We start from the raw sequence: 45,215 nt of genomic DNA, 5'->3' as shown, positions 1-45,215 counted from the left end.
GGATACGTCGACGCCATCGAGCGGATCGCCATCGACCGGGTGAAGGAGCTGTTCGGCGCCGAGCACGCCAACGTGCAGCCCCACTCCGGCGCCCAGGCCAACGCTGCCGTCATGGCGGCCCTGCTGCAGCCCGGCGACACCATCCTCGGCCTCGACCTGGCGCACGGCGGCCACCTCACCCACGGCATGCGGCTCAACTTCTCCGGCCGCCTCTACAAGGTGGCGGCCTACCAGGTGGGCGAGGGCGACCACCGCGTCGACATGGCCCGGGTCCGCAAGCTCGCCCACGAGCACCGGCCGAAGCTGGTCGTGGCCGGCTGGTCGGCCTACCCCCGCCACCTGGACTTCGCGGAGTTCCGTCGGATCGCGGACGAGGTGGACGCCTACCTGATGGTCGACATGGCGCACTTCGCCGGCCTGGTCGCCGCCGGCCTGCACCCCTCCCCCGTACCGCACGCCCACGTGGTGACCACGACCACCCACAAGACGCTGGGCGGTCCCCGCGGCGGGGTGATCCTGTCCACCGCGGAACTCGCCAAGAAGATCGACTCCGCGGTCTTCCCGGGCCAGCAGGGCGGCCCGCTCGAACACGTCGTCGCGGCGAAGGCCGTGGCGTTCCGGATGGCCGGCCGGCCGGAGTTCGCGGACCGGCAGCGCCGCACCCTGGAGGGCGCGGCGATCCTGGCCGGACGGCTGCTGGCCGAGGACACCAGGGCGGCCGGGGTCAGTGTGCTGACCGGCGGCACCGACGTGCACCTGGTCCTGGTGGACCTGCGCCACTCCGAACTCGACGGCAGACAGGCCGAGGACCGGCTGCACCGGGTCGGCATCACCGTCAACCGCAACGCCGTCCCCTTCGACCCGCGTCCCCCGATGGTCAGCTCCGGTGTCCGCATCGGCACTCCGGCCCTGGCCGCCCGCGGCTTCGGCGCGGAGGAGTTCACCGAGGTCGCCGACATCGTCGCCACGGCCCTCCTGCCCGGCTTCGACGACCGGACCGCCGCCGAACTGCGCGACCGCGTCCAGGTCCTGACCGATCGCTTCCCGCTCTACCCCGCCGCCCCGCGGCCCGTGGCCGAGGAGGCCGTCCAGTGACGCACCCGCGCGACAACGCCCCCGGCAGGACCGGCACCACCGCCCCCGCCACCCCCGGCGACGCCCTCCCCGACCACCCCGAGTTCCTGTGGCGCAACCCCGACCCCAAGCGGTCGTACGACGTGGTCGTCGTCGGCGGCGGCGGGCACGGGCTGGCGACCGCCTACTACCTGGCCAGGAACCACGGCATCACCAACGTCGCCGTGCTGGAGAAGGGCTGGCTCGCGGGCGGCAACATGGCCCGCAACACCACGATCATCCGCTCCAACTACCTCTGGGACGAGAGCTCCGGCATCTACGAGCACTCCCTCAAGCTCTGGGAGACCCTCGAGGAGGACCTCGACTACCCGATCCTCTTCAGCCAGCGCGGCGTGCTCAACCTGGCGCACACCCTCCAGGACATCCGTGACAGCAAGCGGCGCGTGTACGCCAACCAGCTCAACGGCATCGACGCCGAGTGGCTGGAGCCGGACGAGGTCGCCAAGGTCTGCCCCATCGTCAACATCTCGCCGGACGTGCGGTATCCGGTGCTCGGCGCCACCTACCAGCCGCGCGCGGGCATCGCCAAGCACGACTACGTGGCCTGGGGCTTCGCCCGCAAGGCCGACGCGTACGGCATCGACCTGATCCAGGACTGCGAGGTCACCGGACTCGACATCGTCGACGGCCGGGTGCGCGGGGTGCGGACCACGCGCGGTCCCATCGCGGCCGGGAAGGTCGCGCTCGCGGCGGCCGGGCACTCGTCCGTGCTGGCGTCCATGGCGGGGCTGCGGCTGCCGCTGCAGAGCCACCCCCTCCAGGCGCTGGTCTCGGAACTCCTCGAACCCGTCCACCCGACCGTGGTGATGTCCAACGCCGTGCACGTGTACGTCTCGCAGGCGCACAAGGGCGAGCTGGTCATGGGCGCCGGCATCGACAGCTACAACGGGTACGGGCAGCGCGGCGCCTTCCACATCCTGGAGCGCCAGATGGCCGCCGCCCTGGAGCTGTTCCCCGTCTTCGCCCGCGCCCACATGCTGCGCACCTGGGCCGGCATCGTCGACACCACGCCGGACGCCTCCCCCATCGTCGGGCTGACGCCGGTCGCGGACCTCTATCTCAACTGCGGCTGGGGCACCGGCGGTTTCAAGGCCACCCCGGGCGTCGGCTGGTGCTTCGCGCACACCGTCGCCACCGGCGAACCGCACCCCTACAACGCGCCCTTCACCCTCGACCGCTTCACCACCGGCGCCCTGGTCGACGAGCACGGCGCGGCCGCCGTCGCCCACTAGCCGAGGAGTACCGACATGCAGCTCATCACCTGCCCCTGGTGCGGTGACCGCGAGGAGATCGAGTTCCACTACGGCGGTCAGGCGCACGTCGCCTACCCCGAGGACCCCTACGCGATCGACGACGAGCAGTGGGCCCAGTACGTCTTCTTCCGTGACAACCCCAAGGGACCGTTCGCCGAGCGCTGGGTGCACTCGGCCGGCTGCCGGCGCTGGTTCAACGCCCTGCGCGACACCGTCACCCACGAGTTCCTCGCCGTCTACGAGGCCGGCGCCGAACGCCCTGCCCCCACGAGCACCGCGAAGGGCCAGGAGGCCGCCCGATGAACACCCCCTTCCGCGCTCCGGGCCACGGCCGGGTCGACCGCGGCACCACCCTCGCCTTCACCTTCGACGGCACCGCCTACACCGGCCACCCCGGCGACACCCTCGCCTCGGCCCTGCTGGCCAACGGCGTGCACCACGTGGCCGACAGCATCAAGTACGGGCGCCCGCGCGGGTTCCTGGCCGCCGGCGCCGAGGAACCCAACGCCCTCGTCCAGATCGAGTTCCCCTTCCCCGAGCCCATGCTCACGGCCACCACCGTGGAGCTGTACGACAAGCTGGTCGCCCGGGGCCTGTCCGGCCAGGGCAGGCTGGGCGCCGAGCCGGACACCGCCCGCTACGACACCGTGCACGCCCACTGCGACGTCCTGGTCGTCGGCGCGGGCCCGGCGGGACTGGCCGCCACGCTGGCCGCCGCCCGGGCCGGGGCCCGGGTCGTCCTCGTCGACGAACTCCCGGAGGCCGGCGGCTCGTTGCTCGGCAGCCGGGAACTGATCGACGGCGCACCAGCCACGGAATGGGTCAGCGCCGTCCTGGCGGAGCTCGACGAGAACGCGGACGTCCGCGTACTGCCTCGCACCACCGCCTTCGGCCACTACGACGACGGACTCGTCCTCGCCCTGGAGAAGCGCACCGACCACCTCGGCGCCGCGGCGCCCGCCCACGTCTCCCGGCAACGGATCTGGCGGATCCGCTCCCGGCAGGTCGTGTACGCCACCGGTGCCTACGAGCGTCCGATCGCCTTCGACAACAACGACCGCCCGGGGATCATGCTGGCCGGCTCGGCACGCACCTACCTGAACCGCTTCGGCGTGCTGCCCGGTTCGCGGGCGGTCGTCTTCACCACGAACGACAGCGCCTACCCGGCCGCGCTCGAACTGGCCGACGCGGGCGTACTGATCGCCGCGGTGGTCGACGCACGCGAGGAGGTGCCCGAGCACTGGCGTACCGCCTGCGCCGAACGCGGCATCGACGTCCGCGCCGGCCACGTCGTCACCGGCACCAGTGGCATCGAGCGCGTCACCCGCGTCCACGTCGCCTCCTTCGGGGGCGGACGCCTCGGCGAGCGGCACGGCGTCGACTGCGATCTGCTGCTGGTCTCCGGCGGCTGGAACCCCGCGGTGGCCCTGTTCAGCCAGGCCCGCGGCACGCTGCGCCACGACGCCGGGATCGGCGCCTTCGTCCCCGCCGACGCACCCGCCGACGTCCGTACGGCGGGGGCGGCCGGCGGCACCTTCACCCTCACCGGCTGTCTCGCGGACGGCCTGGACGCGGCCCGGCAGGCCCTGTCGGCGATCGGCGGGGCCGCTCCGGAGATCTCCCCGCCGGCCACCGGCCCGCTGCCGGACGGAGCGCCGACCCGGGTGCTGTGGCGGGTGCCGAGCCCGCAGGACGACCAGGACGGCACCCTTCAGTTCGTCGACCTCCAGCGGGACGCGACCGTCCGTGACGTGCTGCGGGCGACCGGGGCGGGCCTGCGGTCGGTGGAGCACGTCAAGCGGTACACCACCATCGGCACCGCCCACGACCAGGGCCGTACCTCGGGGGTGCTGACCTCGGGCATCGTCGCCGAGGCGCTGGGCGTGGAGGTCGCCGACCTCGGCACCACCCGCTTCCGGCCGCCCGCCGTACCGGTCTCCTTCGCCGCCCTCGCGGGCCGTAACCGCGGCGAGCTCTTCGACCCGGTGCGGGTGACCGCGATCCACCCCTGGCACGTCGAGCACGGTGCCCTGTTCGAGAACGTCGGCCAGTGGAAGCGCCCCTGGTACTACCCGCGGGCCGGGGAGACCATGGAGGAGGCCGTACTGCGCGAGTGCCGGGCCGCCCGTACCGGCGTCGCGATGATGGACGGCTCCACGCTCGGCAAGATCAACGTCCAGGGGCCGGACGCCGGCGTGCTGCTGGACCGGCTCTACACGAACCTGATGAGCACCCTCAAGGTGGGCCGGGTCCGCTACGGCGTGATGTGCGGCGTGGACGGCATGGCCATCGACGACGGCACCGTGATCCGGGTGGCCGAGCAGGAGTTCCTGCTGACCACGACCACCGGCAACGCGGCCAAGGTCCTCGAGTGGATGGAGGAGTGGCTGCAGACGGAATGGCCCGGCCTGCGCGTCCACCTCACCTCCGTCACCGAGCACTGGGTGACGATCCCGCTGGTCGGCCCCCGCTCCCGGGAGGTGCTGGCCCTGGTGGCGCCCGGCCTGGACGTGGGCAACGACGCCTTCCCCTTCATGTCCTGGCAGGACACCACCGTCGCCGGGGTGACGGCGCGGGTGTGCCGGATCAGCTTCTCCGGTGAACTCGCCTACGAGGTCAACGTGCCCGCCTGGTACGGCATCACCGTGTGGAAGGCGCTCCTCGCGGCCGGGGACGCGTTCGGCATCACCCCGTACGGCACCGAGACGATGCACGTGCTGCGTGCCGAGAAGGCCTATCCGATCATCGGGCAGGACACCGACGGCACCGTCACCCCGCAGGACCTGGGGATGTCCTGGGTCGTGTCGAAGAAGAAGCCGGACTTCGTGGGCAAGCGGTCCTTCAGCCGCGCGGAGAACCAGCGCGAGGACCGCAAGCAGCTGGTGGGCCTGCTGCCGGCCGACGAGCACCTGCTGCTCCCCGAAGGCGCCCAGATCATCGCCACCAGCGACGTCCCGGCGCCCCCCGTGCCCATGCTGGGCCACGTCACGTCCAGCTACCGCAGCGACGCCCTGCGGCGGACGTTCGCCCTGGCCCTGGTGCGCTCGGGCACCCGGCGCATCGGCGAGACCCTCTACGTCCCGCTGGACGGCCGGACCGTACCGGTCACCGTGACCGACCCCGTGCTCTTCGACAAGGAGGGAGCTCGCCGTGACGGTTGAGACACCCGCTCGTTTCAGCCCGCTGTCCGAGTGGCAGGACCGCCTGACGCGGCTGCCGGACGGGTTCCGGGTGCGGGAACTGCCCTTCCTGACCCAGCTCACCCTCCGGGTGGAGCCCGGCAGCGCGGCGGCGAAGGCCGTCGAGTCCTGCCTGGGCGTCCCGCTGCCCGGTCCGCTGCGCGCCGAACTGTCGGGCGAGGTCGACGTGGTGTGGATGGGCCCGGACGAATGGCTGCTGGTGGCTCCGGACGGCCGCCCGGACGACCTCGTCGCACGGTTGCGCTCGGCCGCCGGTGCGGGGTTCGCCACCGTCACCGACGTGTCGGCGCAGCGCACCACGCTGGCCCTGTCCGGGCCCCTCGTCCGCACGATCCTGGCCCAGGGCTGCGCCATCGACCTGGACCCACGGGTCACCCCGGCCGGCTCCTGCCCGACCACCCTGCTGGCCCAGGCCCCGGTCACCCTCGTGGTGCGTGACGACGCGGCCCGCGACATCCGGCTGCTGGTCCGCTCCTCGTTCGCCACCTACCTGGCCGCATGGCTGATCGACGCCTGCACGGAATACCGGGGAAGCGCCTCATGAAGACCGAGTTCGTCCTCACCCTCAGCTGCCCCGAACGTCCGGGCATCCTGCATGCCGTGACGTCGTTCCTGCTCGGGCACGGCTGCGACATCACCGAGCACCAGCAGTTCGACGACGCCGACCACGGCACCGTGTTCCTGCGCACCAGTTTCGCTGCCCCCGACCCGGAGGTGACCCTCGACCTGCTGCGGGCGGACTTCGCGCCCGTGGCCGCCGAGTTCGGGATGGAGTGGCAGCTCAGGGACTCCGCCGTCAAGCCGCGCGTGCTCGTGATGGTGTCCAGGTTCGACCACTGCCTGGCCGACCTGCTCTACCGGTGGCGCAGCAAGGCCCTGGACGCCGAGATCGTCCTGGTGGTCTCCAACCACCCCGATCTGGAGCCGCTGGCGGCGGCCGACGGGGTGCCGTTCGAGCACGTCCCCGTCACGGCGGGCACCAAGCCGCAGGCGGAGGCCCGGCTGCTCGCCCTGGTCGAGGAACACCGCGTCGACCTGGTCGTCCTCGCCCGCTACATGCAGGTGCTCTCCGACGACCTGTGCAAGCAGCTGGAAGGCCGGGCCATCAACATCCACCACTCGTTCCTGCCGAGTTTCGCCGGGGCCAAGCCGTACCACCAGGCCCACCGGCGCGGGGTGAAGCTGGTCGGGGCGACCGCCCACTACGTCACGGCGGACCTGGACGAGGGGCCCATCATCGAGCAGGAGATCATCCGGGTCGACCACCGCTCCGGCGCGGACCGCCTGGTCACCGTGGGCCGCGACGCCGAACGCCTGGCACTGGCCCGCGCCGTCAACTGGCACTGCCAGGGCCGCGTCCTGATCCACGGCAACCGCACGGTGGTCTTCAGCTGACGGAAGGGTCACAGCCGGGACGTCCGCCGGCCTACAGCCCCACGATCTTGTTCCAGCGCTTGGCGAACTCCACCCGTTCCGTCGACGTGATGTCCCGGGCGACGGCGAGGCGGCTGCGCATCTCGGCGTTCGGGAAGATCAGGGGGTTCTCGGCGAGCGCCGCGGTGTCCTTGTCCCTGGAGTCGGCGAGGACCTGCTGGGCCGCCGGGACGGGGCAGACGTAGTTGACCCAGGCGGCCAGCTCGGCGGCGACCGCCGGCTCGTAGTAGTAGTCGACGAGGCGTTCCGCGTTGGCCTTGTGGGCGGCGCGGTCCGGGATCATCAGGGAGTCGGACCACAGCTCCGCGCCCTCCTCGGGGACGACGAAGCGGATGCCGGGGTTGTCGGCCTGGAGCTGGATGACGTCGCCCGAGTACGCCTGGCAGGCCAGGACGTCTCCGCTGACCAGGTCCTTCGTGTAGTCGTTGCCGGTGAAGCGGCGGATCTGGCCGCGGTCGACCTGCTGTTGCACCTCGTCGCAGACGGTGTAGAAGTCGTCGGCCGTCCACTTGGTGATGTCCACGCCGTTGCCCTGCATCAGCAGCGCGAACGCCTCGTCGAGGCCGGAGAGCAACGTCACCCGGCCCCTGAGGTCGCTCGCCCACAGGTCCTTGACGTGCCGGATCTCGCGGCCCAGCCTCCTGCGGTCGTAGGCGATGCCGGTGATGCCCGACTGCCACGGCACCGTGTAGCGGCGGCCCGGGTCGAAGGCGGGCGAGCGGAGCAGCGGGTCCAGGTACCTCGCGACGTTCGGCTGGTGGGCGCGGTCCATCTTCTGGACCCAGCCCAGGCGCACGAACCGGGCGCACATCCAGTCGCTCATGACGATGAGGTCCCGGCCGGTGGACTGGTGGTTCATCAGCGCGGGGCTGATCTTGCCGAAGAACTCGTCGTTGTCGTTGATCTCCTCGATGTAGTCGACGGAGATCCCGGTGTGCTTCTCGAAGGCGTCGAGCGTGGGCCGTTTGTCGGGGTTGTGTTCGTCCACGTCGATGTACAGCGGCCAGTTCGCGAAGACCAGCCTGTGGTCCTTGGCGGACAGGTCGCTCACGGCACGGTCGTCGGCCTTGACGTAGGCGGCGGGCACCCCGCAACCCGCCAGCGCGCCCAGCGCGGCGGTGCCGCCGAGAGCGCGCAGCAGGGAGCGGCGGGAGAGCGCGGGCGTCTGAGAAGGGGTCCGGGGCACACCTGAAGGATGGCGCGCCCGCCCGTGGGCGGGCAATCGACGCTGCGTCGAGCGGCCTGACGCGGACGCGACACCTTGCCGATGCCGGCGCCCCCGCGCCCGGCCTTCGGCCCTACGACCTACGCGTCCAGCGACGTCATCACGTGCTTGATCCGCGTGTAGTCCTCGAAGCCGTAGCCCGACAGGTCCTTGCCGTAACCGGACTTCTTGAACCCGCCGTGCGGCATCTCCGCGACCAGCGGGATGTGCGTGTTGATCCACACGCAGCCGAAGTCGAGCCGCTTGGACATCCGCATCGCCCGCCCGTGGTCCTTGGTCCACACGGACGACGCCAGCGCGTACTCGACGTCGTTGGCCCACTGCACGGCCTGGTCCTCGTCCGTGAAGGACTGGACGGTGATGACCGGCCCGAAGACCTCGTTCTGGATGATCTCGTCGTCCTGCTTGAGCCCGGACACGACGGTCGGCGCGTAGAAGTACCCCTTGTCGCCCACCCGCTGTCCGCCGGCCTCGACCTTGGCGTGGGCGGGGAGCCGCTCGATGAAGCCGGAGACCTGCTTCAGCTGGTTCGGGTTGTTCAGCGGCCCGTACAGCACGTCCTCGTCGTCCGGCTGCCCGGTCTTCGTCTCGGCCGCGGCCTTCGCGAGCGCGGCCACGAACTCGTCGTGGATGGACTCGTGGACGAGGACGCGGGTGGCGGCCGTGCAGTCCTGGCCCGCGTTGAAGAAGCCGGCGACGGAGATGCCCTCGACGGCCTTCGCGATGTCCGTGTCCTCGAAGACGACGACCGGTGCCTTGCCGCCCAGCTCCAGGTGGACCCGCTTGACGTCCTTGGACGCGGACTCGGCGACCTGCATGCCGGCGCGCACGGAGCCGGTGATGGAGGCCATCGCCGGGGTCGGGTGCTCGACCATCAGACGGCCGGTCTCGCGGTCGCCGGTGATGACGTTGAAGACGCCCTTGGGCAGGATCCCGCCGAGGATCTCGGCGATCAGGACGGTCGACGCGGGGGTGGTGTCCGACGGCTTGAGCACGACGGTGTTGCCCGCCGCGATCGCCGGGGCGAACTTCCACACGGCCATCATCATCGGGTAGTTCCACGGCGCGACCTGCGCGCAGACGCCGACCGGCTCACGGCGGACGATCGAGGTGTGGCCGTCCATGTACTCGCCGGCGGAGCGGCCCTCCAGCATCCGGGCCGCGCCCGCGAAGAAGCGGATCTGGTCGACCATCGGCGGGATCTCCTCGTCCCGCGTCAGACCGACCGGCTTGCCGGTGTTCTCCACCTCGGCCGCGATGAGTTCCTCGGCCCGCTCCTCGAACGCGTCGGCGATCTTCAGCAGGGCCTTCTGCCGCTCGGCCGGGGTGGTGTCCCGCCAGGCCGGGAAGGCCGCGGCCGCGGCCGCCATCGCCGCGTCGACGTCGGCCGCCCCGGACAGCGGCGCGGTCGCGTACGCCTCGCCGGTCGCGGGGTTGACCACCTCGGTGGTCCGTCCGTCGGCGGCGTCCCGGAACTCACCGTCGATGTAGTTGCGCAGGCGACGCAGCTCGGTGCTCACTGCCGGCCCTCCAAGTTCGGTGTCCAATCACTGAGACACCCACAGTAATCCGAGATCCCACGTTTTCAACACCCCCGGCCGCGTCGACTCTGCGAAATCCGCAACACAGGCTCCCTGAAACAACGAATTTCATCGATACGGCCTTGCGGAACCGTCGAGACGTCGTGCACAGTGAGGTCGTGGCCAGTCGAAGCGCAGACCAGAGGGACTCGTCCCGCGAGTCCAGGAACGGCAACAGTCCCCAGCTGGACGCCGTCTCCCTCGCCATCATCCAGCAGCTCCAGGAGGACGGCCGCCGGCCGTACGCCGCGATCGGCAAGGCCGTCGGCCTGTCGGAGGCGGCCGTGCGCCAGCGCGTCCAGAAGCTGCTGGACCAGGGCGTCATGCAGATCGTCGCCGTCACGGACCCGCTCACCGTGGGCTTCCGCCGGCAGGCGATGGTCGGCATCAACGTCGAAGGTGATGTCGAGTCGATCGCGGACGCGCTGACGGCCATGTCGGAAGTCGAGTACGTGGTGATGACCGCGGGCTCGTTCGACATCCTCGCGGAGATCGTCTGCGAGGACGACGACCACCTGCTGGACGTCATCAACAAACGCATCCGGGCGCTGCCAGGGGTGCGCTCCACCGAGAGCTTCGTCTACCTGAAGCTGAAGAAGCAGACCTACATGTGGGGAACCCGATAACCGTGACCCAGAAGGACCTCAGCCGCACCGCGTACGACCACCTGTGGATGCACTTCACCCGCATGTCCTCGTACGAGAACGCCCCCGTCCCGACCATCGTCCGGGGCGAGGGCACCTACATCTACGACGACAAGGGCAAGCGCTACCTGGACGGTCTCGCGGGCCTGTTCGTGGTCCAGGCCGGTCACGGCCGCACGGAACTCGCCGAGACCGCCTTCAAGCAGGCTCAGGAGCTGGCCTTCTTCCCGGTGTGGTCGTACGCCCACCCGAAGGCCGTCGAGCTGGCCGAGCGCCTGGCCGACTACGCGCCCGGCGACCTGAACAAGGTCTTCTTCACCACCGGCGGCGGCGAGGCCGTGGAGACCGCCTGGAAGCTGGCCAAGCAGTACTTCAAGCTCAAGGGCAAGCCGACCAAGTACAAGGTCATCTCCCGCGCGGTCGCCTACCACGGCACCCCGCAGGGCGCCCTGTCCATCACCGGCCTGCCGGCGCTGAAGGCTCCCTTCGAGCCCCTCGTCCCCGGTGCCCACAAGGTCCCGAACACCAACATCTACCGCGCCCCGCTCTTCGGCGACGACCCGGAGGCCTTCGGCCGCTGGGCCGCCGACCAGATCGAGCAGCAGATCCTCTTCGAGGGCCCGGACACCGTCGCCGCGGTCTTCCTGGAGCCGGTGCAGAACGCGGGCGGCTGCTTCCCGCCCCCGCCCGGCTACTTCCAGCGGGTCCGCGAGATCTGCGACCGGCACGACGTCCTGCTCGTCTCCGACGAGGTCATCTGCGCCTTCGGCCGCCTCGGCACGATGTTCGCCTGCGACAAGTTCGGCTACGTCCCGGACATGATCACCTGCGCCAAGGGCATGACCTCGGGTTACTCCCCGATCGGCGCCTGCATCATCTCCGACAAGCTCGCCGAGCCGTTCTACAAGGGCGACAACACCTTCCTGCACGGCTACACCTTCGGCGGCCACCCGGTCTCCGCGGCCGTCGGCCTCGCCAACCTCGACCTGTTCGAGCGCGAGGGCCTCAACCAGCACGTCCTCGACAACGAGGGCGCGTTCCTGTCGACCCTGCAGAAGCTGCACGACCTGCCGATCGTCGGCGACGTCCGCGGCAACGGCTTCTTCTACGGCATCGAGCTGGTCAAGGACAAGGCGACCAAGGAGTCCTTCAACGAGGAGGAGACCGAGCGCGTCCTGTACGGCTTCCTCTCCAAGGCGCTGTTCGACAACGGCCTGTACTGCCGCGCCGACGACCGCGGCGACCCGGTCGTCCAGCTCGCCCCGCCGCTGATCTCCAACCAGGAGACCTTCGACGAGATCGAGCAGATCCTGCGCGCCACGCTGACGGAGGCCTGGACGAAGCTCTGAGTCCGCGCCCCTGATCGGCTGACCGCCGCCGGCCCCGGTGCCGTCCGTTCGAGTGAGAACGGACGCCCGGGGCCGTGTGCTGCCCGGGCTCCGCCCGCGGTCCTGCCTAGCGTGCACGTGACCGATCGGCCCAGCCTTCGTTCCCCCCGACGTGGGAAGGCACGGCAAAACGGATCAGAACCGAGGTGTACGCCCATGGAGGCCCCGCCGGACAACGACGTGCTGTGGGCACGCGCCCTGCACTTCCGCCACCAGGACGGCTCGCCCGGTGTCACCGGGGTCTCGCTCGCGGTGCGCGAGGGCGAGATCCTCGCCGTCAGCGGTCCGCGCGGCAGCGGCAAGACGACGTTGCTGAGGTGCCTCGCCGGTCTGACGCCGGTACAGAGCGGTGAGGTCTGGTTCAACAGCACGGCCGTGCACCGGATGGGCCCGGTCACCCGCGAACGGCTGCGCCGCGACCGCTTCGGCTGGATCGACCCCGTCCCGGCGCTGGTCCCCGAGCTGAACGTGTGGGAGAACACCGCCCTGCCCCTGATGCTGCGGGGCACCAGCCGCCGCCGGGCCAAGGTGGCCGCGCTGGAGTGGCTGGACCGCCTCGACGTCGGCGACCGGGCCCGCAGGCGCCCGGCGCAGCTCCAGCAGGCCGAACGGCAGCGGGTCGCCATCGCCCGCGCCCTCGCCCCCTCCCCCACCATCCTCTTCGCGGACGAGCCGACGGCCCCACTGCACCGCGCCGACCGCGCCCAAGTGCTGCGCACCCTCACCACCGCGGCCCGCTCGCACGGCATCACGGTCGTCCTCGCCACCCACGACGCGGAGACGGCCGCCCTCGCCGACCGCAGGGTCTCGCTCCTGGACGGCCGCCGGGTGAACACGGTCCACCTGCCCGCCCCCGAAGCGGAAGGCCGGGCCGAGTGCTCGCTCTCCGCCTGACCCGCGTCGCCCACCCGGCCGTCCAGCTGCGCCGCCTCCTGGTGGCCGCGGCGGCGGCGGGCACGGGCTTTCTCCTCCTGTCCGCCCTCGGCTACGCGATGGCCCACCCGGCCCACTCGACGGCGGCACTCCTGCGGCTCTCCTGGTGTGCGGTCCCGCTCGCCGCCACGGTGTACCTCGCGGTGGCGGTGGCCCGCACCGACCCCGGCACCAGACCCCGCCCCGGCCTGTCCGCCCTCGGCCTCGGGCCGGCCCGTCTGATGGCCGTCGCCGCCCTCAACACGGTCCTCGCCTGCACCCTGGGCTCGCTGCTGGCCCTGGCCGTCTTCCTGCACCTGCGCGGCGACCTCACGGGCATGCCCTTCGACGGCGCGGCCAAGGACTTCCTGGCAGCGGACCAGCCCCTGCCCCTGCCGGCGGCCCTGACCCTGCTGACCGTGCCCCCGGTCCTCGCGTCCACAGCGGTGGCCCTGGTCCTGCGCCCCCGCGACCTGCCCGGCACACCGGCCCGCAACCCGGTGTACGCACTCTTCGGCGCCCGCAACACCACGGGTGCCCGCCACGCCACGGGGGCCCACAGCACCACCGGTGCCGACGCCACCACGGGTTCCCGCCCCACCGCGAACACCCGTCTCCCCGGACACCCCGCGCCCGAGACCGCGCCGTCCCAGCACTCCGCGGACGGCGACCAGCCGTCCCGTCATCCCGTGGGCGGTCGTGCCGCTGGGGCGATGGGGGTCCCCCCGCGCGAGCGAAGCCGAGCGTGGGGGAGGGCGGGCGCGGACGGCGCCCTGCCGGCGCCGGTGAGCGAGATCCCGCCCACCCTCGCCGCGGCCGACCCCGCCCCCACCGGCCTCCCCTGGGCCGTCGCCGTCCTGGCCGCCGGGCTCGCCACGGAGTCCTACACAGGCGTCACCGGGGCCTCCCCCCGCACCGCCCTTCCCGGCGGTCTCGCCACCGGTCCCGTCGGCCTCCTGGTCGGCTGGTCGCTCACCGCCCTCGGCCTGGTCCTCGCCGCCCCGGCCCTCGCCCACCTGTGCGGCCGCCTCCTGCAGGCCGTCCGCCCCGGCGCCCTGCGGCTGCTGGCCGGCCGTGGCCTGATGGCGGAGGCCACCCGTATCGGCCGCCCCCTCGGCGTCGTCTGCGCGGTGACGTCGGCCGCCTTCGCGGCGACCGTCCTGCACGGCGGCGACAAGCACCCCGGCGGCCCGCTCACCACCCTCGGCGGCCTCGTGGTCGCCGGCTGCGCGGTGGCCACGCTCCTCACCACCGCCGTGGAGGCCCGCCAGTCCCGCGCCGCCACCACCGAAGCACTGCTGCGCCTCGGTGCCCCGGCGACGCTGCTGCGCGGCGCGGCGGCCCTGCGCACCGGCGCCCTGCTCGCCTTCTTCGGCCCCTTCACCCTGCTGATCGCCGACCTCGCCGCCCGCCCCCTGGTCCGCTGAGCGGTCGCGGTCAATGCACCGCACAGAAGTCCGACCCGACCGATGACTTTCGCCGCGTCCCCCGGTCAAACCCTCGAACAGAACGACACCGGAGGAAGAGGCACCCATGTACCAGCAGATGATCTTCGTGAACCTGGCCACCGACGACGTGGCGGCGTCTCGGAAGTTCTTCACGGAGCTCGGCTACACGATCAACCCGCAGTTCAGCACCGACGACTGCGCCTGCGTCGTGATCAGCGACACGATCATCGCGATGCTGCTCAGCAAGCAGCGCTACGCCGACTTCACCAAGAAGGAGATCGCCGACTCGACGAAGACCAGCGAGGTGCTGATCTGTCTGAGCGCCGAGAGCCGCGAGAAGGTCGACGAGCTGGTGGAGAAGGCGGTCGCGGCCGGCGGCACGGCGAACGACGACGTCCAGGACCAGGGCTTCATGTACGGCCGTTCCTTCGAGGACCTCGACGGCCACAGCTGGGAGGTCGTGTGGATGGACCCGGCGGCGGTGCAGGGCTGACCTCCTGCGCGCCGTCCCTGCGAACAGCTGTGCCAGCATGGGCGGGTGCAACCGACACCCGCCCAGCCAAGGCCCGCGCAGCCGAACCGTGCCGCCCGTGACCTCGAGATCGAGTCGCTCGCCGAGTTCGACGAGATCGTCGCCGCGCACGGAACCCTCGCCCGGTACCGCGTCCAAGCCGTCGACCTGACGGGCCGTACGGAGGTCCTGCTGGCCACCGACACCACGGGGGCCGTCTTCCTCGGCTGCCCGATGTCGGCCGAGGCCGCGGCCCGGGTCGGCGCGTCCGGCGCCCTGGTGTTCCCGCCGGTCCCGGACCTCCCCTTCGACCCGTACCGGGCCTTCGTCTACACCCCCGGCGAACTGTTCGACTCACTCGCCGAAGGCTACGAAGCAACCCCGGACGCACGTTCGTACGCCTGGTTCCAGGAGACGAGGGCGGACGGCGACATATTCGCCTCGATGCTCCGTTCGATCCACGACGACGCGGTCTCCGACGCGCTCGACGAACTCCTCATCGGCGCCCGGGTGGTGGGCGTGATGGGCGGGCACGCGATGGCGCGCGGCACGGCGGAGTACGCCGGCGCCGCCCGGCTCGGCCGGGACCTGGCGCGCGCCGGCCTCACCGTGGCGACCGGCGGCGGGCCGGGCGCGATGGAGGCGGCGAACCTGGGCGCCTACGCGGCCCCCTTCGAGGACGGGATGCTCGACGAGGCCCTGGAACTCCTCGCCAAGGCGCCGTCGTTCCGGCCCTCGGTCACCGACTGGGCGCGCGCCGCCTTCGAGGTCCGCGAGCGCTGGCCGGACGGCGGCTCCTCGGTGGGCATCCCCACCTGGTTCTACGGTCACGAGCCGCCGAACGCCTTCGCCGCGCACATCGCCAAGTACTTCGCCAACGCCACCCGCGAGGACGGCCTGTTGGCCCGCTCCGGCGCCGGTGTGGTGTTCCTGCCGGGCGCGGCCGGGACCGTACAGGAGATCTTCGACAACGCGACGCCCAACTACTACGAGTCGCGGGGCGAGCCGACCCCGATGGTGCTCGTGGACGAGGCGCACTGGAGCGAGCGGCTGCCTGCCTGGCAGTTGCTGACCTCGCTGGCGCGGGAGCGGTCGATGGCGTCCCGTATCGGCCTCGTTGACCGGATCGAGCAGGCCGCAGAGGCGCTGAAACGTCTCGGCAGTTAACGACTGTGCAAAGTCAACACCCGTGGACCGCATATGCATTGACACTGCTTATGGAACGCTTATAGACCTGTGAGCCTCTCGGGGATTCTGATGCCTCATCTCGCCGTTGCGTCAACTCCCCCGTTCACCCCCCGCAGTTGCACTCAGTAAAGGACAAACGTGTCCATATCCCGCCGCAGTGCACGTCGTTCCGTGCGCATCCTGGGTGTCGCCTCCGCGTCGGCCGCACTGGCCCTGGGCGTCTCCAGCACCGCCTTCGCCTGCAACATCAAGGACTTCTCCGCCGAAGCCACCTGCGACGGTGCCAAGGGCGCCATCGTCGTCACGGACACTGACGCCTCCGGCAAGGCCGCCACCATCACCGTGTTCCTCGAGAACAACGGCGCCGACGCCAAGCAGGTCGGCGAGGCGCAGACCGTCACGGGCTCCAAGGACGGCGCTAAGATCACCTTCTCCGAGGACTGGGCCCCCAACGCGACGTACCGCGTCCGCGTCAAGGTCGACAGCGGCAAGACCCAGATCGACACGGACATCACGCCGAACCTGACGACCCCCTCGACGGCGTGCGCGTCCGAGGAGAGCGCCAGCCCCTCGCCGTCGCAGTCGGAGTCGGCCACCCCGTCCCCGTCGGCGTCCGCGTCCACCCCGGCCGAGTCGGCCTCCCCGACCCCGTCGGCCAGCGAGAGCAGCAGCACCGCTCCGGCCGGTTCGTCGGACAACGCCCCGTCCCCGGCGGTCGGTGAGTCGAACCTCGCCGAGACCGGTGCCAACTCCAACACCGGCCTGATCGCCGGTATCGCCGGCGCGCTGGTCGCGGTCGGCGGCGGAGCCGTCTGGTTCGGCATGCGCCGTCGCGGCGCGCACAGCGGAAACTGACCGCGCCCGACACCCGTACCGCACCGAGGCCCGCCCCCGTTCCCCCGGGGACGGGCCTCGGTCGTGTGCCGAAGGTCCCGGTCGTGCCCGAGGGGACTCAGTCCAGTACGACGGTCTCCGTCGCGTCGAACTCGACGCCCACCGCGTCCCCGGTCTCCGGCGCCGCCCTGAGCGCGCAGGCCGCCTCCAGGCGGGGGCCGCCGTCCTCGGGCTGGAGGTGGACGGTGACGTGGGTGCCCTGGAAGGTCCGGGCGGTCACCGTGCAGGGCAGCCCCGCGGCGGCTGCGACGAGCCGTACGCCCGCGGGCCGCACCAGCAGCGACCGTGCCCCCTGCCCCGAGCCCTCCGGCACCGGCAGCTTGCCCCACGGGGTCACCGCGGCCGCGCCCTCGACGGTCGCCGGGACCACGTTGCCGAAGCCGAGGAAGCGGGCCACGAACTCGTCGGCCGGCCGCTGCCACACCTCAAGAGGGGTACCGGACTGGGCGATCCGCCCGTCCCGCATCACCACCACCCGGTCGGCCAGCGCGAAGGCCTCGCCCTGGTCGTGCGTGACGGCCAGCACCGTCGTCCCCAGCCGCCCGAACAGCTCCCGGAGTTCGACCACCAGCCGCTCCCGCAGCGAGCGGTCGAGCTGCCCCAGGGGTTCGTCGAGCATCAGCAGCCGCGGCCGGGGCGCCAGTGCCCGGGCGAGCGCCACCCGCTGCTGCTCACCACCGGACAGCCCGGCCACCGCCCGCCGCGCGGCCCCCGGCAGCCCGACCAGCTCCAGCAGCTCACCCACCCGCGCGGCCCGCTGTTCCTTCCCCGCTCCGCGCATCCGGAGCCCGAAGGCCACGTTCCCGCCCACGTCCCGCTGCGGGAACAGCTGGTGGTCCTGGAACATCAGCCCGACACCCCGCCGGTGCGCCGGCACCCGTGCCTGGTCCTGGCCGTCGAGCAGCACTCGCCCCGCACCGAGCGGTTGCAGCCCCGCCACCGCGCGCAGCAGCGTCGACTTGCCGCTCCCGCTGGGTCCGAGCACACACACCACCTCGTGCTCGGCGACCGCCAGATCCACCGTGTCGAGCACGGCGCGCGCACCGAACCGCACGGTCGCCGCGTCCAGTTCGAGAAGCGGCATCAGAACTCCCCCGTCCGGTCTGTCCGCAACCGTTCGAGCACCAGCAGCGCCACCGCGCACACCACCATCAGAATCGTCGAAAGCGCCATCGCCTCGCCGTAGTTGAGATCCCCGGGGCGGGACAGCAGCCGGGCCACCGCGACCGGCAGCGTCGGGTTGTCGGGCCGGGCGATGAACACGGTCGCCCCGAACTCGCCCAGCGACACCGCGAAGGCGAAGCCGGCCGCGATCAGCAGCGCCCGCCGCACCATCGGCAGGTCGACCTCCCGCCACACCCGCCACGGCGAGGCGCCGAGCACCGCAGCCGCCTCCCGCAGCCGCTCGTCCACGGCCCGCAGCACCGGCAGCATGGTCCGCACCACGAACGGGACGCCGACCAGCGCCTGCGCGAGCGGGACCAGGATCCAGGACTGCCGCAGGTCCAGCGGCGGCTTGTCCAGCGCGATCAGGAACCCGAAGCCGACGGTCACCGCGGACACCCCGAGCGGCAGCATCAGCAGCGCGTCGAAGCCGCGTACCAGGCGTCCCGCGTCCCGCCGGGCCAGCGCGGCGGCGGCCAGTGCGCCGATCAGCACCGCGATGGCGGTGGCGGCGGCCGCGTACTCCAGCGAGTTCACCACCGACTCGATCGGCGCGACCAGGAAGGTGCCGCCGTCGGCGTCGCCCAGCGCCCGGTAGTAGCCGAGACCGCCGTCGAACGACCGCCGTACCAGTACGGCCAGCGGCAGGAGGAGGAGCACGGCGATGGTCGCGAGGACCCCGGCGAGCAGCGCCCACTGGCCGGCCCCGCGCGGCCGCCGTGCCGTCACCGACGGGTCCACAAGACGCAGCGCGCCTTCCCGGCGCCGTACCGTCCACGCGTGCACGGCGAGGATCGCGCCGACCGCGACGAACTGGACGATCGTGAGGACGGCGGCCGTGGAGAGGTCGAAGATCTCGGAGGTCTGCCGGTAGATCTCCACTTCGAGGGTGGCGAAGGTGGGTCCGCCGAGGATCTGCACCACGCCGAACGAGGTGAAGGTGAACAGGAAGACCATCAGCGCGGCGGCGGCCACGGCGGGCGCGAGCGCGGGCAGGGTGACCTTGCGCCAGGCGGCCGCCGGCGAGACGCCGAGCATCCGTGCGGCCTCCTCCTGGCGGGGGTCGAGTTGCGACCACAGGCCGCCCACGGTCCGTACCACCACCGCGTAGTTGAAGAAGACGTGCGCCAGCAGGATGGCCCAGACGGTGGTGTCGAGCCGTACACCCCACACCTCATCCAGCAGGCCGCCCCGTCCGACGAGCGCGAGGAAGGCGGTCCCCACCACGACCGTCGGCAGGACGAAGGGGACCGTCACGACGGCCCGCAGCACCTGCTTGCCCGGGAAGTCGAGGCGGGCGAAGACATAGGCCGCGGGCAGCGCCACCAGCAGGGTGAGGGCGGTCGAGGCGAGCGCCTGCCAGGTGGTGAACCACAGGACGTGCCGGATGTCGGACTGCCCGACGACCTCGGCGATCCGCCCCGGCTTCCATACCCCGTCGGCCTTCAGGCCCCGGGTGACGATCGCCGCGACCGGCCAGGCGAAGAAGACGGCGAAGAACGCGACGGGCACGAGCAGCAGCCCGAGCCGCGCCGCGCCCGCCCGCCTGCCGGCGGTCACTTCAGTACGAGTGACGTCCACGTCTTGACCCACTGGTCACGGTTGGCGGCGATCTTGTCGGGCGCCATGGTCTCGGGATCCTGGGCCGCAGGACCGTACTCGGTGAACTCGGCAGGCACCGCGGCCCCCTTGACCACCGGGTACACGAACATGTTGAGCGGCATGTCCTCCTGGAACTCCTTGGAGACCAGGAAGTCGATGAGCGCCTTGCCGCCCTTGGTGTTCCCGGCGTTGCTCAGCAGTCCGGCGAACTCTATCTGCCGGAAGCAGGTGCCGGTCGCGACACCGGTGGGGGCGGTGCTGGGCTTCGGGTCGGCGTAGATGACCTCGGCGGGCGGCGACGAGGCGTACGACACGACGAGCGGCCGGTCCCCCTTGGCCTTCTTCCCGCCGGCCGAACCGGAGAACTCCTCGTTGTAGGCCTGCTCCCAGCCGTCGACCACCTTCACGCCGTTGGCCTTGAGCTTCTTCCAGTAGTCCGGCCACCCGCCGTCCCCGTACCGGGCGGCGGAGCCGAGCAGGAACCCGAGGCCCGGCGAGGAGGTGGCGGCGTTCTCCGTGACGAGGAGGTTCTTGTACTGCGGCTTGACGAGATCGGCGTACGACGCGGGCGGGGCCAGCTTGTGCTCGCTGAAGTACGCCTTGTCGTAGTTCACGCAGATGTCGCCGTAGTCGATGGGCGTCACCCGGTGCTTGGCGGCGTCGAGCTGGTACGCCGTTGCGACCTGGCCCAGGCCCTTGGCCTCGTACGGCTGGAACAATCCGTTGTCGAGAGCCCTGGACAGCAGGGTGTTGTCGACGCCGAAGAAGACGTCGCCCTGGGGGTTGTCCTTGGTCAGGATCGCCTTGTTGACGGCCTGTCCGGCGTCGCCGTCCTTGAGGACCTTGACCTGGTAGCCGGACTGCTTCTCGAAGTCCTTGAGCACGTTCTTGGAGACGGCCCACGAGTCGTGACTGACCAGGGTGACGGTCTTGGCGTCGGCGCCGGTGTCCGACGACGAGCACGCGGACAGCGTGACGAGACCGAGCCCGACGGCCGCGGCCACGAGGGTTCTGGTGTGCACTGGTGTTTTCCTCCTGGGGTGGACCAGGAAGAGACGCGGCCCTGCCCGTGAGCACGGGGCTCGCGGGCAGGGCGCAACAGCTTGAGTGATGACCGAACTTCCTACCCAGAATGACCTGGGCGAGGTTCAGAGGGTCTGCGGCCCGATTGCCGCACTCTCAGCGCTGTGGCGCTCCCCTGTCGGAATATGAAGATGTGGGTACGGCTGTGGATCCGCCCTCAGGCTACCGCTCCGTGGCCGCGAGCTGACCACAGGCCCCGTCGATCTCCTGGCCACGGGTGTCCCGGACGGTGACGGGAACACCGTGCGCGGCGATCGCCTCGACGAACGCCTTCTCGTCCTCGGGCCGCGAGGCGGTCCACTTGGAGCCCGGGGTGGGGTTCAGCGGGATGAGGTTGACGTGCACCGGCTTGCCCTTGAGCAGCCGGCCGAGCCGGTCACCGCGCCACGCCTGGTCGTTGATGTCCCGGATGAGCGCGTACTCGATGGACAGCCGGCGGCCGCTCTTCTCGACGTAGTCGAACCCGGCGTCGAGGACCTCGCGCACCTTCCACCGGGTGTTGACCGGGACCAGGGTGTCGCGCAGTTCGTCGTCGGGGGCGTGCAGGGAGATCGCGAGCCGGCACTTGAAGCCCTCGTCGGCGAACCGGTGGATGGCCGGGACGAGTCCGACGGTGGAGACGGTGATCCCGCGCTGCGAGAGGCCGAGCCCGTCGGGAGCGGGATCGGTCAGCGCCCGGATGGCGCCGACCACCCGCTTGTAGTTGGCGAGCGGTTCGCCCATCCCCATGAAGACGATGTTGGAGAGTCGCGCCGGTCCCCCCGGGACCTCCCCGTCCCTGAGCGCCCGCATACCGTCGACGATCTGGTGGACGATCTCGGCGGTGGACAGGTTCCGGTCGAGACCCGCCTGCCCGGTCGCGCAGAACGGGCAGTTCATCCCGCATCCCGCCTGCGAGCTGATACACATGGTCACCCGGTCCGGGTAGCGCATCAGCACCGACTCGACGAGCGTGCCGTCGAACAGCCGCCACAGCGTCTTGCGGGTGGTGCCCTCGTCCGTGGACAGATGCCGTACGACGGTCATCAGCTCCGGGAACAGGGCCTCCCGCAGCTTGTCCCGGGAGCCGGCCGGGATGTCCGTCCACTGCTCGGGGTCGTGCGCGTACCGCGCGAAGTAGTGCTGCGAGAGCTGCTTGGCACGGAACGGCTTCTCCCCGGCCTCGGCCACCGCGTCCTTGCGCTCGGCGGGCGAGAGGTCGGCGAGATGCCGCGGCGGCTTCTTGGCTCCGCGCGGGGCGACGAAAGTGAGTTCTCCGGGCTTGGGCATGGTGGTACCAGTGTCGCAGATCCACTTGGGTGGCCTGCGGCCGTCCGGACGCCCCGGGGCCAATATCACATATGTCGCATATATGGCAATATAGGGCATGTGGCATCCGTTCCGCCGACAGGAGTGAGGAGTGAATCATGATCGCCAAGCTGCTCGGCAAGCTGTTCTTCACCCGCCACTACGGTGCGTATGGGGAACACGAGTGGGACGCGTACGCCGGCGACGACTCGGCCTGACCGCAACGCCGGCGGGGACCCCGGGTGGCTCCCGCCGGCAAACGTTCTCATGGGCTCGCTGAAGGAGCCGCCGCGGCTGCCCGGAGGCAGCTTCGCGGCCTGGAGTCGTGACCGGCTGGCGACGGCCCGCCGCGGCGCGGCGGAATGCGGGGACGTCTGGCAGCTGGAGCCGGGGGTCTACGTGGCCGCCACGGCCGGTGCGTGCGAAGACGTCCTGCACCGCGCGCGGGACTTCCGCAAGGCGTCGTCGCCCCTCTTCCCGCCGTTGCGGCCGTCGGGCGGAGCACCGACGGCCGAGGAACGGGCCCGGGCCCACACCGCCCGGATGCGCGGACTGCGGCCGCAGGCGGTCGTGGCCCGGACCGGTGAGATCGCGGCCGGGACCGCCCGGTTCGCCGAACAGTTGCCCACGGGCCGGGACGTCGAGATCCTGCCCCTCGTCCGGCACGCCCTGGCAGAGGTGGGCGTGCGCTACCTCTTCTCCGAAGACGCTCCGGCCCTGCTGCCCTTCGCCGCGCGGCTCTTCCTGGCCCGGGAGCTGCTCGCCCGCCCCTCGCGTTGGGTATGGCCGCCCTGGATCCCCACACCGGCACGGCGGTTCCGCACCCGGCAGCAGGTCGCCTTCACCGACGCGTTGCGGCCCGTCGTCCGCCGACGCCTTGCACCGGGCCCGCTGGGAGACGACCTGCTGGGGCAGATGCTCCGGCCCTCGCCCCACCACGGCCTGCTGCCGGAGCAGGCCGTCCTCGACACTCTCCCGGGCATCACGGTCGCCACCTTCGAGGCACCGTCCCGGGCAGCCGGCTGGATCCTGCTCCACCTGGCGCGGTACCCCGAGGCGGCGGACCGCGTCGCGGCCGAGGCCGCCCTGCTGCCCGCGGACCCGGCCGCGACCACCGGCGAGCATCTCGAAAGCCTGCGCTACACCCGGGCCCTGGTGCACGAGGTGCTCCGGCTGCACCCCCCGAGCTGGCTGCTGACCCGGCAGGCCCAGCGCCGGACCGAGCTCGCCGGGTGCACCGTCGACGCCGGGTCGACCGTTCTCGTCTGCCCCTACACCGCTCACCGCGACGCGCGGGAACACCCTGATCCGGACCGGTTCCGGCCGGAGCGCTGGCTCGACGACGCCGGCTCGTCGGCGAAACCCGGCGCCTTCCTCTCCTTCGGTACCGGGCCGCACGGCTGCGAGGGGGCCGCCCTGGCCATGGAGATGCTGACGCTCCTGACCGCGCAGACCGCCCGCCGTCACCGCCTGAGCGAGCCGCCCGGCCCGGAGGCCGCCTACCGGGTCACCACGTTCGTGGGACTCGCGACGGACGGCCTGCGCCTGCGTGCCGCCTCGCGTCCGAGCGCCGTTCCGCACGCGCCCGGGTGACCGGCCGTCGGCCCGCTGCCGTCCAGTCGTCGGGCTCACCAGGTCACCGGCAGGGTGCGGGGCCCGCGGATCAGGCCCTGGCGCTGGAACTCGACCTGTTCCGGGGGTACGGCCAGCCGGATGCCGGGGAAGCGGGTGAGGACCGAGGCGATCATCACCTCGGCCTCCATACGGGCCATGATCGCGGCCATGCAGTGGTGGGGCCCGTGCCCGAAGGCCAGGTGGGGGCCGTCCGCGCGGTCGAAGTCCAGGCGGTCGGGGTCGGTGAAGACCGCGGGGTCGCGGTTGGCGGAGACGTACGCGTTGTAGACGGCTTCGCCGGCCCGGATCAGCCGGCCGCCGACCTCGACGTCCTCGACGGCGACCCGTGGGATGCCGACGCCGTTGCGGTGCGGGACGTAGCGGAACAGTTCGTCGACGGCCTTCGGCAAGAGCTCCGGCTCCCGGCGCAGCCGGTCCAGGTGGCCGGGGTGGGTGAGCAGCGCGTACATCATCGAGCCGCTGTTGTTGCGGACCGCGTGGCCGCCGCTGACCTGGATGGCGGTGGCCAGGGAGATCGCCTCGTCGGTGGTGATCTCGCCGGCCTCGGTGGCCTGCGCCAGTACCCCGGCGAGGTCCTCACGGGGTTCGTCGCCGCGGCTTCGGAGCAGCTCGGCGATCCGGGCCCGGGTGGCCCGCGCGGCCTCCCTGGCACGTTGTTCGGAGTCGGCGCCGGCCGACAGCAGGGCCTCGCCGGTCGCCGCCCAACGGTGCCAGTCCTTCTCGTCGACACCGAGGAAGTCACGGACCACGGCGATCGGGAAGGGACCGTGCAGATGCTCCATGAGGTCGGCGGGCGGCCCCGCGGCTTCCATCGTGTCGAGCAGTTCACCGGCCCGGCGCTCCGCCGTCGGCCGCAGCCGCTGCATGGCGTGCCCGGTGAAGGCCCGGGCGACGACCCGGCGCAGCCGGTTGTGCCGGGGCGGGTCGATGTACTGCAGGCCGGCCGTCTGCGAGGCCACCGGTTCCGGACGCATGCTGGTCACGTCGCGGCCGACGACCTGTTCCCGGGAGAACCGCGGGTCGGAGGTGACGAAGCGGACGTCCTCGTACCGGGTGACCAGCCAGGCGTGTCCGGCACCGTGCGGGAGCCTGATCCGGGTGACCGGTTCGTCGCGCAGCAGCTCGTCCAGGAACGGGTCGGGGTCGAGCGCGGGCAGGTCGTCGACGGACCAGAACCGCACCGGTGGCGCAGGCGGGACGGGGGACGGGGTGGCGGCCGGGACCGGGTCGAGGGGCATGGGCACACTCCCTGCACGTCGGAGGAGACGGCGTCCTCACAGGGAGTCTGCCTCCGACCGGCACGGCGGGGCGATTTCTGGTACGGCATCCGGGGCGGACCTGCCGGTGGGCCCCCGCCCTGCGAAGGCCGGGGGCCCACCCACGGCGGGGGTACGACGGCGTGTGGCGGTTACCGGTGTCGGGCCCGTGCTCGTGCCGTGCCTGTGCCTCAGCCGCTGCCGACGAACAGCACCATCAGCAGCCACACCACCGGAGCCGTCGGCAGCAGCGAGTCCAGGCGGTCCATGATGCCGCCGTGCCCCGGCAGCAGGGTGCCCATGTCCTTGATGCCCAGGTCCCGCTTGATCATGGACTCGCCGAGGTCGCCGAGCGTGGCGCTGGCCGCGACCGCGAGGCCCAGCAGCAGGCCCTGCCACCAGGTGCCGCCGTCGATCAGGAACTGCATGCACAGCGCGCCCGCGACCATGGCGAACAGCACCGCCCCGACCAGGCCCTCGCGGGTCTTGCCCGGGCTGATGCGCGGGGCGAGCTTGTGGCTGCCGAACCGCCAGCCGACCGCGTACGCGCCGGTGTCGCTGACCACCGTGAGCAGGAGGAAGGTCAGCACCCGCTGCGCGCCGTCCTCGGCGGTGAGCATCATCGCGACGAACGTGGCCAGGAACGGGACGTAGAACGCCGCGAAGAGACCCGCCGTGACGTCCTTGAGATAGCCGTCCGGCGGTTCCGTCATCCGCCAGACCAGGACGGCGAGCCCGGTGAGCGCGAGGGCCACCCAGGCGCCCTCGGCACCGCGCGCGTAGCCGGCGACCACCATCGCGGCGCCGCCGAGCGCCAACGGGACCAGGGGTGCCTTGATGCCCTTGCGCTCCTGGAGCCGGCTGGTCAGCTCCCACAGGCCCACCACGACCGCGACCGCCACCACGCCGACGAAGACGGCCTTGACGACGAAGAGGGACGCCACGATCACGACGCCCAGTCCGACGCCGACGCCTATGGCCGCACCCAGGTCGCGTCCCGCGCTCTTCTTCTGCGGCGCGGACGCCGGCTGCGGGACGTCGGGCATGGGCTCCGGATTCTGCGACGCGGCCGCGTGAGGCAGGGGCTGCGCCGACGAGGTGTCGTTGCGGAACAAGGGGCCGCTCAGCCGAGCGGCCCCCCGGTCGTCGTCCTGGTCACCGCCGTACGGGGGTACGTCGTCGGGCACGATGGGCATGGGGCGAGTCTGCTGCGCGTCATGCGCATCGTACGCGGGACCCGCCGGGGCGGCTCCCTGGGCGTACCCCGGGTCGTAGCCGTGGGCGTCGCCCCGCCCGTACCGGCCGGAGCCGTCGGCGGGACCGGGGCCGTAGCCCTGGCCGCCGCCGTGGGCGTACCCTCCACCCGAGCCGTGGGCGTGCCCCTGGCCCGAGCCGTCGACGGGGCCGTAGCCCTGGGCGGAACCGTCGGCAGGACCGCGCCCATAGCCCTGGCCGGCGCCGTCGGCGGGACCGGAGCCGTAGCCCTGGCCTGCGCCGTGGGCGTGCCCTCCGCCGGAGCCGTGGGCCTGGCCCTGGCCGGAGCCGTCGGCCGGGCCGGGGCCGTAGCCCTGGCCGGTGCCCTGATCGGTCGGCCGCCAGTACCCGGCCGGTGCCCCGGCCTGCCCGGCCTGCGGCCCGGCGGGTGGCGGGGCTCCCCAGGATGAGTCGTTCATCAGACTTCGAGAAGTTCCGCTTCCTTGTGCTTGAGGAGCTCGTCCACCTGTGCGACGTACTTCGCGGTGGTGTCGTCGAGCTCCTTCTCGGCGCGGCGGCCCTCGTCCTCGCCGACCTCGCCGTCCTTGATGAGCTTGTCGATGGCGTCCTTGGCCTTGCGGCGCACGGAACGGATCGACACCCGGGAGTCCTCCGCCTTGCCCTTGGCGACCTTGATGTAGTCGCGGCGGCGCTCCTCGGTGAGCTCGGGGAACACCACTCGGATGATGTTGCCGTCGTTGCTCGGGTTGACGCCCAGGTCCGAGTCGCGGATCGCCTGCTCGATGTTGCGCAGGGCCGTCTTGTCGAACGGGGTCACGACCGCCATGCGCGGTTCGGGCACGGAGAACGAGGCCAGCTGGTTGATCGGCGTCGGCGCGCCGTAGTAGTCGGCCACGATCTTGTTGAACATCGCCGGGTGCGCACGGCCGGTGCGGATCGCGGCGAAGTCCTCCTTGGCGACCACGACGGCCTTCTCCATCTTCTCCTCGGCCTCGAGGAGGGTCTCTTCGATCACCACTTGCTCCTGCGTGTCTTGAGTAAGGCCCGGCTGCGGTTCCGTTGCGGGCGGCGGCCGGCTGCGTCGCGTCTTCTTAGCTGCACGGTTCCCGACCGGCCGGACAATGTCCATCCCCCGGTCAGGGTCCTCAGGCGTTGCCGGTCAGGCCCGGCTGCCCTGGTCATCCACCAACGTGCCGATCTTCTCACCCTTGACGGCCCGCGCGATATTGCCCTCGGCGAGCAGCTCGAAGACCAGGATCGGCAGCTTGTTGTCGCGGCAGAGCGTGATCGCGGTGGCGTCGGCCACCTTGAGCTCGCGGGTGATGACCTCGCCGTATCCGAGGGAGTCGAACTTGACGGCGTCGGGGTTGGTCTTGGGGTCGGAGTCGTAGACCCCGTCCACGCCGTTCTTGCCCATGAGCAGCGCCTCGGCGTCGATCTCCAGGGCGCGCTGGGCGGCGGTGGTGTCGGTGGAGAAGTACGGCATTCCCATACCGGCGCCGAAGATGACCACACGGCCCTTCTCCAGGTGGCGCACGGCACGCAGCGGGATGTACGGCTCGGCGACCTGACCCATCGTGATCGCGGTCTGCACGCGCGAGTCGATGCCCTCCTTCTCCAGGAAGTCCTGGAGGGCCAGGCAGTTCATCACGGTGCCGAGCATGCCCATGTAGTCGGAGCGGGCCCGGTCCATGCCGCGCTGCTGGAGCTCGGCGCCGCGGAAGAAGTTGCCGCCGCCGATGACGACCGCGATCTCGGCGCCGTCCCGTACGACGGCCGCGATCTCACGGGCGATCTTGTGCACCACGTCGGGGTCGACCCCCAGGCCCCCGCCACCGGAGAAGGCCTCACCGGACAGCTTCAGCAGAAACCGGCCGTGTACTTTGCCGTCGTCGCTCTTCTGGGCCTTGGTGGTCATGGAGATCCCGCCTCTTTCACATGGTGCACATACGAAGAAGGCCATTGCCGGTGGGGTCGCTTTTCGCTGCCCATGCGCGGCAATGGCCTCCTCGTCAGATCTGCTGCCGTCCGTCACGACCCTGGCTGTGGCCGGGTACCCGGACGACTGCTCTCGACCGACCCTATCGGGATTTCCCCATGGGTCGCGCGTCGATCGGGGTACGGACTCAGATGCCGACCTTGATGCGGGTGAAGCGCTTCAGGGTGACACCGGCCTCGTCCAGAATCTTCTGGACGGACTTCTTGTTGTCGAGCGCGTACGGCTGGCCGAGCAGCGTGGCGTCCTTGAAGAAGCCGTTCAGGCGACCCTCGACGATCTTGGCGATCGCGGCCTCGGGCTTGCCCTCGGCGCGGGTGGTCTCCTCGGCGATCCGGCGCTCGGACTCGACGACCTCGGCCGGGACGTCCTCCTGGGAGAGGTACTTCGGCGCGAAGGCGGCGATGTGCTGGGCGACACCCTTGGCGATGTCGGTGTTCGGCTTGTCCAGCTCGACGAGGACACCGATCTGCGGGGGCAGGTCGGGCATCGTGCGGTGCATGTAGGCGAGGACGAAGCCGTCGGAGAACTGCGCGAAGCGGTCCAGGACGATCTTCTCGCCGAGGTTGGCGTTGGCCTCGTCCACGAACGCCTGGACGGTCTTGCCGGGCTCGATCTCGGAGGCGAGCAGGGCCTCCAGGTCGGCCGGGGAGGTCTTGGCGACGTGCTGGGCGATGGTGTCGGCGACGGCCTGGAACTTCTCGCCCTTGGCGACGAAGTCCGTCTCGCACTTCAGCTCGACGAGGACGCCGGAGGAGTTGTCGTCGGCGATGATCGAGACCACGGCGCCGTTCTCGGCGGAGCGGCCCTCGCGCTTGGCGACGCCCTTCTGGCCCTTGATGCGGAGCGCCTCGACGGCCTTGTCGACGCTGCCCTCGGCCTCGTCCAGCGCCTTCTTGCAGTCCATCATGCCGGCGCCGGTGAGCTCACGGAGCTTCTTGACGTCAGCGGCGGTGTAGTTCGCCATGAGTCGTTAAGTCTTTCTCGAAGTCGGGAGATCTGCCCGATCCACGATCTACACGTAGATGTAGAGCGCGAACCTGTGGGTGAACGGCGGGGGCGTTCGGGATGTCGCCGCCCCCGCCGTCGACGCTGACGGGTCAGGCCTGCTCGGCGTCCGCGGCCGGAGCCTCGGTGGCCTCGGCGGCAGGAGCCTCAGCGGCCTCCGCGACGGGAGCCTCGGTGGCCTCGGTGGCCTCGGCGGCAGGAGCCTCAGCGGCCTCCGCGGCAGGAGCCTCGGCGGGCTTCTCCGCCTCGTCGGCCTTCTTCTCGCCCTCGAGCAGGTCGCGCTCCCACTCGGCCAGCGGCTCGCCCGCGGCCTTCTCGCCCTTGTCACCGGTGGCGACACGGGAGCGGGAGATGAGACCCTCGGCGACCGCGTCGGCGATCACGCGGGTGAGCAGGGTGACGGAGCGGATCGCGTCGTCGTTGCCCGGGATCTTGTAGTCGACCTCGTCGGGGTCGCAGTTGGTGTCGAGGATCGCGACGACCGGGATGTTGAGCTTGCGGGCCTCGCCGACCGCGATGTGCTCCTTCTTGGTGTCCACGATCCAGACGGCGCTGGGCACCTTCTGCATCTCGCGGATACCACCGAGGGTCTTCTCCAGCTTGGCCTTCTCGCGCGAGAGCACGAGAAGCTCCTTCTTGGTCAGACCGGACGCGGCGACGTCCTCGAAGTCGATCTGCTCGAGCTCCTTGAGGCGCTGCAGACGCTTGTAGACGGTCGAGAAGTTGGTGAGCATGCCGCCCAGCCAGCGCTGGTTGACGTAGGGCATGCCGACGCGGGTGGCCTGCTCGGCGATGGCCTCCTGCGCCTGCTTCTTCGTGCCGACGAACATGACCGTGCCGCCGTGGGCGACGGTCTCCTTGACGAACTCGTAGGCGCGGTCGATGTACGACAGCGACTGGAGCAGGTCGATGATGTAGATGCCGTTGCGCTCGGTGAAGATGAAGCGCTTCATCTTCGGGTTCCAGCGACGGGTCTGGTGACCGAAGTGGACGCCGCTCTCCAGCAGCTCCCGCATCGTGACGACGGCCATGGCCGTATCTCCTTGAATTTCTCGGTTGTGCCGCGGATGCCGGACGGCTCCCGCGCCTGACGCCCGTGCGCGCTGTGCCACGAAGGACCGAGTAGCGCTGACACCTGCCGGTGATGGCCGGATGTCGGGGCGTGCGAAGTCGACCCGGTGGCCCGGATCGCCAGAAGAAGTGTACGGGACCGGCGGGGCACCGGGTGACGCCGCTGTCCACAACCTGGGAGCAGTCCACAGGTACCGGCCAAGATCGGGGCGCTGCGGGACGGTGTCGGCATGCGACGAACGATGCGGTGGTGGTGGGCGGCGACGGTGTTGCCGCTGGTCCTGGCGGTGACGGTGACAGGGTCCCGGGCGGACGGCGGGGCGCCGACGCCGGTTTCGGTTCCGGCCGTCGCCCGGCTGTGGCCGGTGGGGGTACGACCGCCGGTCCTGCGCGGCTGGGAGCCCCCGGCGTCGGTGTACGGGCCGGGGCACCGGGGGGTCGATCTGGGCACCGCGGCGGGGGAACCGGTGCGGGCCGTGGCGACGGGCCGGGTCTCCTATGCGGGGCGGGTCGCGGGGAGGGGCGTGGTGTCGGTGGAGCTGGCGGGGACGGAGCTGCGCACGACCTATGAGCCGGTGGCGGCGACGGTGCGAAAGGGGGAGGAGGTGGCGGCGGGGCAGGTGGTGGGGGTGGTCGAGGAGGCGGGGGCGCATTGCTGGGCGGCGGCGGTGTGCGTGCACTGGGGGCTGCTCAGGGGGGAGGTGTACCTGGACCCGCTGCTGCTGTTGCCGCCGTGGTTGTCGAACCGTGGGCCGTCGAGACTGCTGCCGGTGCTGGGGCTCCCGCTGCCGCAGGGATAGTCGGGGCCGGTTGCGCGAGTGCGGACCGGCGGGAGCCGGCCGCGCAGTACCTCGCGCCCCTTACGGGCGCTGATCAGCCCCGCACTCCCCGCAGCGCCATTGCCACAGTCGCGTCGGTGATCACCGCGGGATCCTCCGCCGCGCCCAGCTCGATACGACGGACCGCCGCGTCCACGATCCCCTGCACCAGCATCGCGGCCAGGCGGGGCTGCTCGTGCCCCAGCTCGGCCAGGGCCGCGACGACCATCGCGACCAGGCCTCCGTGCGCGGCGCGGATCTTCTCGCGGGCTCCGGCGTCCAGCTCGCTCGCCGAGATCGCGACCACCGCCCGGTGCCGCCGGTCCCCGACCAGGGCCAGCTGCTGCCGCACATACGCCTCGACCCTGCCCTCGGCGGAAGCCGCCCGCTCCATCGCGGCCTCGACCTCCGCCGCCCACACCGGGAAGTCGGCTTCGCACAGCTCCTCGACGACGGCGGCGCGGGAGCGGAAGTACTCGTACACCGACGACCGCGCCAGCCCCGTCCGCTCGGCCAGCGCCGGGAACGTCAGCGCCTCCGTCCCGCCCTCGGACAGGAGGGACCGCGCGGCGTCCAGCAGGGCGGCTCGCTGCATCGACCGGTGCTCGGCCACGGAGGCCGCTCGAATCCTTGGCACGCCGTCCACTGTACGGACGCGCCGGGCCGGACGGGAGGCAGCACGACGGGGACGCCGGTCGCCCGGGCCCGAGCGACGGCCGGAACCCCTCGGTCAGCGGCCGAAACTCGCCAGCTTCGCGCGCAGCTGCAGCACCGACTTGGTGTGGATCTGGCTGACCCGGCTCTCGGTGACCCCGAGCACGTTCCCGATCTCGGCGAGCGTGAGCCCCTCGTAGTAGTAGAGGGTGACCACGGTCTTCTCGCGCTCGGGCAGCGTGTTGATCGCCCGGGCCAGGAACCGCCGCAGCTCCCGGTCCTCGGCCACCTCCACGGGGTTGTCCGCGGCGGTGTCCTCCAGCGTGTCCATGACGCTCAGGCCGTCGCCGCCCTCGCCCCCGACGTGCAGCAGCTCCTCCAGGGCCACCACGTTGGCCAGCGACAGCTGGCTGAAGACGGCATGGAGCTCGTCGACCTCGATGCCCAGCTCCGCGGCCACCTCGCCCTCCGTAGGCGTTCTGCGCAGCCGTGCCTCCAGCGTGGCGTAGGCCCGCTCGACGTTGCGGGCCTTCTGCCGGACCGAGCGGGGGATCCAGTCCAGCGCCCGCAGCTCGTCGATCATGGCACCGCGGATCCGGGTGATCGCGTAGGTCTCGAACTTGATCTCCCGGTCGACGTCGAACTTCTCGATCGCGTCGATCAGCCCGAACACCCCGGAAGAGACGAAGTCGGCCTGCTCCACATTGGGCGGCAGACCGACGCTCACCCGCCCGGCCACGTACTTGACCAGCGGCGAGTAGTGCAGGATCAGCTGCTCCCGCAGCCGCTCGTCCCCTGTCGCCTTGTACGACCGCCACAGCTCGTCGAGCGTCGAGGGAGCGGGCGGCCGCACGCTGCCACCGTCGCGGGCGGCTGGGGGGATCGCCGCCCGGTCGGACCCGGAGGTGTGCTGGGGCATTCGTCGCCTTGTGCCGTTCTGCTGTGAAGTGCCAGGAATTGCCGTGATGCGCCGAGGGTGGAGTGGGTCGGGACGAAGGGAGCTGACGGGCGGGGTGGGCGGGGTGTCTGTCTGTGCCGTAGGGCGTGGTCCGCGTGGGGCCTTTCGTGAGCGTAGCGTGACTGAGGAGTCGCGGTGCGCGAACAGCGAGGCTCCACCCCCGCGCGAACCCCCTGCACGGCGCGTCGGACCGCACATGGGACGTCGCTCTGCGTGATCGCCCGGTGACGTCAACTCCGGGAATTCCCAAGGGCGTCGGGCGTTCCCCCGGACGGCCGAACACGCTCGGTCAGCGCCGAGTCCGACCGTCCCTGACCGAGATCAGCGCCTGGCGTGTCAACTTCCAGCCGTCGCCGTGTCGTTCGACGTAACCAAGTGCTCGGAGTTCGTACAGTCTGGCGACGGCCTCGTCCTCGGACGTCTGGGCGCCGCGTGCCACCTCTTCGGGTGATGCCGGCCGGTTGCCGGGCAACGCGGCCAGGACCTGGCGGGAGGCGGGCTCCAGCAGGTCGCGCGGGAGGACGGGACCGCGTCCGGCCGGGGCCAGCTGGCCGATCTCACCCACGAGTTCGACGACTTCCGCGGCGTTCGCGACCAGCACGGACTCGCCTCTCAGCAGTTCGTGCACCCCCGCCGAGAGGCTGCTGGTGGCCGGTCCGGGCACGCCCATGGTGAACCGGCCGAGCCGTTGCGCCGCCCGCGCCGTGACCAGCGAGCCGCTGCGGTGGGCGGCCTCCACGACGACGGTTCCCCTGGTGAGCGCGGCGTTCTCTACGGTTCCATGATCTGTAGTGTGTTGTTGCACTTCAGGGCACCGTTGGGTTCCGTGCATCGGTTCTCTAGGGGTGTTGCTCCGCGGCGGATCGTTGCACTCGATCGTGGAGTAAAGATAGAAATGCACGCTTTCCCTGTGCGGATGCCGTCGGGCATGCAGTACTGGTCGGTGATCGATGACGACTGGGACCTCGAGCCGTCCGCGGACTTGTACCTTCGCGAGGCCCGATTCGGGCAAGAGCGAGCCGAGCTGACGACCAAGTCGTACGCCGAGTCCCTGGCTCTGTACTTGTGCTGGTGCGAGCGCACTGGTCGGGACTGGCGCGAGGCCGGCGGCGACCTGGGACTGTTCATCACCTGGCTGAAGTACACGCCGTCGCGCGGTGAAGGCACCGTGGTCTTCGGGCCGGGCGCGAAGCAGGTCCGCCAGGCGCGACGGATCAACGGGATACTCGCCGCGGTCCGCGGGTTCCTGACCGACGCCGTCCGTCGTGGCGAGATCCCGAAGTGGGTGATGGGCCAGCTCTACGAGATCGGCGACAACAGCGACCTTCCCTTCGAGGCTCAGGGAGAGGACAGCAGGCTGACATTCCGCCTGCGGGCCCGCCACCGCCTCCAGGAGGAGGAGAACCCGGTCGACCGGGCGAGCGATGAAGAGATCGTCGCGATGTTCGCCGAGTGCCGCTCCGCGCGAGACCGGCTGCTTCTCCTCCTGATGGCGCGTGTCGGTCTGCGCAGGGGTGAGGTCGCCGGCCTGCGCCGCGAGGACATGCACTTCCTGATGGACTCCAGCGTCGTCGGCTGCCGCTACGAGGGCGCCCATCTGCATGTTGTCCGCCGACGGAACCCCAATGGGGCCTGGGCGAAGTCCCGGCGGCAGCGCATCATGCCGGTCGACTTCCTCGTGGTGCAGGCTTTCGATCAGTACGCCGCCGAGCGGGCTGGCTGCCCGGCCGCCCGGGAGAACGACTTCCTGCTCGTCAACCTCTTCCGTGAGCCGGTCGGCGCCCCGATCAAGCCCGCAGCCATCAACGAGTTGGTCACCGCCCTGGCGACGCGAGCCAACGTTGCTCGTCCTATAACCCCGCATATGTGTCGTCATGCGTTTGCCAGCAACGTTGCTGACGCTGGCGGCAGCGCCGACGAAGTACAGATGCTGATGGGGCACAAGCGCCCCTCGTCCGCGGAGCCTTACCTCCATCCCAAAGCCTCCCGCCTGCGTGATGCCGTCGACCGAGTTCCCGTTCCGCGCCTGCCGTTGGAGGGTTCGTGATGACGACCGCCTCCGCGACGTCCGTCGCACCGCTGCAGACCGAGCCGCGCAGGACCGACCTGTGGGACGCGGTCAAGCCGGAGTTCCTCAGCACGGTCGACTGGGACGACTCGATCCGAGTCATCGCCTTTCCGCAGGACCACCCGGTTCTCGGCTGGCAGTACTGCCAGACCAATGAGTGCCGGAAGCCCTCCGCCAGCACCGTCGGCCTCTGCGCCGCCTGCTTCAAGAGCTACAAGAACAGCGACGTCGCCGATCAGCCCGTCGAGGTGTTCCTCCAGCGGCCGAAGCAGTACCGCCGTAGCACCGGCGAGATCAGCTGCGCGGTCCAGGACTGCGCTCGGCCGGCGAAGACCAAGACGTTGGCGCTCTGCGCGACCCACCTCTGGCAGCAGCAGAAGGGGCTGCAGCTTCCGCTGCCAGAGTTCCTCGCCCACCCGTCGGTGACGCCCCTTGAGTCGTTCGGACCCTGCTCTGTCGTGGCCTGCACCCGACAGCGGTTCGGGCGGCCGCCCTACTGCGACGGCCACCGCCAGCGGCTCGCCCTCGCCCGCCGCACAGATCCGAGCCTCGACAGCCTTGAGGCCGAGCTGCACTGGCGCCGAACGACACCGGCAGTGGCGGTGAACGGATTCGTGAGCCTGCGCGGCATTCACGACACCGTGGCCGCCGAGATCCTCATCGGCATTCAGGCCCGCACCGAGCAGGGCCTGCAGACGCGTGACCTCATCGTGAGGCCCCTGGCGGACACGGCCCGCAGGCTGTTGGTCTCCTCGATCGAGGAGATCGACGACGCCCTCATCCCCCGCCACCAGCAGCAACTCCGAAACTCGGTGCTCACAGCCGTCAAGCGGGTCGGCCTCACGCCGGAGACCGAACGACACAAGGACGTCTGGGACGCCAGCGTGTTCGGCCTCTCGGGCACTCTGCGGTTCACCAACATCAGCCAGCCGTGGCTTCGCGAAGCCCTCAGAGACTGGGCGCACGAGGATCTGCCTCAGCGACGAGGAGACGGGGCCCGCGGCACCGTCCAAGACAAGATCAACGCGATAGGCATGCTCTCGGAGAGTCTGCGGCTGCAGCGAGACGACCAAGGCGACGCGCCGGCGAACCTGGGCAGGACGGACATCGTTTCGTTCCTGAACCGGATGAGCTACCTCGTCGATCAAGGCACCCTCACCCTGAACCGCCGCCACGTCGTGATCTGCGCCGTGAGGTTCGTACTGACGCGCGCCCGCAGCCAGGGCCTCACTCGCCCTGGCCGGTCGATGCACGGCCTGCCCGATGACTTCACGGTGCGGCCCGCCGACATCCCCGACCCACCGGAGGACTCGGAAGTCGGCAGAGACCTTCCCGTCGAGGTGGTCCGGGCACTTTGCGAAGGTCTCCCTGCTCTCGAGGCGCAATCCGGGGTCGATATCCGCACGACCATCGAGTTGATCATCGACACCGGCCGGCGTCCGGAGGAGATATGCACGTTGTTCTGGGACTGCCTGGAACGGGACGAAGACGGCAAGCCTGTCCTGATCTACGACAACCACAAGGCCAACCGCATGAAGCGGCGGTTGCCGATCTCCGAGGCCACCGCAGGTCTCATCGTCAAGCAGCAGGAACGAACCAGGGAGCGCTTCCCCGATACGGAGACGAAGAAGCTGCGGCTGTTGCCGTCGCTCAAACAGAACATCGCCGGCACCAGACCATCCACCGACAACTGGGCGGCGGACTGCCACCGGACCTGGGTTGATGCACTGCCGGACATCGTCGTCCCGACGCAGGTGATCATTGACGGGAAGACGGTGACCAAGCTCTTGCCGTTCGACAAGACGCGGATCTTCCCCTACGCCTACCGGCACACCTACGCGCAGCGGCACGCGGACGCCGGCGTCTCGCCGGACGTGCTCCGCGTTTTGATGGACCACCGCCAACTCAGCACCACACAGGGGTACTACCGCGTTGGAGAGAAGCGCAGGCGAGAGGCTGTCGACCGAGTGAGCGCCATGCAGTTCGACCGGCACGGCAATCGGATCTGGCGCACCGCGCAGACCCTCCTCGACTCCGAGCACGCCCGCCGCGCCATCGGCGAGACCGCCGTGCCCTACGGAGTATGCACCGAACCGGGCAACGTCGCAGCTGGCGGCCAGGACTGCCCAGTGCGCTTCAGATGTGTCGGATGCGGTCACTTCCGGACCGACGTCTCCTACCTGCCGGACTTGGAGGCATACCTCGCGCACCTCCTCCGAAGCCGCGAGCGGCTGATGGCCGCCATCGACGCCGACGACTGGGCCAGGACCGAAGCAATGCCCTCCGACGAGGAGATCAGCAGAGTCAAGCGCCTCATCAGCCGGGTCAAGGGCAACCTCGACGACCTGGACGGCGACGAGAAGCAACAGATCCTCGAAGCCACATCCATCGTCCGTCAGCAACGCCAGCGCGTCGTCGGACTCGGAATGCCCCGCATTGGTCAGCCCATTCCCGACATTCGACCCGATCGGACAGCATGAGCAACACAGCATTGGCGGAAGGGCGTCGCGCTGATTCATCACGTCGCCGCCAACGTGTGATCAAAGTGATCAACCAGGCTGCCAAGCAGGGCGAGGAGCTCAGCGTCTCCGCCATCGCCAGGCAAGCAGGCGTCGACCGGACGTTTCTCTACCGTCATCGTGATCTCCTGGAGCTTCTTCATACCGCCGCAGCCACCCCTGCCCCGACGGCCGACATCGGCGGATCCGCCGTCACGAAGGCGTCTCTGCAGGCGGATCTCGCGAACGCGCTCGAGCGCAATACCCGCGTCACCGCTCGGGTCCGCCAGCTGGAACAGAAGCTCTCCTCAGTCCTCGGAGAGCAGGTCTGGCGCGAGTCCGGGCTCGGGGCCCCCGAGGACATCGAGCACATGAAGCGGACGATCACCAATCTGGAGCAGCAGCTCGTCGACTTGAAGGGCCAGTTCGAAGAGCAAGCCGGCGAACTGGAAGCGTCGCGGGCAGCGAATCGAGAACTCACCCGGGCCCTCAACCAAGCCCGCTCCCGGTGATCAGCGGGGCGGCGAGCCGAGGGCTCGCCGCCCCCTCTTGCACCACATGTGTTGCAACTACTAGAGTCGATCAAACCGGCTCTGAGCAGCACTGATGCTGGAGAATCCCTCTCGGGTGAAGTCACGACCCCAAGAGAAGCACGCATGACCCGGTTGCGGAGCACGAACCTACTGGCCGTCGGATGCTCACCGGGCGGCAACTCCCCCACCACCAGTCCCTGTTCGGCGATCCTGTTGATCAGCCCGGTGTGTCCGCGGGGGTAGGGCCGGTCCACCCCGCACGCCAGTACGGCGACGGTCGCCCCGCCGGCGCCGAGGGCTCCGCGGTGGGCGGCGCCGTCGACGCCATAGGCCCCGCCGGACACCACCACCCAGCCGCGCTCGGCGAGGCCGGCGGCGAGACCGGCCGCCATGTGGGCGCCGTACTCGGTGCAGGCCCGGGCGCCGACGACGGCGACGGACTGCAGCGCCCACATCCGCAGACTGGGCCGCCCCCGCACCCAGAGCCCGAGGGGCCGGGCATCACCGAGGTCGTCGAGCTGGCTGGGCCACTCGGCGTCGCCGGGGCACACGAACCGCGCGCCCGCCTCCCGCGCGACAACCAGGTCCGCGCGGGGATCGGCCTGCTCGGCCCGTGCCAGCAGCCCCGCCCACCGCTTGCCGCCGACGCCCGGCAACGCCTGACCGCCGGCTCGCAGCCGGGCCGCCACGTCGTGCACGCCCTGTTCCCGCACCCACCGCCCGGCGATCTCGTCACCGGGTTCGATGACGCGGGCCAGGAAGACCCGGGCGAGCAGTTCGCCGCCGTGGTCGTCGGCGGTCACGTCAGCGCCCCGAGGGCCATCGGCACGCCCCGCGGGACGCCGGTGCGCAGTTGTAGTGCCAGGGCGACGTCCGCGGCACCCGGCCTGTCGTGGCCGACGAGGTCCGCGACCGTCCAGGCGACCCGCAGGACACGGTCGATTCCGCGGGCGGTCAGGACGCCTCGCTCCAGGTTGCGCTCGGCCTCGTCCATCGCGCCCGGTACCGCATGCCAGCGGCTGCGCAGCTCACGGCCCGGCACCTCGCTGTTGGTCCCCCAGGGTGTACCGGCGAACCGCAGCGCCGCCCGCTCCCTGGCCGCCCTCACCCGGTCGGCGACCACCGCCGTGGATTCGCCACGGACGCCCAGGTCGGTGAGCTGGGCGCGGGTGACGCGGTCCACTTGCACGCGCAGATCGACCCGGTCGAGGAGCGGGCCGGAGAGCCGGGCCTGGTAGCGGCGGATCGCCGAGGGCGGACACTCACAGAAGTCGTCAGCGAGCGAGAACCGCCCACAGGGGCACGGGTTGGCCGCGAGGACCATGAGGAACTTCGCCGGGAACCGCACGACGCCCGCGCTGCGCGCGATCACCACGTGGCCGGCTTCCAGCGGCTGCCTCAGCGCGTCGAGCGCCTGGGTGTTGAACTCGGGCGTCTCGTCGAGGAAGAGGACGCCTCGATGAGAGAGCGAGACCGCTCCGGGACGGGCGATGCCGGGGCCGCCGCCGACCAGAGCCTGCATGGTGGCCGAGTGGTGTGGAGCGCAGTAGGGGGCGACGTCGATCAGAGGCTTGCCCGGCGGCAGAAGTCCCGCCACCGAGTGCACTGCCGTGACTTCGAGCGACTCGCTCCGGGTCAGCCTGGGCAGAACGGCCGGGAGCCGCTCCGCGAGCATGGTCTTGCCGGCGCCCGGCGGTCCCTCGAGGAAGAGGTGGTGGCCGCCTGCCGCCGCCACTTCGACGGCTGTCCGCGCCGACAGTTGTCCCACCACGTCCGCCATGTCGTGCCCGTGGTCCTGCTGCGCGGCTCCGGCACTGTGTATCCCCGTGGCCGCGCCCGTGCCGGGCACCCGGAGACCGGCGAGCAGCGGATCGGGCCGTCCCGGGTCGTCCGGCTCCTCGTCGGGGACCGGCTCGTCCGCGAGGACCGCGATCAGTTGGCGCAGGCTCCGCACGCCCAGCACGGAGACGTTCGGTACCAGCGAGGCTTCGGCGGCGGCGCATTCCGGCACGACCACCTGTTCGTATCCGGCGTCGGCTGCGGCCAGTACCGCGGGCAGGATGCCCCGTACCGGACGTACCCGTCCGTCCAGTCCGAGCTCCCCGATCATCACGATGTCGGCGAGTACCCGCGGGTCGACCCGCTCGGCGGCGCCGAGTACAGCACACGCCACGGCGAGGTCGAAGCCTGAGCCCGCCTTCGGCACCGACGCCGGACTGAGCCCCACCGTCAGTTTCTTCGAGGGCCACTGTGCCCCCGAGTTGACCACCGCAGCCCTTACCCGGTCCTTGCTCTCCGTCAGGCTCTTGTCCGGCAGCCCCACCAGGGTGAAGGCCGCCACCCCGGGCTCCAGGTCCGCCTGGACCTCGACCACCACCCCCTCGACGCCCACCAGCGCCACCGAGCACGTCCGTGCGAACCCCATCTCAGGCCGCCCCTCGCACGTGCTCGACGACGGGTGCCCCGCGCTGCGGCAGGAGCACGCCGACCACGTCGATGCGGACGCCGCCCGGCGGCGCCCCGCCGTGGGCGTGGATCCAGTGTTCGGCGAGGCCGCGCAGCCGCTCCGCCTTCCCGGGGGTCACCCCGGCCAGGGGCTGCCCGAAGGGACCCGCCCGCCGGGTCTTGACCTCGCAGACGACCAGGACGTCCCCGTCCCGCGCCACGATGTCGATCTCGCCCGTCCTGCCGCAGCGCCAGTTGCGCTCCAGGACCGTCAGACCGGTCTCCGTCAGCCGCCGCGCGGCCAGCGTCTCGCCGTACCTGCCGAGTGCGCTGCGTGCCCGATTGGTGTTCATGTCGGCACCACCTCCGGCGCCAACCGTCACGCACACCCCGCCCACGTGTTGATCTTGGTGAGCTACTCAGCGGTTGTGGACAACTCCATCACCCACACGAGCGGCCGCCCTGACGGGCTCAGCCGCCCGGCAGCTCCAGGTCGCTCTTGTTCAGCTCCTCAATGTTCACGTCCTTGAACGTGAGGACGCGGACCTGCTTCACGAACCGCGCCGGCCGGTACATGTCCCAGACCCAGGCGTCCGCCATGGACACCTCGAAGAAGACCTCACCCTGGACCGAGTGCACCTGCATCTCGTAGTCATTGGTGAGGTAGAAGCGCCGCTCGGTCTCAATCACGTATTTGAACAGACCGACGACGTCGCGGTACTCCCGGTAGAGCTTCAGCTCCATCTCGGTCTCGTACTTTTCGAGGTCCTCGGCGCTCATGGCATGTTCCCCTTCAGCCGTGCGATCCCACCATTGTGCGCCAGTACCGCACGCGCCTAGACGATTTCCGTGTCCAGGGTGACGGGCCCGGCGGGGGGACCTTCGTCGAGCAGCCTACGGAACAGCTCGGCGAGTCTGGTCGGATACACCGTCTCATGTGCCCGGGTCAGTTCCTGGCACGTCCACCAGCGCGCTCCGGCGACACTGCGCCGCTCCAGCTCGGTCAGGCCCCTGGCCTCGGTGGCCGTCTGCGTCGTACGGGCCAGGTAGTACCACTCGTCCTGGTCCCAGCGGCGGCCGGCGAACGGGAAGGAGCATGTCCGCCGCCACAGCACCGGCCCGAGTTCGACGTCCGTGATGCCGGTCTCCTCACCGAGTTCCCGCAGCGCGGCCTGCTCACGGGTCTCGTCGCCCTCCAGGCCGCCGCCCGGCGTGAACCACCAGTCGTCGGCCGGGTCGTCCGGTTCATGGCCGTGCAGCAGCAGGATGCGGTCGTCGGGATCGAGCAGGACGACCCGGGCCACCTTGCGCAGGCGGCCCTCGTACGGCGCCTCAGCGGGCACCGGCGGGCTCCGTACGGCCGCGGCTGCGGGAACGGCCCAGCAGGTTCGCGACCGGGCCGTACGCACCGCCGCCGAGGACCAGCACGGCACCGCCCACGATCATGAACTCGATGGTGCGCAGCGGGCCCGGCCGGGAGAGGCTGCCCAGCGTCTCGAAGCCGGTCGGGCGCTTGAGCATGCCCTTCATCGGCCAGATCACGGCGTCCACCCGGGCGGTCACGGCGCTGCGCGCGACCGTGCCCTTCGCCGCGTCGGTGAGGTGGGCGGTGGAGTCGAGGGAGCCCTGCCGCTCGTCGCCGAGGAGGAAGAGCCGGCCCTTGGGGACGGTGACCGTCGGGAAGCCCTGGAGCTCGGCCAGGCTGCCCGTCGGCAGGTACGGTTCGTCGATCTGCTTGCCGTTGACGGTCAGCTTGCCGTCGGTGCAGCAGGCGACCGTGTCCCCGCCGACCGCGACCACGCGCTTGACGACGTCCGCGTTGGTGACCCAGCTCTTGTCGTGGAAGACGACCACGTCGCCCCGGCGCACCTCGCTGCCGTCGATGCGCTGGCCGACGACCCGGTCGCCGGCGTCGATCGTCGGCGTCATCGAAGTGGTGGGCACGGTGTACGGCCGGTAGACCACCGCCGCCCAGCCGAATCCGCCGAGGAACAGCACGATGCCCAGCGCCACGGCGATCCCGGACAACCGGTTCCCGAGCCCGCCGCCGTCCCGCGCCGTGCCGGTGCTGGTGCCTCCGCCGCTGCGCGGGGCCGTGCGTATCGTGCTCTCGCCGCTCATGAGGCCGCACCCTACCCGGCGGTACCGGGCAGGGGCAGCCCTTCTTCGACAGCCCTGGTCACAAGCTCCCCAAGGGTTTCACATGGGCCGGTCAGCCGACGTCCGCGCGCCGTGGTTCAGCGCTTGCCGGCGGCCGCGCGCCGGTCGAACTTGGAGCCGGTCCGGTCGCCCCGCCGACGGCGCCACACCGCGATCGGCAGGACGGCCGCGACGGCCACGCCCTCCGGGGCCACCGAGAGCGAGGCCGCGGCGGAGGCCTGCGTGTTGATGCCGGACTGGTCGAAGGTGTCCGGGACGGGCAGCGTGCCCCAGCGGTTGATCGGCCAGGCCTTGACGATGGCACGGCCGACGACCTCGTTCACCGGGACCATGCCGTGGTGCTTGTCGGACTGGTTGTAGCGGGAGTCGCGGGAGTTCTGCCGATGGTCGCCCATCACCCAGATGTAGCCCTTGGGCACCTTCACCGTGAACTGGCCGCCCTGGTCGTCGACGCTGCACGGGGTGTTGCCCGGGTACACATAAGGCTCGTTCAACGCGTGGCCGTTGACCTTGAGCGGGCCGCTGTTCTTGCAGGAGACGGTGTCGCCGCCGACGCCGATGACGCGCTTGATCAGGTCCTTCTCCTGGGCGGACGGCATCAGGCCGATCCAGCTGAGGAAGGTCTGGATCGCGTTCGGCTGGGCGGTGGGCTCGCCCGCCAGCCAGTCGTCCGGGTCGTGGAAGACGACGACCTCGCCGCGCTTGGGCTCGGAGCCGAACCACGGGGTGAGCTTGTCGACCAGGACGCGGTCACCCTGCTGGAGGGTGTTCTGCATCGAGTCCGAGGGGATCGAGAACGCCTGCACCAGAAACGTCTTGATCAGCAGCGCCAGAACCAGCGCGATACCGATCAGGATCGGCAGCTCCTTCCAGAAGGAGCGGGGCTTCTTCGGTGCGGCCGCCGCCGAATCGCTCCCGTCGCCCCCGGGGCCGGCCCCGTCGCCGCCGGAGTACGGGCCGTCCTCCGGGGTCGGGCCCCCGGCCGGTCCGCTCTCACTCCCGGAGGTGGAACCACCGTCTGCGCTGGGGACATTCTCCTCGGGGCGCCCGCCGTGGTCCTCGCCGTCGTGTCCCGACCGTGCGCCTACCGCCACATCCCCCACGCCAACTCCTTACTCCGTGCCGCCGCCCGCGCCATCCACGACGCAGGCCCACCACTCCCATAACGAGCGGGAGTTCCGCAGGGCTCGGGAGTTGGACGTATCCGTTCGGATCGTCGGAGGCAACCCTATGCGACAGCCGGGGAGCCGCGGTCGACCCCGACACGGAGTGAGAAACGCTTGCGAAGGTTTTAGGTTCCTCGAGCGAGGCCCAGTGGCCGAGGGGCCAGCCGATCCATTTGGCCCGGCCGACCACGTTGCTCACGGGGACCGTGCCGCCGTAGGCGGTGTCCTGATGGGCCCGGGAGTCGGCCGAGTTGCCCCGGTGGTCGCCCATCACCCAGAGCCGTCCCTGCGGGACGGTGATGTCGAACTCCTGCATCGAGGGGGCGTTCCCCGGGTAGAGGTAGGTGCCCTCGGTGAGGGGAACCCCGTTGACCGTCACCCGGCCCTGCGCGTCACAGCACTTGACGTGGTCGCCGCCGACACCGATGACCCGTTTGATGAGGTCCTTCTCGTTGGCCGAGGGCAGCAGACCGATGAAGGTGAGCCCCTCCTTGAGCTGCTTGACGACGACCGGGTCGTTCGCCTTGGCGGTCTGCTCGTCGGCCAGCCAGCCGCCCGGGTCGTGGAAGACGACGACGTCCCCGCGGTGCGGCTGCCACCCGAACCACGGGGTGAACTTGTCGACCAGGACGCGGTCGCCGATCCGGATCGTCTGCTCCATCGAGCCCGACGGGATCACGAAGGCCTGCACGAGGAACGTCTTCAGCACCAGCGCTATCAGGACGGCCACACCGACCAGCAGCGGTATCTCCCGCATGGCTCCGCGCCGTCGCTTGCGCTTGACCTTGCGCTGCAACTTGCGCCGCTCCGCGCGGGAGCGGCCGCCGCCCGGGCTGGAGGTGCGCCGGGCCCCGGTGGGCAGCAAGGTGGCGGCGTCGCCGACCGGCACGCCGCGCGGTTTGCCCCGGTTACCCATGCACACCCGCCCCTGCCGACCGCTCCGGCTCCTCCGACTCCGGCTCCGGCACGCGCGCGTAGGCGGTGGGACGGGTGAGCCGGGTCCAGTGGGCGTGCGGCCAGATGATCCAGTCGGCGCGTCCGACGACCTTCCCGACGGGGACCATGCCGCCGCCGGGCGAGCCCAGGTGGTCACGGGAGTCGCTGGAGTCGCTGCGGTGGTCACCGAGGACGAAGAGCCGGCCGCCCGGGACGACGACGTCGAAGGCCACGGTGGAGGGAGTGTCCCCCGGATAGAGGAACGCGGTCTCGTCGACCGGCCGGCCGTTCACTTCGATCCTCCCCTTCTTGTCGCAGCAGACCACATGGTCTCCTCCCACACCGACGACGCGTTTGATGTAGTCGGCGTCCCCGAAGTACCCGGCTCCGTCGAACACGACGACGTCGCCGCGGCGCGGCTCGGCACCGAAACGGTACGCCAACTTATCTACGAGAACCCGGTCTCCGATCCTCAATCCCTGTTCCATGGATCCGCTGGGAATCTGGAATGGTTGAGCCACGAAGGTGTTGAGGACGAGCAAAAACGCCAGGCAGGCGAAGAGGATCAGGGTGATCCACCCGCCCGGCAGCCAGTCGGCGAGCCGGGTCAGCAACGCGAAACGCGACCGGCCCTCCGCGGCCCCTGGTCCGGGGCTGGAGGAACGGTCGCGTTCCGTCGGCTGTGCTTCGGTGTCCATCGAGGCCAGATGGTATCCGGCCGCGATAAGAACTCCGTCGCGCGAGATCAGTTCTCGCGCTTCTCCTTGATCTTCGCGGCCTTACCGCGCAGCTCGCGCAGGTAGTAGAGCTTGGCGCGACGCACGGACGCATGATCCTGGCGTGGGGACGCC

The 45,215-nt window shown here is 70.9% G+C and carries 38 protein-coding genes, 4 pseudogenes and 1 riboswitch; of the genes and pseudogenes, 17 read left to right on the top strand and 25 right to left on the bottom strand.

The genetic code is table 11. The features are described 5' to 3' along the window. From glyA to purU, 5 genes and pseudogenes are all read left to right on the top strand, one after another. On the top strand, positions 1-1,095 hold a 1,095-nt coding region (gene glyA / locus ABZ646_RS02545), incomplete at its 5' end, for a serine hydroxymethyltransferase (protein WP_360512157.1). 86 nt (positions 1,096-1,181) lie between these two features. Then, on the top strand, positions 1,182-2,366 hold the full coding sequence (locus ABZ646_RS02540) for a sarcosine oxidase subunit beta family protein (RefSeq protein WP_360512164.1): 1,185 nt from the start codon (positions 1,182-1,184) through the stop codon (positions 2,364-2,366). Positions 2,367-2,381: 15 nt separating this feature from the next. Continuing rightward, positions 2,382-5,548 (top strand): annotated as a pseudogene (locus ABZ646_RS02535) (sarcosine oxidase subunit delta family protein). Further along, complete coding sequence (locus ABZ646_RS02530) at positions 5,538-6,131, top strand: sarcosine oxidase subunit gamma family protein (protein ID WP_360512155.1); 594 nt, start codon at positions 5,538-5,540, stop codon at positions 6,129-6,131. Before ABZ646_RS02535 ends, ABZ646_RS02530 begins: the two are co-directional and overlap by 11 nt. Next, positions 6,128-6,982 carry a formyltetrahydrofolate deformylase gene (purU, locus tag ABZ646_RS02525; RefSeq protein WP_360512153.1) on the top strand — a complete coding sequence of 285 codons (855 nt, stop codon included), beginning with the start codon at positions 6,128-6,130 and terminating at the stop codon, positions 6,980-6,982. Before ABZ646_RS02530 ends, purU begins: the two co-directional genes overlap by 4 nt. Positions 6,983-7,013: 31 nt before the next feature. Here purU and ABZ646_RS02520 read toward each other — a convergent pair whose 3' ends face one another. Both ABZ646_RS02520 and ABZ646_RS02515 read right to left on the bottom strand, forming a co-directional pair. Further along, on the bottom strand, positions 7,014-8,207 hold the full coding sequence (locus tag ABZ646_RS02520; protein ID WP_360512151.1) for an extracellular solute-binding protein: 1,194 nt from the start codon (positions 8,205-8,207) through the stop codon (positions 7,014-7,016). 119 nt (positions 8,208-8,326) lie between these two features. After that, entirely contained in the window at positions 8,327-9,766 is a 1,440-nt protein-coding gene (locus tag ABZ646_RS02515; RefSeq protein ID WP_360512149.1) for a gamma-aminobutyraldehyde dehydrogenase, read from the bottom strand. A 164-nt stretch (positions 9,767-9,930) separates the two neighbouring features. Between ABZ646_RS02515 and ABZ646_RS02510 the strand changes: the two genes are divergently transcribed. The 7 genes from ABZ646_RS02510 to ABZ646_RS02480 all read left to right on the top strand — a co-directional run bounded on the left by ABZ646_RS02510 (position 9,931) and on the right by ABZ646_RS02480 (position 16,772). Beyond that, complete coding sequence (locus ABZ646_RS02510; RefSeq protein ID WP_030612872.1) at positions 9,931-10,452, top strand: Lrp/AsnC family transcriptional regulator; 522 nt, start codon at positions 9,931-9,933, stop codon at positions 10,450-10,452. Next, positions 10,437-11,819 carry an aspartate aminotransferase family protein gene (locus tag ABZ646_RS02505; protein WP_360512148.1) on the top strand — a complete coding sequence of 461 codons (1,383 nt, stop codon included), beginning with the start codon at positions 10,437-10,439 and terminating at the stop codon, positions 11,817-11,819. Before ABZ646_RS02510 ends, ABZ646_RS02505 begins: the two co-directional genes overlap by 16 nt. Before the next feature lie 195 nt (positions 11,820-12,014). Beyond that, positions 12,015-12,752, top strand: a complete 738-nt coding sequence (locus ABZ646_RS02500) for an ATP-binding cassette domain-containing protein (protein WP_360512146.1) — start codon at positions 12,015-12,017, stop codon at positions 12,750-12,752. Further along, the gene (locus ABZ646_RS02495; RefSeq protein ID WP_360512144.1) at positions 12,734-14,197 is read left to right on the top strand and encodes a hypothetical protein; all 1,464 of its coding nucleotides are present in this window, start codon (positions 12,734-12,736) and stop codon (positions 14,195-14,197) included. Before ABZ646_RS02500 ends, ABZ646_RS02495 begins: the two co-directional genes overlap by 19 nt. Before the next feature lie 106 nt (positions 14,198-14,303). Next, entirely contained in the window at positions 14,304-14,711 is a 408-nt protein-coding gene (locus ABZ646_RS02490) for a VOC family protein (RefSeq protein WP_360512142.1), read from the top strand. 45 nt (positions 14,712-14,756) lie between these two features. After that, a complete protein-coding gene (locus tag ABZ646_RS02485; RefSeq protein ID WP_360512140.1) occupies positions 14,757-15,896 on the top strand; it encodes a Rossmann fold nucleotide-binding protein in 1,140 nt (379 codons plus the stop codon). 192 nt (positions 15,897-16,088) lie between these two features. Next, entirely contained in the window at positions 16,089-16,772 is a 684-nt protein-coding gene (locus ABZ646_RS02480; RefSeq protein ID WP_360512138.1) for an LAETG motif-containing sortase-dependent surface protein, read from the top strand. A 97-nt stretch (positions 16,773-16,869) separates the two neighbouring features. Here ABZ646_RS02480 and ABZ646_RS02475 read toward each other — a convergent pair whose 3' ends face one another. From ABZ646_RS02475 to rlmN, 4 genes are all read right to left on the bottom strand, one after another. Continuing rightward, on the bottom strand, positions 16,870-17,895 hold the full coding sequence (locus tag ABZ646_RS02475) for an ABC transporter ATP-binding protein (RefSeq protein WP_360512136.1): 1,026 nt from the start codon (positions 17,893-17,895) through the stop codon (positions 16,870-16,872). After that, on the bottom strand, positions 17,895-19,493 hold the full coding sequence (locus tag ABZ646_RS02470; RefSeq protein WP_360512163.1) for an iron ABC transporter permease: 1,599 nt from the start codon (positions 19,491-19,493) through the stop codon (positions 17,895-17,897). The genes ABZ646_RS02475 and ABZ646_RS02470 overlap by 1 nt, the downstream gene beginning before the upstream one ends. A gap of 38 nt (positions 19,494-19,531) precedes the next feature. Next, a complete protein-coding gene (locus ABZ646_RS02465; protein ID WP_360512134.1) occupies positions 19,532-20,599 on the bottom strand; it encodes a thiamine ABC transporter substrate-binding protein in 1,068 nt (355 codons plus the stop codon). An 80-nt stretch (positions 20,600-20,679) separates the two neighbouring features. Further along, positions 20,680-20,787: riboswitch (TPP riboswitch) on the bottom strand. Positions 20,788-20,822: 35 nt separating this feature from the next. Then, positions 20,823-21,929 carry a 23S rRNA (adenine(2503)-C(2))-methyltransferase RlmN gene (gene rlmN, locus ABZ646_RS02460; RefSeq protein WP_360512132.1) on the bottom strand — a complete coding sequence of 369 codons (1,107 nt, stop codon included), beginning with the start codon at positions 21,927-21,929 and terminating at the stop codon, positions 20,823-20,825. A 285-nt stretch (positions 21,930-22,214) separates the two neighbouring features. Here rlmN and ABZ646_RS02455 point away from each other — a divergent pair, with 285 nt between their 5' ends. Continuing rightward, a complete protein-coding gene (locus tag ABZ646_RS02455; RefSeq protein WP_360512130.1) occupies positions 22,215-23,540 on the top strand; it encodes a cytochrome P450 in 1,326 nt (441 codons plus the stop codon). 35 nt (positions 23,541-23,575) lie between these two features. Here ABZ646_RS02455 and ABZ646_RS02450 read toward each other — a convergent pair whose 3' ends face one another. From ABZ646_RS02450 to rpsB, 6 genes and pseudogenes are all read right to left on the bottom strand, one after another. Continuing rightward, on the bottom strand, positions 23,576-24,820 hold the full coding sequence (locus tag ABZ646_RS02450; RefSeq protein ID WP_360512128.1) for a cytochrome P450: 1,245 nt from the start codon (positions 24,818-24,820) through the stop codon (positions 23,576-23,578). Positions 24,821-25,029: 209 nt separating this feature from the next. Continuing rightward, positions 25,030-26,094, bottom strand: a pseudogene (locus tag ABZ646_RS02445) (phosphatidate cytidylyltransferase); the annotation flags it as partial. Positions 26,095-26,510: 416 nt separating this feature from the next. Further along, on the bottom strand, positions 26,511-27,068 hold the full coding sequence (gene frr / locus ABZ646_RS02440; RefSeq protein ID WP_132889831.1) for a ribosome recycling factor: 558 nt from the start codon (positions 27,066-27,068) through the stop codon (positions 26,511-26,513). A 144-nt stretch (positions 27,069-27,212) separates the two neighbouring features. Then, a complete protein-coding gene (gene pyrH, locus ABZ646_RS02435) occupies positions 27,213-27,971 on the bottom strand; it encodes a UMP kinase (protein WP_360512126.1) in 759 nt (252 codons plus the stop codon). Between the two features lie 208 nt (positions 27,972-28,179). Next, positions 28,180-29,016 carry a translation elongation factor Ts gene (tsf, locus tag ABZ646_RS02430; protein ID WP_360512124.1) on the bottom strand — a complete coding sequence of 279 codons (837 nt, stop codon included), beginning with the start codon at positions 29,014-29,016 and terminating at the stop codon, positions 28,180-28,182. Between the two features lie 133 nt (positions 29,017-29,149). After that, positions 29,150-30,088, bottom strand: a complete 939-nt coding sequence (gene rpsB / locus ABZ646_RS02425) for a 30S ribosomal protein S2 (RefSeq protein WP_360512122.1) — start codon at positions 30,086-30,088, stop codon at positions 29,150-29,152. A 270-nt stretch (positions 30,089-30,358) separates the two neighbouring features. On the opposite strand from rpsB, the gene ABZ646_RS02420 reads away from it, so the two are divergent. After that, positions 30,359-30,928: a M23 family metallopeptidase gene (locus ABZ646_RS02420; RefSeq protein ID WP_360512120.1), complete on the top strand. Its 570-nt coding sequence runs from the start codon at positions 30,359-30,361 to the stop codon at positions 30,926-30,928. A 73-nt stretch (positions 30,929-31,001) separates the two neighbouring features. Here ABZ646_RS02420 and ABZ646_RS02415 read toward each other — a convergent pair whose 3' ends face one another. The 3 genes and pseudogenes from ABZ646_RS02415 to ABZ646_RS02405 form a co-directional block, all read right to left on the bottom strand. Next, positions 31,002-31,559, bottom strand: a complete 558-nt coding sequence (locus ABZ646_RS02415) for a helix-turn-helix domain-containing protein (RefSeq protein ID WP_360512161.1) — start codon at positions 31,557-31,559, stop codon at positions 31,002-31,004. A gap of 117 nt (positions 31,560-31,676) precedes the next feature. Continuing rightward, a complete protein-coding gene (whiG, locus tag ABZ646_RS02410) occupies positions 31,677-32,519 on the bottom strand; it encodes an RNA polymerase sigma factor WhiG (protein WP_360512119.1) in 843 nt (280 codons plus the stop codon). 328 nt (positions 32,520-32,847) lie between these two features. Beyond that, positions 32,848-33,324, bottom strand: a pseudogene (locus ABZ646_RS02405) (DNA-processing protein DprA); the annotation flags it as partial. A gap of 162 nt (positions 33,325-33,486) precedes the next feature. On the opposite strand from ABZ646_RS02405, the gene ABZ646_RS02400 reads away from it, so the two are divergent. Genes ABZ646_RS02400 through ABZ646_RS02390 form a run of 3 tightly spaced genes read left to right on the top strand, consistent with a single transcriptional unit; the run spans position 33,487 to position 37,636 of the window. Continuing rightward, the gene (locus ABZ646_RS02400; RefSeq protein WP_360512117.1) at positions 33,487-34,605 is read left to right on the top strand and encodes a tyrosine-type recombinase/integrase; all 1,119 of its coding nucleotides are present in this window, start codon (positions 33,487-33,489) and stop codon (positions 34,603-34,605) included. Beyond that, positions 34,605-37,106, top strand: coding sequence for a site-specific integrase (locus tag ABZ646_RS02395; RefSeq protein ID WP_360512115.1), 2,502 nt, complete (start codon positions 34,605-34,607; stop codon positions 37,104-37,106). Before ABZ646_RS02400 ends, ABZ646_RS02395 begins: the two co-directional genes overlap by 1 nt. Next, the gene (locus ABZ646_RS02390) at positions 37,103-37,636 is read left to right on the top strand and encodes a DUF6262 family protein (protein ID WP_360512113.1); all 534 of its coding nucleotides are present in this window, start codon (positions 37,103-37,105) and stop codon (positions 37,634-37,636) included. The genes ABZ646_RS02395 and ABZ646_RS02390 overlap by 4 nt, the downstream gene beginning before the upstream one ends. Positions 37,637-37,779: 143 nt before the next feature. Here ABZ646_RS02390 and ABZ646_RS02385 read toward each other — a convergent pair. The 10 genes and pseudogenes from ABZ646_RS02385 to ABZ646_RS02340 form a co-directional block, all read right to left on the bottom strand. After that, positions 37,780-38,460: pseudogene (locus ABZ646_RS02385) on the bottom strand (DNA-processing protein DprA); the annotation flags it as partial. Next, a complete protein-coding gene (locus tag ABZ646_RS02380; RefSeq protein ID WP_360512111.1) occupies positions 38,457-40,082 on the bottom strand; it encodes a YifB family Mg chelatase-like AAA ATPase in 1,626 nt (541 codons plus the stop codon). The gene ABZ646_RS02380 and the pseudogene ABZ646_RS02385, both read right to left, overlap by 4 nt. Before the next feature lies 1 nt (position 40,083). Beyond that, the gene (locus ABZ646_RS02375) at positions 40,084-40,485 is read right to left on the bottom strand and encodes a YraN family protein (RefSeq protein ID WP_360512109.1); all 402 of its coding nucleotides are present in this window, start codon (positions 40,483-40,485) and stop codon (positions 40,084-40,086) included. Between the two features lie 88 nt (positions 40,486-40,573). Next, entirely contained in the window at positions 40,574-40,882 is a 309-nt protein-coding gene (locus ABZ646_RS02370) for a DUF2469 domain-containing protein (protein ID WP_003965949.1), read from the bottom strand. A 56-nt stretch (positions 40,883-40,938) separates the two neighbouring features. After that, positions 40,939-41,445: an NUDIX hydrolase gene (locus ABZ646_RS02365; protein WP_360512107.1), complete on the bottom strand. Its 507-nt coding sequence runs from the start codon at positions 41,443-41,445 to the stop codon at positions 40,939-40,941. Further along, complete coding sequence (gene lepB, locus ABZ646_RS02360; protein ID WP_360512105.1) at positions 41,435-42,223, bottom strand: signal peptidase I; 789 nt, start codon at positions 42,221-42,223, stop codon at positions 41,435-41,437. Before lepB (ABZ646_RS02360) ends, ABZ646_RS02365 begins: the two co-directional genes overlap by 11 nt. Positions 42,224-42,339: 116 nt before the next feature. Beyond that, a complete protein-coding gene (gene lepB / locus ABZ646_RS02355) occupies positions 42,340-43,365 on the bottom strand; it encodes a signal peptidase I (RefSeq protein ID WP_360512103.1) in 1,026 nt (341 codons plus the stop codon). Continuing rightward, the gene (lepB, locus tag ABZ646_RS02350; RefSeq protein ID WP_360512101.1) at positions 43,256-44,344 is read right to left on the bottom strand and encodes a signal peptidase I; all 1,089 of its coding nucleotides are present in this window, start codon (positions 44,342-44,344) and stop codon (positions 43,256-43,258) included. Before lepB (ABZ646_RS02350) ends, lepB (ABZ646_RS02355) begins: the two co-directional genes overlap by 110 nt. After that, a complete protein-coding gene (gene lepB, locus ABZ646_RS02345; RefSeq protein ID WP_360512099.1) occupies positions 44,337-45,062 on the bottom strand; it encodes a signal peptidase I in 726 nt (241 codons plus the stop codon). The genes lepB (ABZ646_RS02350) and lepB (ABZ646_RS02345) overlap by 8 nt, the downstream gene beginning before the upstream one ends. Positions 45,063-45,109: 47 nt before the next feature. Continuing rightward, the coding region (locus ABZ646_RS02340; RefSeq protein ID WP_360512159.1) for a 50S ribosomal protein L19 at positions 45,110-45,215 on the bottom strand (106 nt) is incomplete at its 5' end.

This window comes from Streptomyces sp. NPDC007162 (assembly GCF_040634175.1).
Classification (GTDB): domain Bacteria; phylum Actinomycetota; class Actinomycetes; order Streptomycetales; family Streptomycetaceae; genus Streptomyces.
Note: the sequence above shows the minus strand (reverse complement) of the source record. Positions and strands in the feature narration are given on the sequence as shown.

What these genes read in the sequence shown, in the direction of transcription:
- purU (WP_360512153.1), top strand. Translation starts at nt 6,128, where the DNA reads ATGAAGACCGAGTTCGTCCTCACCCTCAGCTGCCCCGAACGTCCGGGC.
- ABZ646_RS02500 (WP_360512146.1), top strand. Translation starts at nt 12,015, where the DNA reads ATGGAGGCCCCGCCGGACAACGACGTGCTGTGGGCACGCGCCCTGCAC.
- ABZ646_RS02490 (WP_360512142.1), top strand. Translation starts at nt 14,304, where the DNA reads ATGTACCAGCAGATGATCTTCGTGAACCTGGCCACCGACGACGTGGCG.
- ABZ646_RS02475 (WP_360512136.1), bottom strand. Translation starts at nt 17,895, where the DNA reads ATGCCGCTTCTCGAACTGGACGCGGCGACCGTGCGGTTCGGTGCGCGC.
- rlmN (WP_360512132.1), bottom strand. Translation starts at nt 21,929, where the DNA reads ATGCCCAAGCCCGGAGAACTCACTTTCGTCGCCCCGCGCGGAGCCAAG.
- ABZ646_RS02455 (WP_360512130.1), top strand. Translation starts at nt 22,215, where the DNA reads ATGGGCTCGCTGAAGGAGCCGCCGCGGCTGCCCGGAGGCAGCTTCGCG.
- ABZ646_RS02450 (WP_360512128.1), bottom strand. Translation starts at nt 24,820, where the DNA reads ATGCCCCTCGACCCGGTCCCGGCCGCCACCCCGTCCCCCGTCCCGCCT.
- pyrH (WP_360512126.1), bottom strand. Translation starts at nt 27,971, where the DNA reads ATGACCACCAAGGCCCAGAAGAGCGACGACGGCAAAGTACACGGCCGG.
- tsf (WP_360512124.1), bottom strand. Translation starts at nt 29,016, where the DNA reads ATGGCGAACTACACCGCCGCTGACGTCAAGAAGCTCCGTGAGCTCACC.
- rpsB (WP_360512122.1), bottom strand. Translation starts at nt 30,088, where the DNA reads ATGGCCGTCGTCACGATGCGGGAGCTGCTGGAGAGCGGCGTCCACTTC.
- ABZ646_RS02420 (WP_360512120.1), top strand. Translation starts at nt 30,359, where the DNA reads ATGCGACGAACGATGCGGTGGTGGTGGGCGGCGACGGTGTTGCCGCTG.
- whiG (WP_360512119.1), bottom strand. Translation starts at nt 32,519, where the DNA reads ATGCCCCAGCACACCTCCGGGTCCGACCGGGCGGCGATCCCCCCAGCC.
- ABZ646_RS02400 (WP_360512117.1), top strand. Translation starts at nt 33,487, where the DNA reads ATGCAGTACTGGTCGGTGATCGATGACGACTGGGACCTCGAGCCGTCC.
- ABZ646_RS02395 (WP_360512115.1), top strand. Translation starts at nt 34,605, where the DNA reads ATGACGACCGCCTCCGCGACGTCCGTCGCACCGCTGCAGACCGAGCCG.
- ABZ646_RS02390 (WP_360512113.1), top strand. Translation starts at nt 37,103, where the DNA reads ATGAGCAACACAGCATTGGCGGAAGGGCGTCGCGCTGATTCATCACGT.
- ABZ646_RS02380 (WP_360512111.1), bottom strand. Translation starts at nt 40,082, where the DNA reads ATGGGGTTCGCACGGACGTGCTCGGTGGCGCTGGTGGGCGTCGAGGGG.
- ABZ646_RS02370 (WP_003965949.1), bottom strand. Translation starts at nt 40,882, where the DNA reads ATGAGCGCCGAGGACCTCGAAAAGTACGAGACCGAGATGGAGCTGAAG.
- lepB (WP_360512105.1), bottom strand. Translation starts at nt 42,223, where the DNA reads ATGAGCGGCGAGAGCACGATACGCACGGCCCCGCGCAGCGGCGGAGGC.
- lepB (WP_360512101.1), bottom strand. Translation starts at nt 44,344, where the DNA reads ATGGGTAACCGGGGCAAACCGCGCGGCGTGCCGGTCGGCGACGCCGCC.
- lepB (WP_360512099.1), bottom strand. Translation starts at nt 45,062, where the DNA reads ATGGACACCGAAGCACAGCCGACGGAACGCGACCGTTCCTCCAGCCCC.